This window comes from Priestia sp. YIM B13490, assembly GCF_042787735.1.
Classification (GTDB): Bacteria; Bacillota; Bacilli; order Bacillales; family Bacillaceae_H; genus Priestia; species Priestia megaterium.
Genome location: NZ_JBHZOT010000020.1, coordinates 1 through 49,286 on the forward strand (window position 1 = coordinate 1; position 49,286 = coordinate 49,286).

General features: G+C 37.7%; 51 protein-coding genes and 2 tRNA genes. 3 read left to right on the forward strand and 50 right to left on the reverse strand.

The features are described 5' to 3' along the window. Positions 1-279 precede the first annotated feature (279 nt). The 15 genes from lysS to spoIIE all read right to left on the reverse strand — a co-directional run bounded on the left by lysS (position 280) and on the right by spoIIE (position 17,212). Positions 280-1,764, reverse strand: a complete 1,485-nt coding sequence (lysS, locus tag ACFX4R_RS27160) for a lysine--tRNA ligase (protein WP_013054894.1) — start codon at positions 1,762-1,764, stop codon at positions 280-282. 272 nt (positions 1,765-2,036) lie between these two features. Continuing rightward, the gene (folK, locus tag ACFX4R_RS27165; RefSeq protein ID WP_028410339.1) at positions 2,037-2,582 is read right to left on the reverse strand and encodes a 2-amino-4-hydroxy-6-hydroxymethyldihydropteridine diphosphokinase; all 546 of its coding nucleotides are present in this window, start codon (positions 2,580-2,582) and stop codon (positions 2,037-2,039) included. Further along, positions 2,583-2,942, reverse strand: coding sequence for a dihydroneopterin aldolase (gene folB, locus ACFX4R_RS27170; protein WP_013054892.1), 360 nt, complete (start codon positions 2,940-2,942; stop codon positions 2,583-2,585). A gap of 21 nt (positions 2,943-2,963) precedes the next feature. After that, on the reverse strand, positions 2,964-3,827 hold the full coding sequence (gene pabC, locus ACFX4R_RS27175) for an aminodeoxychorismate lyase (RefSeq protein ID WP_043979051.1): 864 nt from the start codon (positions 3,825-3,827) through the stop codon (positions 2,964-2,966). A gap of 4 nt (positions 3,828-3,831) precedes the next feature. Then, positions 3,832-4,413 (reverse strand): aminodeoxychorismate/anthranilate synthase component II, encoded by a 582-nt coding sequence (pabA, locus tag ACFX4R_RS27180; protein ID WP_013054890.1) that lies wholly within the window; start codon positions 4,411-4,413, stop codon positions 3,832-3,834. Between the two features lie 2 nt (positions 4,414-4,415). Continuing rightward, positions 4,416-5,831 (reverse strand): aminodeoxychorismate synthase component I, encoded by a 1,416-nt coding sequence (gene pabB / locus ACFX4R_RS27185; RefSeq protein ID WP_323619470.1) that lies wholly within the window; start codon positions 5,829-5,831, stop codon positions 4,416-4,418. 97 nt (positions 5,832-5,928) lie between these two features. After that, complete coding sequence (gene cysK, locus ACFX4R_RS27190; protein ID WP_013054888.1) at positions 5,929-6,867, reverse strand: cysteine synthase A; 939 nt, start codon at positions 6,865-6,867, stop codon at positions 5,929-5,931. 201 nt (positions 6,868-7,068) lie between these two features. Then, complete coding sequence (hslO, locus tag ACFX4R_RS27195; protein WP_097825370.1) at positions 7,069-7,947, reverse strand: Hsp33 family molecular chaperone HslO; 879 nt, start codon at positions 7,945-7,947, stop codon at positions 7,069-7,071. Positions 7,948-7,959: 12 nt separating this feature from the next. After that, positions 7,960-8,727 carry a type III pantothenate kinase gene (locus ACFX4R_RS27200; protein ID WP_013054886.1) on the reverse strand — a complete coding sequence of 256 codons (768 nt, stop codon included), beginning with the start codon at positions 8,725-8,727 and terminating at the stop codon, positions 7,960-7,962. Positions 8,728-8,944: 217 nt separating this feature from the next. Further along, entirely contained in the window at positions 8,945-10,855 is a 1,911-nt protein-coding gene (ftsH, locus tag ACFX4R_RS27205; protein WP_013054885.1) for an ATP-dependent zinc metalloprotease FtsH, read from the reverse strand. Between the two features lie 93 nt (positions 10,856-10,948). After that, entirely contained in the window at positions 10,949-11,488 is a 540-nt protein-coding gene (gene hpt / locus ACFX4R_RS27210; RefSeq protein ID WP_013054884.1) for a hypoxanthine phosphoribosyltransferase, read from the reverse strand. 27 nt (positions 11,489-11,515) lie between these two features. Then, positions 11,516-12,892 (reverse strand): tRNA lysidine(34) synthetase TilS, encoded by a 1,377-nt coding sequence (gene tilS / locus ACFX4R_RS27215; RefSeq protein ID WP_043979004.1) that lies wholly within the window; start codon positions 12,890-12,892, stop codon positions 11,516-11,518. Positions 12,893-12,988: 96 nt separating this feature from the next. Further along, complete coding sequence (locus tag ACFX4R_RS27220; RefSeq protein ID WP_034654932.1) at positions 12,989-13,954, reverse strand: protein kinase domain-containing protein; 966 nt, start codon at positions 13,952-13,954, stop codon at positions 12,989-12,991. After that, entirely contained in the window at positions 13,923-14,663 is a 741-nt protein-coding gene (locus ACFX4R_RS27225) for a VWA domain-containing protein (protein ID WP_013054881.1), read from the reverse strand. The genes ACFX4R_RS27220 and ACFX4R_RS27225 overlap by 32 nt, the downstream gene beginning before the upstream one ends. A 71-nt stretch (positions 14,664-14,734) precedes the next feature. Continuing rightward, the gene (gene spoIIE / locus ACFX4R_RS27230) at positions 14,735-17,212 is read right to left on the reverse strand and encodes a stage II sporulation protein E (RefSeq protein ID WP_013054880.1); all 2,478 of its coding nucleotides are present in this window, start codon (positions 17,210-17,212) and stop codon (positions 14,735-14,737) included. Positions 17,213-17,523: 311 nt separating this feature from the next. On the opposite strand from spoIIE, the gene ACFX4R_RS27235 reads away from it, so the two are divergent. Next, positions 17,524-17,597, forward strand: a tRNA-Met gene (locus ACFX4R_RS27235). 10 nt (positions 17,598-17,607) lie between these two features. Continuing rightward, positions 17,608-17,679: transfer RNA gene (locus ACFX4R_RS27240), tRNA-Glu, on the forward strand. Positions 17,680-17,799: 120 nt separating this feature from the next. Here the strand turns inward: ACFX4R_RS27240 and ACFX4R_RS27245 are convergent. The 25 genes from ACFX4R_RS27245 to metG form a co-directional block, all read right to left on the reverse strand. Beyond that, on the reverse strand, positions 17,800-18,267 hold the full coding sequence (locus ACFX4R_RS27245) for a S1 domain-containing RNA-binding protein (protein WP_013054879.1): 468 nt from the start codon (positions 18,265-18,267) through the stop codon (positions 17,800-17,802). An 88-nt stretch (positions 18,268-18,355) separates the two neighbouring features. Beyond that, on the reverse strand, positions 18,356-18,727 hold the full coding sequence (locus ACFX4R_RS27250) for an FtsB family cell division protein (RefSeq protein ID WP_013054878.1): 372 nt from the start codon (positions 18,725-18,727) through the stop codon (positions 18,356-18,358). A 4-nt stretch (positions 18,728-18,731) separates the two neighbouring features. Continuing rightward, positions 18,732-19,355 (reverse strand): spore cortex biosynthesis protein YabQ, encoded by a 624-nt coding sequence (gene yabQ, locus ACFX4R_RS27255; RefSeq protein WP_025753169.1) that lies wholly within the window; start codon positions 19,353-19,355, stop codon positions 18,732-18,734. Beyond that, a complete protein-coding gene (yabP, locus tag ACFX4R_RS27260) occupies positions 19,352-19,657 on the reverse strand; it encodes a sporulation protein YabP (RefSeq protein ID WP_377571266.1) in 306 nt (101 codons plus the stop codon). The genes yabQ and yabP overlap by 4 nt, the downstream gene beginning before the upstream one ends. A 99-nt stretch (positions 19,658-19,756) precedes the next feature. After that, positions 19,757-20,023: an RNA-binding S4 domain-containing protein gene (locus ACFX4R_RS27265; RefSeq protein WP_013054875.1), complete on the reverse strand. Its 267-nt coding sequence runs from the start codon at positions 20,021-20,023 to the stop codon at positions 19,757-19,759. A gap of 20 nt (positions 20,024-20,043) precedes the next feature. Then, entirely contained in the window at positions 20,044-21,504 is a 1,461-nt protein-coding gene (gene yabN / locus ACFX4R_RS27270) for a bifunctional methyltransferase/pyrophosphohydrolase YabN (RefSeq protein WP_162215136.1), read from the reverse strand. 12 nt (positions 21,505-21,516) lie between these two features. Then, complete coding sequence (locus tag ACFX4R_RS27275; protein WP_165575668.1) at positions 21,517-23,121, reverse strand: putative polysaccharide biosynthesis protein; 1,605 nt, start codon at positions 23,119-23,121, stop codon at positions 21,517-21,519. A 228-nt stretch (positions 23,122-23,349) separates the two neighbouring features. Next, entirely contained in the window at positions 23,350-23,886 is a 537-nt protein-coding gene (gene spoVT, locus ACFX4R_RS27280; protein WP_013054872.1) for a stage V sporulation protein T, read from the reverse strand. Between the two features lie 249 nt (positions 23,887-24,135). Beyond that, the gene (mfd, locus tag ACFX4R_RS27285) at positions 24,136-27,666 is read right to left on the reverse strand and encodes a transcription-repair coupling factor (protein WP_043979015.1); all 3,531 of its coding nucleotides are present in this window, start codon (positions 27,664-27,666) and stop codon (positions 24,136-24,138) included. A 69-nt stretch (positions 27,667-27,735) separates the two neighbouring features. Beyond that, complete coding sequence (fin, locus tag ACFX4R_RS27290) at positions 27,736-27,966, reverse strand: anti-sigma-F factor Fin (protein WP_013054869.1); 231 nt, start codon at positions 27,964-27,966, stop codon at positions 27,736-27,738. Between the two features lie 59 nt (positions 27,967-28,025). Next, a complete protein-coding gene (gene pth / locus ACFX4R_RS27295) occupies positions 28,026-28,583 on the reverse strand; it encodes an aminoacyl-tRNA hydrolase (protein ID WP_052500310.1) in 558 nt (185 codons plus the stop codon). A 139-nt stretch (positions 28,584-28,722) separates the two neighbouring features. Beyond that, positions 28,723-29,352: a 50S ribosomal protein L25/general stress protein Ctc gene (locus tag ACFX4R_RS27300; RefSeq protein WP_075422331.1), complete on the reverse strand. Its 630-nt coding sequence runs from the start codon at positions 29,350-29,352 to the stop codon at positions 28,723-28,725. Positions 29,353-29,539: 187 nt separating this feature from the next. After that, positions 29,540-30,493, reverse strand: coding sequence for a ribose-phosphate diphosphokinase (locus tag ACFX4R_RS27305; protein WP_013054866.1), 954 nt, complete (start codon positions 30,491-30,493; stop codon positions 29,540-29,542). An 18-nt stretch (positions 30,494-30,511) separates the two neighbouring features. Continuing rightward, positions 30,512-31,891 (reverse strand): bifunctional UDP-N-acetylglucosamine diphosphorylase/glucosamine-1-phosphate N-acetyltransferase GlmU, encoded by a 1,380-nt coding sequence (gene glmU / locus ACFX4R_RS27310; protein WP_377571271.1) that lies wholly within the window; start codon positions 31,889-31,891, stop codon positions 30,512-30,514. Between the two features lie 194 nt (positions 31,892-32,085). Next, positions 32,086-32,376 carry a septation regulator SpoVG gene (gene spoVG / locus ACFX4R_RS27315; RefSeq protein ID WP_013054864.1) on the reverse strand — a complete coding sequence of 97 codons (291 nt, stop codon included), beginning with the start codon at positions 32,374-32,376 and terminating at the stop codon, positions 32,086-32,088. Positions 32,377-32,531: 155 nt separating this feature from the next. Continuing rightward, positions 32,532-32,909 (reverse strand): RidA family protein, encoded by a 378-nt coding sequence (locus ACFX4R_RS27320; RefSeq protein WP_013054863.1) that lies wholly within the window; start codon positions 32,907-32,909, stop codon positions 32,532-32,534. Between the two features lie 21 nt (positions 32,910-32,930). Beyond that, entirely contained in the window at positions 32,931-33,752 is an 822-nt protein-coding gene (gene purR / locus ACFX4R_RS27325; RefSeq protein WP_013054862.1) for a pur operon repressor, read from the reverse strand. A 56-nt stretch (positions 33,753-33,808) separates the two neighbouring features. Then, the gene (gene ispE / locus ACFX4R_RS27330; protein ID WP_013054861.1) at positions 33,809-34,678 is read right to left on the reverse strand and encodes a 4-(cytidine 5'-diphospho)-2-C-methyl-D-erythritol kinase; all 870 of its coding nucleotides are present in this window, start codon (positions 34,676-34,678) and stop codon (positions 33,809-33,811) included. Between the two features lie 198 nt (positions 34,679-34,876). Continuing rightward, a complete protein-coding gene (locus tag ACFX4R_RS27335) occupies positions 34,877-35,047 on the reverse strand; it encodes a small, acid-soluble spore protein, alpha/beta type (protein ID WP_013054860.1) in 171 nt (56 codons plus the stop codon). A 194-nt stretch (positions 35,048-35,241) separates the two neighbouring features. Then, positions 35,242-35,475, reverse strand: coding sequence for a biofilm formation stimulator Veg (gene veg / locus ACFX4R_RS27340; RefSeq protein ID WP_013054859.1), 234 nt, complete (start codon positions 35,473-35,475; stop codon positions 35,242-35,244). 273 nt (positions 35,476-35,748) lie between these two features. Then, entirely contained in the window at positions 35,749-36,621 is an 873-nt protein-coding gene (gene yabG, locus ACFX4R_RS27345; RefSeq protein ID WP_013081339.1) for a sporulation peptidase YabG, read from the reverse strand. A 77-nt stretch (positions 36,622-36,698) separates the two neighbouring features. Further along, entirely contained in the window at positions 36,699-37,577 is an 879-nt protein-coding gene (gene rsmA, locus ACFX4R_RS27350) for a 16S rRNA (adenine(1518)-N(6)/adenine(1519)-N(6))-dimethyltransferase RsmA (protein ID WP_013054856.1), read from the reverse strand. Then, positions 37,571-38,134, reverse strand: coding sequence for a ribonuclease M5 (gene rnmV / locus ACFX4R_RS27355; RefSeq protein WP_043979029.1), 564 nt, complete (start codon positions 38,132-38,134; stop codon positions 37,571-37,573). Before rnmV ends, rsmA begins: the two co-directional genes overlap by 7 nt. A gap of 223 nt (positions 38,135-38,357) precedes the next feature. Next, a complete protein-coding gene (locus tag ACFX4R_RS27360) occupies positions 38,358-39,128 on the reverse strand; it encodes a TatD family hydrolase (protein ID WP_013081336.1) in 771 nt (256 codons plus the stop codon). Between the two features lie 90 nt (positions 39,129-39,218). Further along, on the reverse strand, positions 39,219-41,201 hold the full coding sequence (gene metG / locus ACFX4R_RS27365; RefSeq protein ID WP_025601514.1) for a methionine--tRNA ligase: 1,983 nt from the start codon (positions 41,199-41,201) through the stop codon (positions 39,219-39,221). 566 nt (positions 41,202-41,767) lie between these two features. On the opposite strand from metG, the gene ACFX4R_RS27370 reads away from it, so the two are divergent. Beyond that, positions 41,768-42,058, forward strand: coding sequence for a transition state genes transcriptional regulator AbrB (locus ACFX4R_RS27370; RefSeq protein ID WP_170836841.1), 291 nt, complete (start codon positions 41,768-41,770; stop codon positions 42,056-42,058). A 32-nt stretch (positions 42,059-42,090) separates the two neighbouring features. Here ACFX4R_RS27370 and rsmI read toward each other — a convergent pair whose 3' ends face one another. The 10 genes from rsmI to ACFX4R_RS27420 form a co-directional block, all read right to left on the reverse strand. Then, positions 42,091-42,963 carry a 16S rRNA (cytidine(1402)-2'-O)-methyltransferase gene (rsmI, locus tag ACFX4R_RS27375; protein ID WP_016762698.1) on the reverse strand — a complete coding sequence of 291 codons (873 nt, stop codon included), beginning with the start codon at positions 42,961-42,963 and terminating at the stop codon, positions 42,091-42,093. After that, a complete protein-coding gene (locus tag ACFX4R_RS27380; protein WP_043979037.1) occupies positions 42,941-43,228 on the reverse strand; it encodes a GIY-YIG nuclease family protein in 288 nt (95 codons plus the stop codon). The genes rsmI and ACFX4R_RS27380 overlap by 23 nt, the downstream gene beginning before the upstream one ends. Further along, positions 43,215-43,961, reverse strand: a complete 747-nt coding sequence (locus tag ACFX4R_RS27385; protein WP_165575673.1) for a tRNA1(Val) (adenine(37)-N6)-methyltransferase — start codon at positions 43,959-43,961, stop codon at positions 43,215-43,217. Before ACFX4R_RS27385 ends, ACFX4R_RS27380 begins: the two co-directional genes overlap by 14 nt. 78 nt (positions 43,962-44,039) lie before the next feature. Continuing rightward, on the reverse strand, positions 44,040-44,405 hold the full coding sequence (gene yabA / locus ACFX4R_RS27390) for a DNA replication initiation control protein YabA (protein ID WP_013054848.1): 366 nt from the start codon (positions 44,403-44,405) through the stop codon (positions 44,040-44,042). Positions 44,406-44,419: 14 nt separating this feature from the next. Beyond that, complete coding sequence (locus ACFX4R_RS27395; protein WP_013054847.1) at positions 44,420-45,247, reverse strand: PSP1 domain-containing protein; 828 nt, start codon at positions 45,245-45,247, stop codon at positions 44,420-44,422. 4 nt (positions 45,248-45,251) lie between these two features. Next, the gene (gene holB / locus ACFX4R_RS27400) at positions 45,252-46,244 is read right to left on the reverse strand and encodes a DNA polymerase III subunit delta' (protein ID WP_025753146.1); all 993 of its coding nucleotides are present in this window, start codon (positions 46,242-46,244) and stop codon (positions 45,252-45,254) included. A gap of 33 nt (positions 46,245-46,277) precedes the next feature. Next, complete coding sequence (locus tag ACFX4R_RS27405; protein ID WP_043979044.1) at positions 46,278-46,607, reverse strand: cyclic-di-AMP receptor; 330 nt, start codon at positions 46,605-46,607, stop codon at positions 46,278-46,280. Positions 46,608-46,669: 62 nt separating this feature from the next. After that, positions 46,670-47,296, reverse strand: a complete 627-nt coding sequence (tmk, locus tag ACFX4R_RS27410) for a dTMP kinase (protein ID WP_043979046.1) — start codon at positions 47,294-47,296, stop codon at positions 46,670-46,672. Between the two features lie 16 nt (positions 47,297-47,312). Continuing rightward, positions 47,313-48,737, reverse strand: coding sequence for an aminotransferase class I/II-fold pyridoxal phosphate-dependent enzyme (locus tag ACFX4R_RS27415; protein WP_043979049.1), 1,425 nt, complete (start codon positions 48,735-48,737; stop codon positions 47,313-47,315). Positions 48,738-48,890: 153 nt separating this feature from the next. Then, a complete protein-coding gene (locus ACFX4R_RS27420) occupies positions 48,891-49,073 on the reverse strand; it encodes a sigma factor G inhibitor Gin (RefSeq protein ID WP_013081329.1) in 183 nt (60 codons plus the stop codon). Positions 49,074-49,286 lie beyond the last annotated feature (213 nt).

Here is a 49,286-nt window from a genome sequence, read left to right on the forward strand (position 1 = left end):
GTTTGACTTGCTCAATTTAAAAATAAAATTTAACGTTGACGTTTGTCGCTTTGTTCAGTTTTCAAAGTTCAACCGTCACTCTTAAGCGACTTTACTATCTTATCAAGTTATCAACGTGATGTCAACAACTTTTTTATTTCTTTTTGTTGTTCTCGCTTGTCTGCGTTAGCAACAGATATAAATATACCAAATCAATTTCATAAAAACAAGAGGTAAATTAAAAGTTTAAATTTTCTAATATTATTAACTAAAAAAAGATGGCCGTAGCCATCTCTTTTTTTAGCGTTGACGCATATGTGGGAATAATAGTACATCACGGATTGACGGTGCATTTGTTAGTAACATAACAAGGCGGTCAATACCGATTCCTAGACCACCTGTAGGTGGCATACCATATTCTAATGCCTCAATGAAGTCATCATCCATCTCATGTGCTTCATCGTTTCCTTGTTCTTTCTCTTTCAACTGAGCTTCAAAGCGCTCACGTTGGTCAATTGGATCATTTAGCTCTGTAAATGCGTTCGCGTGTTCACGCGCAACGATAAACAGCTCAAAACGGTCAGTAAAACGCGGATCTTCCGCATTTTTCTTAGCCAATGGAGAGATTTCTACAGGATGTCCGTAAATGAACGTTGGTTGAATTAACTGCTCTTCTACTTTTTGTTCAAAGAATTCATTTACAATATGTCCATATTGCATATGTTCAGTGATTTCTACCCCGTGTTCTTTCGCTAAAGCACGAGCTTCTTCAACAGATGTTTCTCCCCAGAAGTCTACGCCCGTATATTGTTTAATAGCATCGACCATATGAAGTCTTGTCCACTCTGGAGTTAAATCTACCTCTTGATCGCCATACTGAATCTTTGTTGTGCCAAGTACTTCTTGCGCAATGTGTGCAATTAAGTTCTCTGTTAAAGCCATGATATCTTTGTAGTCCGCATACGCTTCGTACAATTCGATCATTGTAAATTCAGGATTGTGACGTGTAGATACACCTTCATTACGGAATACACGGCCAATTTCGTATACTTTTTCTAATCCACCTACGATTAAACGTTTTAAATGAAGTTCAATCGCAATACGCATATAAAGTTCCATATCAAGCGCATTGTGGTGTGTCACAAACGGACGAGCTGCTGCTCCACCTGCGATTGAATGCATCATCGGTGTTTCAACTTCTAAATATCCATGATTATCTAAGTAACGGCGCATCGATTGAATAATGCGGCTTCTTGAGATAAATGTTTGTTTACTTTCTGGGTTTGTAATTAAATCTAAGTAACGTTGACGGTAGCGCTGTTCAATATCTTTTAAACCATGATATTTATCTGGAAGTGGACGAAGCGCTTTTGTTAGTAACGTAAAATCTTTTACTTTAATAGAAAGTTCGCCAACTTTTGTTTTGAATAAAACACCTTCAACCCCTACCAAGTCACCGATATCTACGCTGCTGAAGATTTCGTACTGTTCTTCGCCAATTGCATCTTTACGTACATAAAGCTGAATTTGTCCTGTTAAATCTTGAACGTGAGCGAAACCTGCTTTTCCTTTTCCACGCTTTGTCATAATACGACCAGCTAGTGACACAGGCACTTCATTTTCTTCTAACTGTTCTTTTGTTAACTCGTCATACTCACTAATTAATTGCTGTGATGTATGTGTACGTTCAAAACGTTGACCAAACGGATCAATACCTTGATCTCGTAGGTTGCTCATTTTTTCGCGACGAACGAGAAATTGATCATTTAATTCTTCATGACTCATCGTTTACTCATCTCCATCGTATAATTAAGTTTTCCGAAACAGAAAAAAGGCCAGCATGTTTACTGGCAACTACTACGTTTCTTTAAAATTATTATAGGTTCAGTCGTTTCTCTATGTCAAATCGCTTTATTCTTGCTTCGCTTCTCTTTTTCTTCGATTTCTCTAACAAGCTACCGAATAAACCCAAAACCTGCGAACCCAAATCTCAAAGTTTTCACTATGAACTCTACTTTACGCCAATATAAAAATGAATCAACTAATAAGATTCATTTTCACTTATGTAAATCATTACGATTATTTTCGAACATATCTAGTATACCCGTTGTTTGCTCTCGAAATAATTTTACATCTTTTAAATCTGATAAACGTGTTGTGATGGTTTCAACTTTTTCTTCTGCTACAGGGAGAATAAGAGATGGAGCTAGTTCGTTTAGAGGAACCATCACAAACGCTCGTTCAAACATTCGGGGATGAGGGACGCTCAGTCTATCCGTGTGAATGATTTCATTACTATAAAGTAAGATATCTAAATCAAGGGTTCTAGGTCCCCATACAATCTCTCTTTTTCGGCCTGCCGTTTGTTCAATGGCTTGCAAACAATCTAAAAGGTGCTCTGACGAATACGTTGTTTGTATTTTTACTACCATGTTTAAAAAGCTTGCTTGATTCGTATACCCGACAGGGGCCGTTTCATAAACAGATGAAACAGCCACTACCTTAATCTCAGAGTGTTTCATCAAGCCAGTAACTCCTGACTTCAAATGTTCCATTCGATTTCCAATATTTGATCCTAATGCAATATATGCTTCTGTTGTCATTCAACGGCTCCTTTTAATTTCAATAGCTACCGATTGATAATAACCGGGAATTGGCGGATCGGGTTTATATACCTTTACTGTACAAGCCTGCACGAGTTCGTAATTAGCAAGCAATTCAGATGCAATCGTTTCAGCCACCGTTTCAACTAACTTGAACGTGCGCTTCTCTACAACTTCCTGGCATGTTTGGTATAAATCTGCATAGCTCACCGAGTATTCTAAATTGTCCGTAGTACCAGCTTGCTTTAAATCCAGTTCCACAGCTAAATCCACGTGAAAACGCTGCCCTAATTTATTTTCTTCTGGAAATACGCCATGATAGCCATAGAAACGCATATCATTTACATAAATTTTATCCATCTTTAGTCTCTCCTTTCGCTTTTATACATGTAGCTCGTGTCGACTCATTAGCGACATTGTGTAAGAGCGATACTCTTTTTGCAACTGAGCTGTCAGCGTATGGTCTCCTACTGAAAACTGCTTATCCTTTATACTTCGAAGAGGTACGATTTCTTGAATGGAATTTGTAACGAAAGCTTCATCACCCTCCAAGAGCTGTTCCACCGTAAATAAGCCTTCTACAACCTCTATGTTTTTCTTTTGTAAAAGCGTAAAGATAAACTGTCTCGTAATTCCATTTAAGATACCTGTTTCAAGAGACGGCGTATATACACAATCATCTTTTACAAAAAATAAATTGGACACAATACCTTCGGCTAAGAACCCTTCTTTTGTTAAAAAGATACCCTCTTTATTTAAGTCCGAACCAACTTCTCGCTTAGCTAGTACATTATTTAAATAATGATGAGATTTTAATCTCATGGTTCCTTCAGGCGTATTTCGTTTCGTCTCAAGAATAAGCCCCTCTTTTACAAGGGGGCTCGATGGATGAGGCATTGATTTCATATATACGATTGTAGATGGCTTGTCGTATTCTTCCACTTGCAAGCCAATTCCGCCATTTCCTGCTGAGACATTTAATCGAACATACGCATTTCTCTCATTGTTTTTCATTAACAAACTATTAATGATTTCCAACACGTCCTGTGTAGAGTAGTCCCATACAATATTTAATTCACGTAAGCTGCTATGCAGGCGATCCAGATGGTCTTCCACTAAAAATGGATGACCTTCATACACTCGTAACGTTTCAAACAGCCCTAGGCCATACATATATCCGTGATCAAACGGAGAAATAGTGGCTTCAGACGCAGACTTTACTTCGCCATTTACGTATATATACATATCATTACACTCGCTTTTTTTCGTAAGTTTCAATAAAATTCTTCAGCATTTCTTTACCGTAAGAAGTCATGATAGATTCAGGATGGAACTGTACTCCTTCAATAGGTAATGATTTATGGCGAATCGCCATAATTTCATCTTCTGCTGTCCACGCTGAAATCTCAAAGCAATCCGGCAGTGAACTTTTTTCTACAATCAAAGAATGATACCGCGTTGCCGTGAACGGATTATCAAGACCTTTAAAGATAGTACGGCCATCATGATGCATTTCAGATGTTTTCCCGTGCATTAATTTATCCGCACGAATCACATTCCCTCCAAAAGCTTGCCCAATCGACTGATGCCCTAAGCATACGCCGAATATTGGAATCTTACCTGCAAAATACTCGATGGCTTCTAGACTGATTCCCGCTTCGTTAGGACTGCATGGTCCCGGGGAGATCATCAAGAAATCTGGATTTAGCACTTCAATTTCAGAAAGTGTAATTTCATCATTTCTTTTTACAAGAAGCTCATGCCCTAGCTCACCTAAATACTGTACTAAATTAAACGTAAAAGAATCATAATTATCAATCATTAATATCATCTTTACTCACCCTCACTCAGCTCATTTTCGCTCTGCTCTTTTGCTTTCCATAGTGCAATTGCTTTTTTCAGTGATTCTTTGTATTCGTGTTTCGGATTTGAATCAATCACAACACCCGCACCAGCCTGCACATAAGCTTGGCCGTCTTGAATAATCATAGTGCGAATCGCAATATTTAATTCCATATCTCCATTAAACCCAATCCAACCAATCGATCCTGTATAAATTCCTCTTCGAACTGGTTCAAGTTCTTCAATGATTTCCATTGTACGAACTTTAGGTGCTCCAGTAATCGTTCCTCCAGGAAAAACCGCATCTACGATATCTACAAAATCTTTGTTGCGCGCGAGCTTGCCTTTTACATTAGACACAATATGCATGACATGTGAATATTTTTCAATAACCATAAACTCGTCAACATGCACAGTACCATATTCGCTTACTCTACCAAGATCATTACGCTCTAAGTCAACAAGCATCACATGCTCTGCACGCTCTTTTTCGTTATGAATAAGCTCATCTGCTAACTGTTGATCTTCTTGATCATCCTTACCGCGGGAGCGTGTTCCCGCAATCGGTCTCGTACTGATTTCATCACCGGCTTTTTTCACTAATAATTCTGGTGAACAGCTCACAATGTGAAATTCTTCTGTCTGCATATAAGACATGTAAGGAGACGGGTTGATTTTTCGTACCTGTTCGTAGATATGCATAGGATGAGTTTGAAGCTGTTGAGACTGTCGAACAGATAAGTTCACTTGAAACACATCGCCTTGCCCGATGTACTCATGTACGCGTGTTGTAGCATCTGAAAAAGCAGCTTCAGACATCGAAACCTCACTCTTTTCGGCAACACGATGAATCTGCTCATATGAGAGTCCTTCATCACTTGCCCCCATCCAGTCCTTTTTGTATTGATCAATACGCTTATGTGCCTGCTCTTTACAATCTGCTTCGTCATTAACGATAATCCAGAGCTTTTCCTTTTCTTGATCGTATACAAATACGTCATCGAAAATAAGGAAATAAACGTCCGGCGTTTTCAATGAATCTTCAGCAAGGTCAGGTATGGTTTCTACATAGCGGATATAATCATAGCTAATAAAGCCAATTGCTCCACCTTGAAAAGGAGGAAGATCTGGATTCACCTCTGCTTCAAACTTCTTCATCCAGTCTCGCATAAGATGAAGCGGATTACCTTTTTGAACAGTAGTTTGGTCATCCGTTTTGATATGAAGCTCGTTTTGTTCGCCTCGCAAAATGGCTACAGGTTTTAATCCCATCATTTGAAACTTTCCGCCTCGACCGCTTTCAAGCAGGATATGATTCGGTTCCTCTTTTGACAACTCTTGATATTTTTTGAACCATTGGCTTTTAGAGATAGAAATAGATTCGCCCCAAGTCATTCTTTGCTGCATTTGTTCACTCTCCTAAAAATAAATCACCTGCTTTCATTTTACATGATTCTTAGATGAAAAAAAACAGCTTCATATAGAAGCTGTTTTTTTATCGTTTTTATGCTTGTGTTTGTTCCTCGAATTGGAACAATGGAGTACTTAGGTAACGCTCACCGTTACTTGGAATAATCGCTAACACTTTTTTACCTTTTCCAAGCTGTTTTGCAGCTTTTAACGCAGCATAAATCGCAGCCCCAGAAGAGATACCTACTAGTACACCTTCTGTTTTTGCTACTTTACGGGCATATTCAAAAGCTTGATCGTTTTGAACAGCGACAACTTCGTCATATACTTCCGTGTTAAGCGTATCCGGAACAAAGTTTGCACCAATTCCTTGAATTTTATGAGGTCCTGGTTGACCACCGCTTAAAATCGGAGAATCAGCTGGCTCTACCGCATAAATTTTGATATTTGGGTACTTTTCTTTTAACACTTCACCAGCACCTGTAATAGTACCGCCAGTACCGATACCTGCCACAAATCCATCTAGCTGATCGCCGAACTGCTCGATGATTTCTTTAGCCGTTGTTTGACGGTGCACTTCTGGGTTCGCCTCGTTTTGGAACTGCTGAGGAATAAAGTAGCCGTGCTCTTTTGCAAGCTCAGTTGCTTTATTAACCGCCCCTTTCATTCCTTCTGGACCTGGTGTTAATACTAACTCTGCACCGTATGCACGAAGCAGATTACGACGCTCAATACTCATCGTTTCAGGCATTGTTAAAATAGCACGGTATCCTTTTGCTGCAGCTACCATTGCTAAGCCAATTCCTGTGTTACCACTTGTTGGTTCAATGATTGTGTCGCCAGGTTTTAACACACCTTTTGCTTCCGCATCTTCAATCATCGCTAATGCGATACGATCTTTTACGCTGCTTCCCGGGTTCATAAATTCTAATTTTAAATATACATCCGCCATATCTTCTTCAACTAGACGGTTTAGTTTTACGATTGGTGTTTGACCAATTAACTCTGTAATTGAATTTGCAATACGTGCCATATGACCACTCCTAATACCAACTAATTTTATTGATTTTGTATACAATTTATCAGATGTTTTCTAAATTGTCAATCATTTTGTCTTTCCATTTACCTAATTTTGTTATATTTTTAGATCAATATATACAGAAATAGAACTTAATATCTATAAAAAAAGGCGCTCATTTATAAAATGACGCCTTTTAAGAATCTTTTATTTCATTTAAATTGCTTGTTTTTTCATTTCTTCAAGCTGCTTTTTATCAAAACGATAGGTCTCATTACAGAAATGACACTGGGCTTCAGCTTGGCCGTCTTCCTCAATCATCGATTGAATCTCTTCTTGTCCTAAGCTGATAATAGCATTGGCAATTCTTTCTTCTGAGCACTGACATTTGAACTCTACAGGCATTGTCTCCAGAAACTTCACATTTTCTTTTCCAAGAACTTCTTCTAAGATTTCCTCAGGAGAAAGACCTTTTTGAATCAGTTTTGAAATTGGTTCAATCGTCTGTAATCGTTGTTCAATAGCTGTAATCGTTTTATCATCTGTTCCCGGCAGAAGCTGAATGATAAATCCGCCCGCAGCTAAGATCGTGTTATCAGGGTTAACAAGTACACCTACACCTACTGAAGATGGGACTTGTTCAGATGTCACAAAATAATACGTGAAATCCTCTCCTAATTCTCCCGATACAATAGGTACTTGTCCGTTAAATTGATCACGCATTCCGATATCTTTTACGACACTTAGCGTGCCCTCTGTACCTACAGCACGTGCTACATCTAATTTCCCATGCTGATTTAAATCGAAGTGCGTTTGTGGATTCGTTACATATCCACGCACTTCCCCTTTAGCATTGCTGTCTACTAAAATAACGCCAATTGGGCCGCGGCCTTCAATTTTAATTGTTAGCTTTTGCTCACCCTTTAGCATAGCCCCCATCATGACTCCCGCAGTCATTGAACGTCCCAATGCTGCAGAGGCTGTAGGCCATGTATAGTGACGGCGCTGCGCTTCTCCAACTGTATCCGTTGTTTTTACTGCATAAGCGCGAACTTGACTATTGTAAGCTAATGCTTTTACTAAATAGTCACCCATAATATACACCTCTTACTCCATATTTTTTGTATAAATTATTTGCAATCCTTTTAAAGTCAAAAATGGATCCACAATATCAATAATATCCGACTCTTTAGCAATCAATGTTGCGAGTCCTCCAGTAGCAATAACTTTAGGATTTACTGTTGCTTGCTCTTTCATTCTTGCTACAATTCCTTCTACTTGTCCAACGTATCCATATAAAATACCTGCTTGCATCGCAGATACTGTATTTTTTCCCACAATGCTATTTGGTCGCGCAATTTCAATTCGCGGAAGCTTAGATGCTCGTGAATAAAGAGCTTCTGTCGAAATATTAATACCAGGGGCAATCGCACCACCCATATATTGCTTATTTTCATCAATATAGCAATATGTGGTTGCGGTACCAAAATCAACGATAATTAAAGGGCTTCCGTATAGCTGAATTCCAGCAACAGCATTTACAATACGGTCTGCTCCCACTTCACGCGGATTTTCATATTTAATATTTAAACCCGTCTTAATTCCAGGACCAACAACAAGCGGCTTTAAATGAAAATACTTTTGACACATTCTCTCCAATGCAAACATAATAGGAGGAACAACAGAGGAAATAATAATACCATGAATATCTTTAAAAGATAAACTAACGTGCTCAAGCAAGGCTTTGATTGTCATGCCATACTCGTCTTCTGTTTTATTACGGCTTGTTTCTACACGCCAGTGATACTTCAATTCATCTCCATCGTATACACCTAATACCGTATTCGTATTTCCAACATCTAATACAAAAATCATTTCAATCACCACTTTATATAAATTCAGTATTCACACTGAAACCATCATACCATAACTGGTAAATAGACGTGTATATTCTAGATAAAATAGGAATATAATGACACGATTCTCTAGTGGATATCCTACTTATCCACCATATATACGAAAATCTTTTACCAAACCTAACTTTTGCCCATTAAAAAATCAGTGGAGAATATCTCCACTGATCTTTATTGTCTTATGCTTTTGGCTCTTCATCGTCTGTCTTTGTTTGGATGTTTACTTTAACATCTTCATCTGTTACGTGACTAGAACGGTCTGGAAGAGTTCCATGATCTACTAAGTGGTTGATTTGCTCAGCGTCTAACGTTTCTACTTCTAACAATGTTTGAGCTACAAGCTCTAACTTGTCACGATTTTCCGTTAAGATCTGCTTCGCACGCTCATAGCTTTCTTTAATGAAACGTTGGATTTCATTATCAATTTCATGAGCAATCGCATCACTGTAGTTTTGTTCACTGTGTAAATCACGACCTAAGAATACTTGGCCTTGTTGTGATTGACCGAACTGCATTGGTCCTAACTTTTCACTCATACCGTATTCTGTTACCATTTTACGAGCGATGCTTGTTGCACGCTGGAAGTCATTGTGAGCACCTGTACTCACTTCGCCGAAAATAATTTCCTCAGCTACGCGACCACCAAGCAATCCAACAATTTTATCCAGCAGCTCTGGCTTCGTCATAAAGTAGCGATCTTCTTTTGGTAACATAACAGCATATCCACCAGCTTGCCCACGTGGAACAATGGTTACTTTATGTACCATATCAGCTTCGTCTAATACGACACCGATAATTGTATGTCCTGCTTCATGATAAGCAACAATATTGCGTTCTTTTTTAGAAATAACTCGACTTTTCTTAGCTGGACCTGCAATTACGCGGTCTGTTGCTTCGTCAATGTCAACCATTTCAATTTTCTTTTTGTCCTGTCTAGCAGCTACTAAGGCAGCTTCGTTTAACAAGTTTTCGAGATCTGCACCTGAGAAACCTGGCGTACGCATAGCAATTGCTTTTAAGTTTACTGATTCATCTAAAGGCTTATTGCGAGCATGTACTTTAAGCACTGCTTCACGGCCATTTACATCTGGACGATCTACCGTAATTTGACGGTCGAAACGGCCTGGACGTAATAACGCTGGATCTAAGATATCCGGGCGGTTTGTTGCTGCAATGATAATGATACCTTCGTTAGCACCAAAACCATCCATCTCAACAAGCAACTGGTTCAATGTTTGTTCACGCTCATCGTGTCCGCCACCAAGACCTGCGCCACGTTGACGACCTACAGCATCGATTTCATCAATAAAGATAATACATGGAGCATTCTTCTTCGCATTTTCGAATAAATCACGAACACGAGAAGCACCGACCCCAACAAACATTTCAACAAAGTCTGAACCACTGATAGAGAAGAAAGGAACGCCTGCTTCGCCAGCAACGGCTCTTGCTAATAATGTTTTACCAGTACCAGGAGGTCCCACAAGTAAGACACCCTTCGGAATTCTTGCACCTAGCTCTGCGAACTTACGAGGATCTTTTAAGAACTCAACAACTTCCACAAGTTCTTGCTTTTCTTCGTCTGCACCAGCTACGTCTTTAAATTTAACCTTTTTCTTTTCTTCACTGTAAAGCTTAGCCTTACTTTTACCGAAGTTCATAACGCGGCTTCCGCCACCTTGAGCTTGGTTCAGTAAGAAGAAGAATAGGATGAAAATAATAACAAACGGAATGATTGACGTAAAGAACGTTACCCAGCCGCTTGTTTCATCAGCAGGTTTAAAATCAACTTCTACTTGATTATTTTCGGAAGCAGCGTCAATACGATCAAGTGCTTTGTCACCATCTACGATGTAAGTTTGGAACGTTTGATCCTTTTTATAAGAATCTAACTTCCCTTGCACAACATACACGCCTCTTTCAGGCTTCATAGAGAGTGATTTCACATCACCTTTGTCTAAGTGTTGAACAAATGTATCGTATCTCATTGGTTCTGCTTTTTGATTAGAGCCACTAAAGAAGCTTACCACGCCAATAATGACTAAAAATATAAGTAAATAAAAGATGGTATTACGGAAGATCCGATTCATTTCTTACCTCCTCCCACGATAAACAAATACTGTATTCAATACTAACATAGAACATTTATCCTATCCAATAAATTGCACTTGGATATGTGCTTATTAATTGCTGTATACTTGCGGTTTAAGAACCCCAATATACGGCAGGTTACGATATTTCTCTTGATAATCTAATCCATACCCTACTACGAATGCATCAGGTACTTCAAATCCAACGTAATCTGCTTTAATAGATGCTTTACGACCTGTTGGTTTGTCTAAGAGTGTGACAATCTTAATTGACTTAGCTTTACGGTACTTGAATAACTCTACAAGGTAGCTAAGCGTTAAGCCGCTGTCGATAATATCCTCTAAGATAAGAATGTCTCGACCTTCAACTGATGTATCTAAATCTTTTAGGATTTTTACTTCACCAGAAGAAACCATCGCATTGCCATAACTTGATACATCCATAAAATCCATTTCTAAATATGTATCAACACGCTTAATTAGATCAGACATAAAAGGCATAGCGCCTTTTAATACACCGATTACCAAAGGAAAACGGTCAGCGTATTCCTCAGATAATAGCTTACCCAATTCTTTTACTTTCTGTTGTATTTCTTCTTCTGAAATCAAAATTTCTTGAATATCCTGCTTCATTCCTTACTTGCCTCCTAGAAGTTTTCGCTACTTATAGTATAAAATAACATATCTGGACTTATGTGTATGCAGTTCATAAGCAGATTTTTTCAAACCAGGTAGCCACAAAATAGTTCCTTGGCTATCTTCCACTACCGGCCAATGATCTCTGAAGTGTAAAGGGATTTTTTCATCGATAAAAATATCCTTTACTTTTTTATGTCCCTTCATGCCCTTTACTCGCATTTTATCGCCATTTTTTCGTGTCCTTACCTTTAATGATTGTAAATCGTGAGCTTCATCTAAAAGAAAAACATCGTTTCCTTTTATATCTTCGACTTTATTATGTATTTCACAAATAAGCTGGTGACCATTTGGAAGCTCGACGACCCCTGGAATCGGAACAATAAATTCATATGGCTCGATGTTCCCCTCATTAAAGGTGAAAAGACAGTCGTTGTAAGATCGGATAATACGTAAACCATTTGGAAAGTCAAGCGTCCCAGACGGTTTTTCACTTTCGCAAAATCCTACTAACATGTCAACATGCGCTGAGGAAAGGGTTGGAGGAATTTCTTTATAGAGATAGTTTAATATTAGTTGAATACCACGCCTTTGTAAAGGCTTGCGTATCCTTAGAAAACAATCTCTATCGATGAGAATTTCATTTTGCAATTTCTTTCTCATTACTTTATTCATCACATCGGTCGTTAATTCCTCTAAGTATGCTTGATCTTCATGCAAGTTCTCGCTAAATTGTTGAAATTTTTCATGTACAGCTGCGTTTTCTTGCTTTAAAAATGGCAAAACGTAATGACGAAATCGATTTCTCGTGTACGAGTCTTTCTCATTACTCGGATCAATCCGAGGGGTAAGCCCATGTAGCTTACAGTAGCGATTGATTTCTTCTTTCGTTACGGCTAGGAACGGCCTAATAATAAATCCATCCGCATATGGCCGCTTGGGCTGCATCCCTGCGTATCCATTCATCGTACTGCCTCGGACCATTCGCATTAACATCGTTTCAATCTGATCATCTCCGTGATGTCCTAATGCAAGAAAATTTGCTTTGTGCTTCTTCATAACATGAGTAAAAAATGTATAGCGGCATTCTCTGGCTGCTACTTGAGAAGATAACTTTCTTTCCTTCTGATAGGCAGTAACATCAATTTGCTTCGCCTCACATTTAATATTCAATTGTTTGCAGTAGTTCTGCACATATTCCATATCTTGCTGTGACTCTTCTCCCCGGAACATATGATCAACATGAGCAGCAATAATAGTAAGAGATTTTTGCTCTTTCAGACTCCATAAGAAATGCACCAGTGCTAAAGAATCAGGACCACCAGAAATACCTACAACCACTGTAGAGCCTGCGGATAATAACTGATGTTTTGTCATAAAATTGTTCACTTGCTTTTCCATAGGAATGACTCATCCTTATAATGTACACGCAATAATGTATCATTAATTTACTTTATACGAATGACTATAAGGAAAGTTTCACAATTTCTCCAAACTTTATAGCACTTGAATAAATAGATACAAAATATAAATCAACATTACAGATGTACAAAGTAGTAGCGTCTCTAACACGTGAGAACGCTTCTTCTTTACTTTAACACGAGGGGCAGACGGTTGACGAACGTTTTGAGGCTTTGTTCCTTTACTTTTTGCCCCTCTTCTTTTTTCGACCGATAACACCTCTGTTTTCATTTCTTTAGCTGACTTATACTTTCCCGTAACCGCTTGATACAAAACGTCCCCGAAAGGTTCCAACTGCTTTGTTGTTAATATAAATTGTTTTAATTGTTCAGCCGGTTTGTCCGTTTTATTAATTCGCTTGCCATAAGCTGCGTGAATCAAAACCATAGATACAGCAAACAAATCATAGGTCGGTTCTGCTTTTCGGGAGCCAAGCCCCCAGTGCGCCCGATCATAAAAGTCGGTAAATTCTTTTATTGACCGCCCTTGCAGAGTTGTTCCTCCGACGTCAATCCATCGAACTTTTACGGGGTTAGATGTTACGACCAGGTTTTCTGGTTTTAAATCGCCAAATACCCACCCTTCTTCATGAAGGTTTTCCAAGTCTGTTAAGAGCTGACTTGCAAATACTTGCAGCCATTCTGTCCCTCTTGTTGAGATAAAGGAAAGGAGAGGCTGCCCTTTCACATACTCCATTACATAGAAAGAAAGAGCATGAGAACCATAGCTCCAATCATCTACATCAAGTAAGCGCGGTCCTAGCACTTTGTCTTTGACTTGAGAGAGCTTTTTTAATACATTCACTTCTGCTGTAACAGACATGTTGGAAAAGCTTATTTTTAACGCTGCTAGCGTTCCGTTTACTAATTGAACTAAATAGACAACTCCAGTTGCCCCCACGCCTAATTTCTCAAGAATTTTATAATGGACGTGATGCCATTTCCCTTGAATTTCTGTTCCCGGAGATAGGTTACATACCTGATTCTTCAATGTATTGTTCATTATTTTTTAACAACCCTCTCAATGAGCGCTTTTTGGTGAAATAATGAGTAGCCTCTTTGATAGCCGGTCCAGTAGGCGTAATACCTCCTGCTGTTAGTTTTGGAAAAATCGTTGAAAGCGACTCTAATCTTGGATTCCAGTCCATTAGCTTCTCTACATCTTTCTTTTTCCCAGGAAATAAAAAGATTGAAAATTGATTATGCCCCATGCGAGCATTCAAGCTTAACGATAAATCTAACAGTGACTCCTTTACAGTAGGAAGCTTATTTTTCATACTTCCGCTCATGTCAACTAAAATAAGAATCTCTAAGTCAACCGTTTCCCCAAGTTCATCAACAACTTCCATGATTTCTCCTCGCTTCTCAGGAGATAACTCTTCTAATCTTGAATTAGAGGAACCTAGAATTTGCTGAAGCTCTTTATTTACAACGCCTTGAAGTGTTTGCGTCATTGCTTGCCTTGTAACCATTTGAACAGTTTGAGAAAGCTGTTTTACGTAAACAATTTGACTCACGCCACCGCCTGACATGGCAATGCCTTCTATTTCATTCGTGCTTTGCTCATCAATTGTGTCCTCTTCCATCACACCAATAACGTTTACACTAATCCCTTGTTCTTTAGCTAGTGCTGCCATTGCTACCGGATCTTCACCTGTATTCGAACCACCGTCCGTAATGACCAACATCTGTTTCAATGTACCTTTTTTCATAAAAAAATCCCCTCCTCATTATCAGTATTAACATGATAGACGAGGAGGAGATAAAATATACTTCTATCTAACTATTGTGCTTTTTTACGATAAGCGTAAGAAGGAATCGATGACCATTTCGGGGTATTGTGCTGAAGTTTTGCCACAACTACCGTCATATCATCTTCAATCAAGCCTGATTTTGTTCGAATAACTTCTTCCATAATTAAGTCTGCAATTTCTTGTGGATCGTTTGTTTGAAGCTCGCCAATTTTTCGCTTCATCCACATTTCGTAGTTCTCAACGTGTTTTGGTCCTTCAAATACGCCATCACTCATCATAATTAATAAGTCTTCGGCCTTCATTTGTTCATTCACAACATCCACTTCAAATTCTTCAATAATGCCCATTGGCAAATTGCTTGCCTGTATTTTAATCACCTTGTCTCCACGTTTGATGAAGCTTGGCGTAGAACCGATTTTCAAGAAGTTTACATTGGCATCTTGTAAGTCGATCATCGCTAAATCTAACGTAGAAAAGATCTCATCGTTTGTACGCAGCGATAAAATAGAGTTAATCGATTTAATTGCAATTGTCTCTTCTATTCCTGTTTGTAAAATTTGTTTTAACAGCTGAAGCGTTTCGCTGCTTTCATAGTGGGCACGCTCTCCATTCCCCATACCATCGCTAATAGCTAGTGCATACTTACCAGCGTTTAGCTCAATCATGGAGTAGCTGTCACCGGATACAAACCCTCCGCCTTTAGCAGCATGTGCTACGCCTGTATCAACAACGTACGCTTTTGTACAGCCAAACGAAACGTGGCAATAGCCTTGAGGATATTTAGCACATTCTTCGTTCTTTACTACAATACTTTCACCTAAGATATCTGTAAGCATTGGCGCAATAATCTTCTCGCATTCTCCTCTTCCGTGACAATATGGCACCCACATTTCAATATCTACATTTCCAGGTTCTAAGCTATAAATTTCAATTTGATTGATTTCCATCCCAAAGTTGCGAAGAGCTTCTAAAATCTGTTCTTCTTGTACATTTAAATTTTCGCGCTCTCGCTTAATTTCTTTTGCAAAATTTCCCATAACTTCAGAAACACCGTGAAGCTGTTCTGCTACAATCCTTCTACTTTCTTGAATTTGGGCTTTTAAGTGCTGATTGGCTTTAAAATACGTAAGTTCATGCTCAATCACATCGATGACTTTTTTCGATTTCACACAATGTTTGTCCATTTCTCGAATTAGTCTTGGATTTTGTTCAAGAGTGCCATTATCAACTTCAAGCATAATTTCCTTCATATATTCATAGGTTGTATCAAACTGCTGTGCCCAACATTGTTCTTTTTTAAAACAAAATTGGCACGTCCTTTCGGTAACGCTGCTTAAGAAATAATCGACTTCTTTATCGGCGCTTGGCTTTTCATCATAAAATCCATTTTGCGTAAAACTTTTGGAAAGTGCTTGAAAAACATTTGAGAACTGTTCTACGCGATTCGCTGTTACATCTCGGATCTTGCGCACGTACTGCTGTTGTTCAAGCATGTTTTCAGATGTCCCTGGTACTAATTTACTCAAGTTTTTCAAAACAAAAGATGGGGTTAATAAAAATAGGACAACAGCCGTCAGTGATTCATACAAATTAGTCGTCAACCCTTGATCTGCCTGAGCATATAGGCCAATTAGCAATGAACCAACAACCAGCCCAAGAGCTGCTCCTAGCTTTTTACCATCTTTTAAAAGTCCTCCAAGCAAGCCGGAAAAAGCGAGTAAACTCATTTCATACAAACTAGAAACATTCGCGAAGCTTAAAATTAAACCGGTTACGACCCCTACCGTAGCTCCTATCGTAGGGCCGGATACAAATGCAAAAACTAATACTAAGTAACGAGATAATATATGTTCAGCCGAAAGCCCGTAAATCATCCACCCTATTGTCCCCGTCATAACAGATGCCAACAAAATGATTAGAGAAATCACTTCTTCTGTTTTTAATGATTGTTTTCGCTTTCGGTATGAAATTAAAGGCACGCTTTGTAAGAAAATCATGGTTAAGATAAAGCTCAACCCTGCTTCTACTGCCACAAATGTAAAATCATACATGGTGAATTCCTTGGTAAACACATAAAAAATAGTTAGTTTTGTAAGTAACATCGCGCTAAATACAGTGAACGGCAGCTTCTTTAACGGATCCATTGTCAGTATGCCGCTAAATCGATGAATTAGTAAGAAAACAAATAGTGTAGCAAATACGGTACCTCCATTTTGAATGGAAACACTAAATGCCCCTGCCAATACGGCTAAACTTGCTAACGGTGCTTTTTCTTTCTTTATAGCCATTACAGCTGCAAAGAATGGCAAAGCAAATGGCATGATTTTCATTAAAATTAACGCTCGTCCTAATAAAAAACCTACGACTAGCAGCAACAATCCCCATTGAAATAACACCTTTTCCGTTTTCATACCCGCCTTTGTAAACACACGGGACATTTCTAATCTAGTTCGGTTAAATACCGCCTCTGTTGTTGGACTTGCAAAATCTCTTTCCGTCTTTTGCATTCTCCCACCACCCGCTAATTATACTTATTCATTATTATATCGCGGCGAAAGGTGAAATTTTGTCAAACGGACTAGTCAAATACCTATAATCGTTCGACTATTTTCTAGTATTATATTGAAAACTATACAAAAAGATGTACAATCTTACATGGCAATTTAAAAAATATCAGAGATACTGTTTGCCTCAGAGAAAGCCTATGCTCATCATTTTTTTCAAAAGCAAATAATAGTCTATAAAAATAACAAAAAAGTTATTGACAATAACCCTTCTTTTTTATATTATTATAAATGTCTTTTAGAGAACGTATAATGGCGGTGTAGCTCAGCTGGCTAGAGCGTACGGTTCATACCCGTGAGGTCGGGGGTTCGATCCCCTCCGCCGCTACTCGAATAACGGCCCGTTGGTCAAGCGGTTAAGACACCGCCCTTTCACGGCGGTAACACGGGTTCGAATCCCGTACGGGTCATCAAAAAGCATGTACAACAGTACATGCTTTTTTTCTACTCTTTTTTACATATAAAAAAAGCACCTTTTAGATAAAAGGCACTTTCCAAAAACTCGCTATCTATTTGATATAAGCAGCAAGTTAACCGCGTTTTGCACCGCGTCCACCGCGTTTTGATTCGGTATGGCGTTTTAGGGAAGATAAACGTTCTTCACTGTCTTTTAAGAAACGATTCATTTTTTGTTCGAATGTTTCTTTTGTACGGAAATCATTACCGCCACCACGATTGTTATTACGTTGTGGGCGTGAATCACGTGGACGGTCTGAGCGTGGCGCTCTTGCAGGACGCTCTGGTCTTTCTGGACGTTCTGGTTTGTCTACCGCTTTCTTAATTGAAAGACCAATTTTACCATCTTTCTCAACGTTAATTACTTTGACTTCAACTTCGTCGCCCACTTTTAAATGGTCGTTAATGTCCTTTACGTAATTATCAGCTACTTCACTGATATGAACCAAGCCTGTTGAACCTCCTGGTAACTCAACAAAAGCTCCAAAGTTCGTAATACCTGTTACCTTTCCCTGTAACTTGCTGCCTACTTCGATTGACATAAAAAAAATGCTCCTCCTTAAATGATAAAAGAAATCAATTTATTATATTATACAAAAAGCAAAAATACACTGTCAACGAACCATACGTTTAGTCTTTTTTTACATTAAAGATAATTTCCCCGTCTTCTGATAAAAAATAATCTCTGCGGGCAATCTTTTTAATATAATCATCGTCATTTAACTTGACGATTTCACCTTTTAACTGTTTTTGCTTGCTTTGTAATTTTGTCAGCTGCTGTTCTAATTTCACCTTCTCAGCTTTTTTGTTCTCAATAGCTGAGGTTTGCGTAATTAAAGCTGATACCATCAATCCACCAATGATTAAGGCCAACACTCCGAAAACAGTCAAACGCCTAATTAAACCGATACGCTTTCGATCTGTATTTTGTTTAATTTGCTCTTGTTTATGGCTATAATCAGTATTTAACTTCGCGACCTTTTTTTTTCGTACCGCACTCATTGAATTAGTCGTCCCCCTTGTTTTTTAAAGTGTTCACCCATGCAACGATTCTCATTATCATATTCTTTGCACGATTGTAAATTCCTTCTATATACCGAAAACCCATATGTAAAAATCGTTTTACAGGTTTAGGCATCATTCTCCAAAATACGAAAAGAAGCCACCTGGTCGGTACGTAAATAAGCTTTAGACAGAATACGAGCAGCTTATGAACAGCTCGGTAGATCCCTAAAGCGACTACAACTAAAATATGAATAAAGAAGCGGATAGGCTTGACCAAAAAAATATTACTAAGCGTTAAAACACCTCGATATAAACTTAATACGCTCGAGACAGTAAATGTTAATACTTTTAAATACAGTGATTGAAATAAGCTTTGATACGCGGCAAAGCCGCAAAACAAAGCAAGAAACGCATACAAACGCAGTTCTCCTTCATTCACTAAAAACAACACGTAAAAAATGAGAAGAGCTTGCACCATCCAAAACAATACGTCATTCACAAATACAAACCATGGGCGTGATTTAGAGCGATTAACAAAGTAACGATAAGTATCGAGAGAAGCACCTAAACCGCTTCCCATCGATACCATCGCAAGCATTGTATAGAGCTGAATGTTTAAACTCATCGAAACAACTTACTAAAGAATCCTTTAGCCTTCTCCGATTGGTTCTCATCTAAGTAAACTATATCAAAGATTTTTCCTTTTATCGATACAATTCCTTGATCAACGTCTAAATTTTTCATTTGCAGATTTTGCCCTCTAACTGACAAGAAACCCATCACTGTTTCAAGTAAAAATTCCTCATTGTCAAAGCTCTCTACCTGCTTCACACCCGTGATATCTAAGAGACGCCGACCCTTCATCACTAAATCATGATTTGGAGTATGGTCTTTGTTTGAATTGCTTGTTTCGTGAAATTGGCTCATATCTTCATCCCCACCTCATTCATTAAGAGCATTCGCTCTTGTTATCTGTTGTTTAAAACATATGAATGAGAAAGGTGATTTAGAACAAGCCTTCATCAGTTATACTTCAGATGAAATACGCTCTTCTTTGACAATTGAGTACAAATTAGCTGCTTCTTCTTTTTTAGCTGCTTCTTGAAGAGCCTCTATTTTAACGGTAATTTTCTTCGTGCCAAATGTGATCGCTAACTCATCTCCTACTTTCACATTTGTGCTTGCTTTTGCAACGATACCATTAATGGTAATACGGCCCTTGTCTGATACTTCTTTTGCTAATGTACGGCGCTTAATTAAACGTGATACTTTTAAAAATTTATCTAACCTCATAATTCCCTCACCTTTCTGTTTTACAAACCTGTTTTTTTGGCGTCTTCCCAAAATTCATCTAACTCTTCTAACGAAAAAGATTCAAATGGTTTTTCAGAAGCTCTCACTTTTTCTTCAATATATTGAAATCGATTTAAAAATTTTGTATTCGTTTTAGCTAATGCAGCTTCAGAGTCAATTTTATAAAACCTTGCAATATTCACTAAAGCAAATAAAATATCTCCAAATTCATCGCTCATTTTTTCTTTATCAGCATGCTGTACTTCCTCTTGGAATTCAGCAAGTTCTTCCTGTACTTTCCCCCACATTGGTTCAACTTCTGACCAATCGAAACCAACTTTTGCAGCTTGTTTTTGGTATCCATGCGCTTTCATTAAAGAAGGCATAGCCCCAGGTACAGAAGCTAACAGAGAAGAAGGTTCCTCTCCTTTTTCTTCTTTTTTGATTTCATCCCAATTTTTCAAGACCTCATCTGCATTATTCACGCTCACTTCCCCAAATACATGCGGATGGCGTCTTACCATTTTCTCTGAAACACTGCGAATGACATCATCAATTGAAAACATTCCTTCATCTTCACCGATTTGGGCATGAAGCAATACTTGCAGCAATACATCACCGAGCTCTTCAATCATATTATCGTCATCTTGACGGTCAATTGCATCTAATAACTCATATGACTCTTCTAGCAAATAGCGCTTGAGCGATTCATGCGTTTGTTTTTGATCCCAAGGACATCCGTTTGGCCCTCTGAGCGTGGCAATAATCCTTCTGAACGAGTCAAATTGATGATATAAAATTGTTTCGTCTGCTACTGGAGGCACATAAATAGTCGTTAAGTTATTGAGCGACATTTCTCTATCCAATTCATACAGCTTGACCGGCTGGATTTTTTCTTCACTGCTTCCCGCTGCTGTTACAATATAAACGAGGTAATCATCAGGAACGTGTTCCATCAGTGTTAGCTTTACCTCTGAAGCAACGAACTGATCGTACACTTGAGCAATTAGAACATGACCGGTTAACTCTATTTCGCTTCGCTTTAAATCTGTTCCATCTAGCAGCTGAAATCCTTCGATAGGATCGATCTTTAGCGCACCAAAAATTGGGTCTAAGAAGCTTTGTCCTCCTTTAATTTCAACAGGAATGCCTCGTTCTTTTCCTTTTTGTAAAAGTAATTGAACCGTACGTTCTGCCACTAAAGGGTGCCCAGGAACGGCATACACCACTTCTTCTATTGAAGCTTTATCGATTAAATCATTTGATATATGTTCATATACCTCTTCAAATGCATCATAAGATTCGTATACGTCATCATAGGATACATACGTCAAGCCTTCACTTTCTAATTCTTTGATTACAGGATGTTCTTTTGTGCGCATATAAATATGCTTTTCCTGCTGTAGCAAGCGATAAATACCTACAGGTAGCTGTTCTAAATCGCCTGCTCCTAAACCAATAACTGTTACTTTACCTGTCATTGCTTCACCTTCTTATTTATTTTTTAATACGTATTTAGCTAAAACACTTCCCATTGGAAGTAAACGTAATTCCTCTTCGGTAAAAATGTGTTGTTTCATAATGATAAACAAATAAAACAAACCGCCTATTAAAACACCAGCTCCTGTTTCAACCACTTGTTTGCTTGTATCTAAACCATTAGACCATACAAAGTGATGTAAACAAAATAAATAGCTTTGCAAAAGAACGACCATTGCTATGCCCGTTATAAAAATACCTCCACTCGCCTTTTTCGGAACAAGAGGTACAGCTAACTTTTTATACAGACAAAATAGATTGATTGCTGCAACGATAGCGAATCCAGCTGAGGAAGCAATGGCTGCTCCTATGGTTTGAAAATCTGGTATTAGCCAAAGATTCAATATTAGTTTGACTGCCATGCCAGCGATGACGGCTATTACAGGCGCAAAAACAGCTCCCATCCCCTGCAGCACAGCTCCAGCAGTTGCTGCTACTGTTGTAAATATAACTAACAAGCTCAAAATTTGTAAACCGTCCGTTCCGTGGGAGTCACCGTATAAAAGCATATTAATGGGTTTCATCAGCGCAATCAAGCCAAAAGCTGCTCCAACTCCGACTACAAGCGATAGACGGAGAGACAGCTGAACTTTTTCAACCACAAATGACAAGTTCTTTTTCGCAATGGCTGAAGAAATAACAGGTACAAGCGAAAGCGAAAAAGCTGTACCTACTACTGTACCTAATTGAATCAACGGAAGACCGCGGTCGTAAATACCTTTTAAAATTTGTGCTGCTTCTTCAGCCATGCCGTGCGCCGTTAGACTAGAATATAAAGTAAAGGAGTCAATAAGCTGGATAAACAGCAGACCCATACCGCTAATACAAATTAATAAGCCTTGAATAATAAGGATTTTAAATATTCTCTTGATGTCTGCTTTTTTTATGCGTTGAAATACTCCCTTAGAATTTGTCTTTGTTCTAAAAACAAATAAAAATAAAATAATAAGGGATGTGATACCGCCTGTTATGGAACCAAAAATAGCTCCCGCCCCTGCAGTATATAGATCATAACCATGTTGGATCAAGAAAATAGACAGATACAAAATAGTCCCTACCCGTACAACTTGTTCTGCAATTTGAGACAGCGCTGTAGGAAACATATTATGTAATCCTTGATAATAACCACGAATAACAGCAATAAACGGAATAAGTAAAAAGGAAAATGAAATAATTTGAATGAGAACCGTTAATTTACGATCTCCCATCCACTCGGCAATCGTTTCTGCGAAAATATATTCAAACGCAAATATCGTGCAGCCTACTACAAACAAAAAAGCAAACGAAACTTGAAGTATTCCTCGGATTTCCTTTCTCCGATTTGTTACCGCATACTCAGCTACTAACTTTGAAATAATTACAGGGAAACCATATGTACCTAGCTGTAGCGCAATTCCATATAGCGGATAAACTTGCTGATAGATATAAAACCCTATATCTCCCGCGATATGGTGATATGGAATACGATAAGTGGCACTTAAGATTTTCGTAAATAAACCTGCGAGCGTTAAAATAATGGCGCCGTTAAAAATAGAATAGAGCTTTGATTGTTTCTGCATTCCTACACCTTTCACCTGCAGCTTGTAATGATGTGAACAACTCTTTTTATTAGCCGCTAACCGCAATAGAATAGAGCTTTGTTCTTATAAAACATCCTGCACTTTCCAATAAATAAAATACCGTACCATTATATCATGTTCTCTTTATTTCTAAGGTAAGACAGCATGAAAAAGGCAGCAGAAACTGCTACCTTTTCAGTAAATAATGTAAAATAAAGATAATTACGCTTACTGCTCCATTTGACGAGATAAGAAGCTAGCTGCTGTTTCGGCCGCTTTATGCTCTACTTCACCAAGGGACTTATCTTTTGAGAAAATGACAACAGCTCCAATCGGATCTCCATTTGCAATAATCGGACCGATTGTGTAAGAAGAAATATTTTCTTCGTATCCATCGACAAATTCAAGGTTTTTCCCATCAGTTACTAAAGAAGAACTGCGGCTTTCCATAACAGATTCCACTAACGAACTAATGTTTTTATTTAAGTATTCTTTTTTAGAACTTCCTGCTACCGCAATAAATACATCGCGGTCACAAATAAGTACAGGATGACCCAAGCTATCGTATAGCGCTTCGCCATACTCTTTTGCAAAGTCTCCTAATTCACTAATTGGCGAATATTTCTTTAAAATAACTTCTCCATCGCGATCGACGAAAATCTCTAGGGGATCTCCCTCTCGGATGCGAAGCGTTCTTCTAATTTCTTTTGGAATCACAACGCGACCCAAATCATCAATACGACGAACAATACCTGTTGCTTTCATTCATTGAAGCCTCTCTTTCATATGATGATTAAAATAGTTGGTGAATATCACTGATGGCTATATGATAAAAGGTTCACCTTTGTTGAGGTTAGTATTCTTCACTCTACAACTTCTATTCACCAACCATCTCTTTTTTTGTTAAAAAGTGTGCTTTTATTAAAAAAATGTCCAAAAAACCGCCAAAACATGGGGATTTGGGTATTTTTATTTCGGCTATATAAAAAGAAGGCTCAAAAATGAGCCTTCTTTTTAATTCGTAACTTGTTCTTTTTTAACAGTGGCTACTCCTTTTACTAACTGGTACACAATATTGAGCCATTCTTTTTGAGCAAGTCCTTTTACATTAACCACTAATTTTACTTTCTTGCCTTCCATACCTAAGCTGACCATTCTGCCAAATTGATCACCTAGCATGAATAATTTTTGGCCGTCTACCGTTGAGCTCGCTTCTTCAGACAGCAGAATAGAAATTTCTTGTTTTGACTGAAGAATAGATTCTACTAAGTTCTGCGTTGCATATACTTTTGTTTCCGCTACTTTAAACAAATACTCAACCTCAGCCGGATACTCACCAAAACGATCAATCATTTCATCCTGCAATTCTTGAATATCCTCTAGTGCTTCAATTCCTCTAAAGCGCTTATACATCTCAATTTTCAAGCGGCCGTCTGTAATGTACTGATCAGGAATATACGCGTCTAAGTCCAGATTCATTTCTACATTAAATTTCACATTTTCTCCGTCAGACCCGCGTCTTTCCTCTATCGCTTCTTTAAGCATTTGCGAGTAGAGATCGAAACCGACAGAATCGATAAATCCATGCTGCTGAGCACCCAGTAAGTTTCCGGCACCACGTATTGAAAGATCACGCATAGCAATTTTAAAACCAGAACCTAATTCGGTGAATTCTTTAATAGCTTGCAGACGCTTTTCAGCTACTTCTGTCAGTACTTTGTCTTTGTGATACGTAAAGTACGCATATGCCACGCGGTTTGAACGACCTACACGCCCTCTTAATTGGTACAGTTGTGATAATCCCATCTTATCAGCGTTGTTGACAATAAGCGTATTTACATTTGGAATATCTACTCCCGTTTCGATAATGGTTGTACTCACAATCACGTCATATTCGCCTTCTAAAAAGCTTAAAATAACCGCTTCGAGTTCGGTTTCATTCATTTTTCCGTGGGCATACGTTACCCTAGCATCAGGCACGAGCATCGAAATTTCTTCTGCTTTTCGTTCAATATCTTCTACGCGATTATATAAAAAGTAAACTTGGCCATCACGCGCTAACTCACGCTCAATCGCTTCACGAACTAGAACCGGATTATACTCCACTACATATGTTTGAACCGGAAAACGATTTTCAGGCGGCGTTTCAATAACAGACAAATCCCTTACGCCCAACATAGACATATGTAATGTTCGTGGAATAGGCGTTGCTGTAAGTGTAAGGACATCAACGTTTGCTTTCATTTGCTTGATTTTTTCCTTGTGCGTTACACCAAAACGCTGCTCTTCATCGATAACTAACAATCCTAAATCTTTATAAATCACGTCTTTAGATAGTAAACGATGTGTACCAATCACTACATCTACGGTCCCGTTTTTTAACCCTTTAATTGTTTCTTGCTGCTGTTTACGGCTGCGAAAGCGGCTCAACAGCCCAATGTTGATTGGATAGTCTTGAAAACGCTCACGGATGGTTTCATAATGCTGCTGAGCTAAAATAGTGGTTGGCACTAAAATAGCCACTTGTTTTCCATCTGTCACAGCTTTAAACGCAGCACGAATGGCTACTTCCGTTTTTCCATATCCAACGTCTCCGCAAAGCAGACGATCCATTGGTCTTTCATGTTCCATATCCTTTTTAATTTCTTGTACAGAACGAAGCTGATCTTCGGTTTCTTGATAAGGGAAAGCTGTTTCAAATTCTCTCTGTAAATCGCCATCCGGAGAAAATGCATAACCTTTACTTGCTTCACGCTCTGCATACAGTTTAATTAAGTCATCAGCGATGTCTTGAACAGAAGACTCAACTTTTCGTTTCACTTTCTTCCAGTCATTTCCGCCAAGTTTATATACTTTTGGCTCTTTCCCTTCAGAGCCTACATATTTTTGTACTTGATCAATCTGTTCAACAGGAACGTACAGCTTGTCAGAGCCTTCATATTTGATATGGATATAATCTTTATGATTACCGTTAATCTCTAACGTTTCCATTCCTAAGTAACGGCCAATACCGTGGTTCACGTGTACGACATAGTCACCTACGTTTAACTCTGAATAGCTTTTAATACGCTCTGCATTGGAAAGCTTTTGACGACGCTTTGATTTCTTTACCCGTTTTTTAAACAATTCTTCCTCGGTTAAAACAGCTAATTTTTGCATCGGCAGTTCAAAGCCCATTTGTAAATCGCCTTCAATGATTTGAACAAGACCTGGCACAAGCTGACCATTTCCATCTAAAATAGATGAATCAATATCATAATCTGCCAGCACACCTTCAAGTTTTTTCACGCGCTCTTTATCTGCTCCTAAGAGGACTACCGTATAATTAGCATTTTTCCAACGTTCAATTTCACTTTTTAATAAGTTCATTTGGCCGTAAAACTGCTGCATCTGCTTACATGAAATATTAATAATATTTTGCGGACTAGTATACGATACGTGCTTCAAAAATAACGATAAGTATAAAAACTGATGTTTTGCTCGCTGAATAAGAGATGGGAGCTTATGAGATAATTGAACGTCTCGAACAATTTGCCCCTGTCCTAATAATTCGGTTATCCATTCAGCTTCCTCTGTTTCAAGCTGATCAGACGTTTCTTGAATTCGAGTGGTCTCATCAAAGATGACAAGGCCGCCTTCTGGTAAATAATCTAGTAAACTAGCAGGCGATTCGTAGAAGAATGATAAATACTTGAACATATTTTCAAGAAGCTGGCCTTGACGCAGCTGTTCGATTTCACCTTTAATATTTTCTGTTAAGGTAGCTTTTAGCGCTGCGTTTTTTACTTGTTGCAGCGTCGAAGCCAGCTGTGCTTCTAGTTCTTCAATTCCTTGGGCTACTTCATTTTGATTCACAATGATTTCCGTAGCAGGGCCGATTGAAATTTCTTTTAACTGCTCTTGAGAGCGTTGATCCTCGATTGTAAAAGTACGAATGGAATCAATCTCCGTATCAAATAATTCAATTCGGACAGGTAGCTCTTCTGTTAACGGATAAATGTCAATGATTCCTCCGCGCACACTAAACTCACCCGGAGCTGAAACCATCGATGCCCGCTCATAGCCCAACTCAACTAACCTTTTTAAATAATGATCAACGTCGATGTCAATTCCCATTTGAAACGGCAGCTGTGTTTGCTCCCATCTTGCTTTAGGAGGCAGCAGCTTTCGAATTCCTGCAAGCGGTGTTACAACTACTCCACCTGTATGTTGACTCCAATAATTGAGTACTTCAATTCGCTGAGCCTTTAATTCTGGACTTGCAATCCCCACTTCTGTAGCAACTAAATCGTTAACAGGGTATAAGAAAACGTCTTTTTCCGGTAAAAGATGCAAAAGGTCTTCATACACTTTTTGAGCTTGATATAAATTATGAGTCACTACTAATAAGGGGTATTTTTTATCCTCATTTAAGAGTGCCATTAATACAGATCGAGCTGAACCGGAAATTCCCGTTACTAACTGTTCTTTCAAACCTTCTTCTAAACTGCTGACAACAGCTCCAATTTCTTTATTTTCTTCAAATTGCTGTCTAATCCCTCGCAAAGGAATTCCCTCCTCCCATGATATGTCTAAACTAAACAGAAAAACGCTTTGGTTTGAGACCAAAGCTTTTTATTGTATAAATGTTTCGTACTGATGATAGTCTGGATTTCGTTCTAGCGCTTCTTGACAGTCTTCACAAATAATTTTAACCACGATATCTCCACTATTATGGTAGTGAATAAAGTCTTTTCGTTCATCTGCGGTTAGGTGATTAAAACCGAGTGCTTCTGTATTGTGAGCTGTCTTTTCTATCATACCGACTTTTGCGCCACAATGTCTACAGAAATAATGAATAGACATACAAATCCTCCCAAATCTTTTAGTGTTAGTATGGACGATTGAGAGAAATTTTATTCTACTTAATTATAGCGATTCATTACTTCTAAGAACGGTTTACCTAAAAAATCCTCACTCGCGTGTACAGACGTTTTCATCGCTTCTTCCATATGAACCATTTCATCTTCTGTAAAGCGCCCTAGTACGTAATCAACTACTTTCATACCATTTTTCGGACGATCGATTCCAATACGAATCCGGTTAAACTCTTGGGTTTTTAAATGCTGAATAATTGATTTTATTCCGTTATGGCCGCCCGGACTTCCTTTTGTACGCAATCTTACTTTTCCGCACGGTAAATCTAAGTCATCGTAAATAACAAGCAAGTCTTCGACGTCTATATCAAAATAGTCCATTAACGGGCGAATACTTTCTCCTGATAAATTCATATATGTTAGAGGCTTTAATAATATGACTTTTTCTCCTTTTATTATACCTGTTCCATATATTCCGTTAAACTTTGTTTTATCTAATGAAATCATAAACTGTTCAGCAATTTTATCAATTGCCATAAATCCTATGTTATGACGGGTACGGTCATATTCTTTTCCAGGATTCCCTAAACCAACGATTAATTTCAAAATAGATACTCCTTTCCACTCTATGTAAGTTGTACATAATAGGTAAATGTCTTTAATGTTTTACATTACTATATAGTATCACTTTTATTATAATCAATTCACACAAAAAGACGTAACCTTTTGGTTACGTCTTTTTATATTATTCTTCGTTATCTTTTTCTTTTGTTGCTTCAACATCGCCTTTAGCATCCTGAACTTCGCCGCTGTCTGGCTCTTCTTCCTGTTGAGGAGGTAGCACAGAAGCAACTGTATCTTCTGCATCATGCGTAATTTCTAGCTTTTTATCTACCTTAATATCCGCTACTGTGATTGTATCATTAATTCCTAACTCTGATACATCTACGTCAATAGACGATGGGATATCCTGCGGCAAGCCTTTTAATGAAATTTCATATAGAGACTGCTGTAATACGCCGCCTTCTTTTGTTCCTTTTGCTTCTCCTACTAGAGATAAAGAAACTTCAGTATCAATTTCTTTCTTCATGTCGACCACTTGGAAATCGGCGTGGACAATTTCGTTTTTTAATGGATCAGTTTGAATATCATGTAACATTACGGAATATTTTTGCTTATCCACTTGTAATGTTAACACTCCATTGCGTCCTGCTTCACGAATAGTCTTAATAAAATCAGCACTGTTTAAGTAAATAGGTGTGGATTCTGTTTTATTTCCGTAAACAACCGCTGGGAAGTTTCCTTCGTCGCGAATCTTTCTATTTGTAGAATTTTTGAAATCCGTTCTTTTATTTGCTTGAATTGAAATACTCATTTTATTCACCTTCCAGTATGTTTTCTACTTAAAATGTACCCTTTTTAGAAGGTTGCTAAACATGAAACCCAGTTTGAACAGTAATATATCTTTGTTCTTTCCGTCCAAAGCGCTTTAAAATCAAGGGTTAGCACATTTAAATTTTTTTCAAAAAAACCTCTTTCCAAATGGAAAGAGGTTCTGTTTATCAATCAAATAATGTACTAACTGATTGCTCTTCGTGAACACGAATAATCGCTTCACCGATTAACGGAGCTACTGAAAGTTCTGTTACTTTATCAATTTTCTTATCTTCTGTTAAAGCAATAGAGTTTGTTACAGCTAGCTCTTTGATTGTAGAGTTTTGAATACGCTCAATCGCAGGGCCTGAAAGTACTGGGTGTGTACAACAAGCATATACTTCTTTTGCACCTGCTTCAATTAATGCACTTGCACCAATTGTAATTGTACCAGCTGTATCAATCATATCATCAATCAAGATTGCTGTTTTTCCTTCCACTTGTCCAACAATGTTCATAACTTCTGCTACGTTTGGACGTGGGCGACGTTTGTCAATGATAGCAATCGGCGCTTTTAGACGTTCCGCTAAACGGCGAGCACGCGTTACGCCACCGTGGTCCGGAGATACAACAACAACGTCATCAAGGTTTTTACTTTTGAAGTATTCACCTAAAATTGGAACACCTACTAAATGGTCAATTGGAATATCGAAGAAACCTTGAATTTGAGGAGCATGTAAATCTAATGTGATAATACGAGTAGCTCCCGCTTTTTCAATGATATTTGCTGCTAATTTGGCAGTGATTGGTTCACGTGCACGAGCTTTACGATCCTGACGAGCATAGCCATAGTAAGGCATAACGATGTTAATTGTTTTAGCTGATGCACGTTTTAATGCATCAATCATAATTAATAATTCCATTAAGTGTTCGTTAACTGGAGCACTTGTTGATTGAATGATAAATACATCACAACCACGGATACTTTCTTCAATGTTAATTTGAATTTCACCGTCACTGAAACGATCAACCGAACATTTACCTAATTCCACACCAATTACTTTTGCGATCTCTTCAGCTAAAGCCTTGTTTGAATTTAGCGTAAATAACTTTAAATTTTCATCAGCATATACATTTGACATTTTATTGTGAAACCTCCGTCAGGATTTTTTATTAATATCAAGCTTTTCAGCATAGTTTTCTTTATTTACTTGTTTCGCACGAGCAATTGATAATGCTTTTCCTGGCACATCATCCGTTATGGTTGAACCAGCTGCAACATAGGCGCCTTCACCAATTGTTACAGGTGCAATTAAGTTTGAGTTACATCCTACGAATGCCCCATCTTCAATCTTTGTTAAAAATTTATTTTTCCCATCGTAGTTAACTGTAATAGATCCGCACCCTAAGTTTACACCTTTTCCGACCTCTGCGTCTCCAATATAACTTAAATGAGAAGCTTTGCTACCTTTGCCAAAAGATGCTTTTTTAATTTCTACAAAGTTTCCTACGCGCACTTCATCTCCAATTAATGATTGAGGACGAATATGTGCAAATGGGCCAATTGTGACTTCGTGACCAATTTCACTATCGTGAGCAACAGAATGGCGAATAGAAGTATTATTACCTATTTTGCAGTCTTTAATTTCACTGTTAGGTCCTACTTCACAATTCTCTCCAATTACAACTGTTCCTTGAATAACCGTACCAGGATAAATAACCGTATCTCTGCCAATGACAGCATCTGCTGAAATGTACGTGTTAGAAGGATCCACAATCGTCACTCCATTTAACATATGCTGCTTGTTGATGCGCTTTTTCATTGTTTCTTCTGCTTGAGACAGAGCAAATCGATCATTAACGCCCAATGTTTCAGCAAAATCGGATGTTTGATATGCAGAAATAATTTGACCTTCATTTTTTAGAATTTCGATAACATCAGGTAAATAATACTCTCCCTGTACATTATCATTTGAAACTTTTGAAAGTGTCTCAAATAATTTCTCATTATCAAAACAATACGTACCAGTATTAATTTCCTGTACAAGACGCTCTTGTTCTGTGGCATCTTTATGCTCCACAATCTTTTCAACAGACCCTTGTTCATTTCGAATGATGCGTCCATATCCTGTTGGATCTTCTGCATGAGCTGTTAAAATAGTTGCCATTGCATTTGTTGCTTCATGATGCTTTAATAAAGATTCAATTGTTTCAGCTGTAATAAGCGGAGTATCTCCACATACAACAATTGTCGTACCTTTTTCATGTGCAAGTAAAGATTCTGCTTGCATTACTGCATGAGCTGTTCCTAACTGCTCTTCTTGTAAAGCAAATAAGCTTTTATCTCCAACATGTGATTTCACTTTTTCGGCACCGTGACCTACAACTGTAATTAAATTTGTTAAATCCAAACGTGATAACTGATCAATTACGTGTTGCACCATCGGTTTGCCACACACAGGGTGTAACACTTTATATAAAGATGACTTCATACGTGTACCCTGACCAGCTGCCAATATGACTGCATATCTTTTTGACATAACAGGCCTCCAATTTTACCTTTTTATCCATTAAGAATATTATATCAAAAATGACAGCATTTCAAGGAATCATTTATAAGTCATGAATTTTATTTTTTGGTAATGCTAAAGTTTTACAAAGGTGTGAAATTATATAAGTGGTAATCAAAAAGAAAAGAGCCTACTTTTCAGTAGACTCTTAATGTATCATATGTTTACGAAGCACCCGCTTCTTCGAATTCAACTTCTACCTCACCTAAACGATGATATTCTGCTAAAACAGCATCTTGAATCTTTCCGCGAGTATTTGAATTGATTGGATGTGCAATATCACGGAACTCACCATCCGGTGTACGTTTACTTGGCATGGCTACAAATAAGCCATTATTACCATCAATCACACGAATATCATGAACAACAAATTCACCATCTAATGTGATTGAAGCAATCGCTCTCATACGTCCTTCAGTGTTCACGCGGCGTAATCTTACGTCAGTTACTTCCATCTTGTTCACCACCTTTTTCTATGCGAAGCTTTACATACTTAATTCCACAGAATTTTGTGTTTTCCTGCTATTCAGAAAAAATTTTTAGAAAATTTTCGCAAAAAAAGTGAACAATTGGAAGTTACTTGCTTTTTGTTAGAAATTTGTTAATTTAATTACCCTTTAACAAGCGCAATAACTTCAATTTCAACAAGTACATCTTTAGGTAGTCTCGCAACTTCTACACATGAACGTGCCGGCTTATGGTCCCCGAAGTAGTCGCCATAGACTTCATTTAACGCTGCGAAGTCGTTCATATCTTTAATGAACACGGTTGCCTTTACAACTGTATTTAGAGAAGCTCCAGCTTCTTCAAGAACTGCTTTTAGATTTTCAAATACTTGAGTAGCTTGTACTTGAACATCTCCTTCGACCAACGTACCATCTGGACGAAGTGGAATTTGACCTGAACTGTAAAACAAGTTATTCACAACAATTCCCTGTGAATATGGACCAATAGCTTGCGGTGCATTTTTTGTTTGAACCTGTAACATATGTTCCTCTCCCTTACTTGATCAAATATATTTTAAGTAATTGCCTTCTTGTACACGAATTTGTTTATCTTTGATATTTACATCTGTTAATTGTACAAGGGACACATACTCATCCACTAAACGTTCTTCAATATCTTCTGATTCTACTAAAACTCCAATACCAGCAACAGTTGCATCGAACTCTTCAAGCAAGCTAACCATTCCATTTACAGTACCGCCAGCTTTCATGAAATCATCAATGATGAGTACATTTGACCCGACCGCTAAACTTCTTTTAGCTAACAGCATTGTTTGAATGCGCTTAGATGAACCCGACACGTAGTTAATACTAACGGTCGATCCTTCAGTTACTTTACTGTCTCTGCGCACAATAACAACGGGCACGTCTAAATACTGAGCAACCGCATACGCAATAGGAATACCTTTTGTTGCTACAGTCATCACCACATCGATTTTGCGGTTAGCAAAAAGCGATGCATACAAGCGACCGATTTTATTCACAACGCGAGGGTTCCCTAAAATATCAGTTAAATATAAATATCCACCTGGCAGTAAACGCTCAGGTTTTTCAATCAACCCACATAATTCTTGAACAAGCTGACCGGCTTCTTCATTCGTCATCTTTGGAATGAATTTAACTCCGCCGGCAGCCCCTGGTAGCGTAACCAAAGTTCCGATACCCTGCTGTTCAAAAGTTTGTTTAATAATCGCCATATCTTCGCTAATAGATGATTTTGCGGAATCATATTTATCTGCAAAATACGTAAGAGGGATAAGGCGCTGAGGGTTTTGAATGAAATAGTTGGTCATATCAATTAATCGTCCACTACGTCGAAACTTCATAACATCCTCCTGAAAATCCGAATATTGTAATGTAAATATAACATTAACATACGGATTTATTCAAGCGTTATTCGTTCACCTAGTAGCCTAACTGCATAAACTTTATCACAAAAGCCACGTAATCCATTATAAATGCGATGCATACGTGAATCATGCTGTACAAGTCCAAATACAGTTGGCCCACTGCCGCTCATGAGCACAGCATCGGCGCCAAAACGCTTTATTTGTTCTTTAATGAGAGCTACTTCTGGATGCATTTTCAGCGTTACTGCTTCCAATACATTTCCTACAAGGCTACACATTTGATCATAATTTCCTGATTGTATGGCGTGAACCATCTCATCTACTTTAGGATGATCCATCTCTTCAATTTTTAAGTTTCGATATACATCTGCTGTAGAAACACCTATTTCAGGCTTAGCCAAAATCACCCAGCAGCTTGGAGGTGCCTCAATATGCTCTACAATCTCTCCGCGCCCTGTAGCAAGAGCTGTCCCTCCGTACACGCAAAAAGATACGTCAGAGCCAATCTCAGCCCCTATTTCTGCAAGTGTGTCTAATGATAACCCTAATTCCCATAACGTATTTAAACCGCGTAATGTAGCAGCCGCGTCACTGCTGCCTCCAGCTAATCCAGCAGCTACTGGAATATGTTTATCAATTAATATATTTACACCTTTTGAAATGTTATAACGTCGCTTCAAAATCTGCGCTGCCTGATAAGCGAGATTTCGCTGGTCATCTGGAACAAAGCGATTATGAGAATAGATAACAATTCGTCCATCTTCACGGTCAGAAAGTTCAATTCTGTCCGCTAAATCAATTGTTGTCATAATCATCTTAACTTCATGGTAACCATCTGGACGTTTATGTAACACATCAAGTGACAAATTTATTTTAGCCGGTGCTTTCACCATTAATTTCAACTTACTTCACCTACTTCATCTTATCGAGTTTAACGCTATTTTATCATAAAATGAACAAGATATAGCTGTTCATTTAAACATCTTTGTTTAATCCTCTGTTTTATCTTTCATTTTGGGACAAAAAAACCGAAGCGGTTATACACTTCGGTTTTCCTCATTTCACTTTAAATAGTCGTGTAAGCATTGATTTTCACTATGCTATTGCTTCAGCTGCTGCTGTGCAAGCTCTACAGCTCGCTTCACCATATTGCCTGCGTCTTTTGCCCGGATAGCGCCCCAGCCTTCTGCTTGTACAGTATCGTAAAAACCAAGTTCTTTAGCCAGTTCTTCTTTCAGCTTCGATGACATAATCCCTCTACGCCTTGACATTGCACATGGCTCCTTTACGTATAAAATGAAATTTCAACCTGAATCTCCTCGCTCTTTTACATAAGAAACGCGAGGACGATATGTATAGTATGTATAAAAAATAATGCATATATAATTTGAAAAAAAGACCAATAAAAAAGCAGTAAACCAATGTCCACTGCTCATCACCACTTGCTATATTGCCTATGTCATTCTTAGAAAAATTTCAGTTGCACTGTTTCCGTTAACACATCTGCGTAACTATACGAAACGCGCTCCAAAGAGTTTTCCTCTTGATCTAATTCAACGATAAAAACAGATGGGTACGTTTCTGTTAATACACCTGAACGTTCTACTGTTTTTCTACGACCACCGTTTGCTTTTAAAGTTAATCGTTGGCCTAGGTGCAAATCCAGCGCTTGCTTAATATCAGACAAAGTTTTCGCCATATTGGTCCACCTCACTATGTATAGTGTAACACATGTTAGAAAAATAGTCAAAAACATAAAATTATAACAATCTATCTCTAATTGTGTCAATAAATAATTTTCAACATGAATCTACATTTCGCTGTTAGTATGCTCGTTTTTCAACGAAATATGTATATCTTTAGCAAATATTGAAAATGGTTTTGTGTAATTAAGCGTATACTTTGGCTTCATACGAAAAAACAACTGGTTGCACATCATGCGTGTACATGCTGTAACCAGTTGTTTTTATTTCTACTCATCGCTTTCATAAGGCATGCCCGTGCGAAGCAGCCCTTTTGTTTCTACTCCTCCTAAACCTTTAGCACCCGTTAATGTATTACGTAAGACGTCCCATACATTAATACGATCTGTGAAAGGAGTAAAACTTAGTTTTGCTACTACATACACAGGGTCAAGAGCATGAATATTTACACGTGAAGGTGAACTAGCAAAGTTTGCTCCAGCTTGAATCAATAATTCAAAATGCGATTGACAGGCACCTGCAAAAATCACCAGCTGATCTAAATTACCAACTCTTTTTCTTGCTTCTTGGACTGTTTGAATATAGTGCTTGGAATGTCTATAAGCAAGGAGGTCATCTTTATTTCCTTTTCCTTTGGAATAGGCATCATGACCTGTCAGCACTAGAATATCGGGTCTTACATCCTCAATTAGCTTTCCAACCTTCTCAGGCATTTCTGACTCAACGCAATGAACACCATAAACAGGAACACCAATTTTTTCGTAAACCAACAAACATTTACGTAAATAATTAGGGTCTCCGTCTACGTGCAGGACCTTTCCTGGAATTTGAAATAAGCGATGTGAATGGCTGTATCCATTTGTCATGCTATATTCAGTTTTCTCTCGAACGAGCCGATAATCCTGTTGAATAAGCTCCAAGGATCTTTCTAAAAGTTCTTCTTCTTGCTTCTTTCTTTGATCCTGTTCTTTAGCATCCACAACCTCTAGATCTGTACAAGGAGCGTCCGCAATCAACCGAACGTCTTCTCCTATTAAAGTCGCATATTTCCCCGTTTCGCTGTCATTAATAGCTATAACACGAAAAAGCAAATCTCTTTGATAAGAAGGTCGTGTAACTATATCACCAATTTTGATGTTCATATGCTTCACTCCGTCTTTGCTACTTCAAAAATAAATTCTCTTCATAGCCTATGACTTCATGATAAAAATGTGATAATTTAGCGAAATGATTTTAAAAGTTGATCACTTAGCTTTCCAAATTCTTGAATAGATAACGTTTCGCCTCTTCGTTTCGGATCAATTTCAGCAGTTGAAAGTGCTTGTTCAATGTCCGCTTTTTTCTGCTTTCCATTTGGCAAGTTGTTCACTAGATTGTTTAAAATTGTTTTTCGGCGCTGTCCGAAGCTTGCTCGTACAACTTGGAAGAAGAATGCTTCATCTTGGACTTCTACCGCTGGCTTCGGTCTTCTTAACAATCGAATAACAGCTGAGTCTACATTAGGCTGCGGATTAAACACTGTTTTAGGCACAATCATAACCGTCTCAGCCTCTGTATAGTATTGAATAGCAATAGAAAGTGAACCGTACTCTTTTGTTCCCGGTTTAGCTGCTATACGGTCAGCAACTTCTTTTTGAAGCATAACGACGATTCCACGTACCGGAATTTGCTCTTCTAATAACTTCATCAAAATGGGTGTCGTCACGTAATACGGTAAATTCGCAACGACCATTAAATCTTCTATGTTTTCGAATTCTTGTTCGAGCGTCCCTTTTAAATCCGCTTTTAACACATCTTGATGAATAACTTTTGCATTTGAGTAAGGAGAAAGAGTATCAGCTAAAATCGGAAGCAAACGCTGATCGATTTCAAATGCCAGCACTTTTTTTGCGCGCTTTGCTAGCTGTTCAGTTAAGGCCCCGATACCAGGTCCAATCTCAATAGCTCCCGTTTCTTCTGTTATTTCCGCATGATCAACAATACGATGTAAAATGTTCGTATCAATTAAAAAATTTTGTCCCAAACTCTTTTTAAATGTAAAACCGTATTTCTTTAAAATTTCCTTGGTTCGATTAGGCGTTGCAATATCTTTTAACACGATCCCTTTTCCTCCTTATTTATCTGCTCAACAGCTCTGATAAAGTCCTCTTTTGAAATTTGGAACATGTGTAATCGTTTATGGAGCTGCTTTCCGTTGGCATAACCAATTTTTAATAACTTCCCTATTCTTTCACGTCGAGACTTGGCTTTACTATCTCCTATCAAACGAGCTATGATTAAATCCTCTTGAGAAATCTCCATAGCTGCCCCCATCCACTCTTGCTTCACATCTTTTAGTGCTTTTTGAATAGATGCAATAGAAGCATGTTCAACTCCAATACCTTTGCCATTTTTAGGACGAGCCTCTTCTTTATCTAAGAATGCATGTTTACATCCGGGAACACGTTCTGAAACAATATTTCGAATTCGCTGTCCTGGATAATCTGGATCTGTAAAAATAATCACGCCTCGTGTTTTTTGAGCTAATTTTACTTTCTCAATGGTTTCTTCATTTACAGCTGATCCATTTGTCTCGATGGTATCCGCATCCACTGCACGTTTAATTGCTACAGTGTCATCTCGGCCTTCTACTACAATAATTTCTTTAATCTTCATTGCTTCCTCCAAAACATTCAGTTTTGTTCATTTGCTTTTCAGTAAAAATGAAATGCTCATTGCGCACATCATTTTTCTTCTATGAAATCAACGTTTTATCTTATTATCAACTAAATTAAAAAACATCTACCTGTTATTTTAACTGAAAAAGGCAGAGGATAACATTCTCCTCTGCGCCTATCTTTACTTTAACACGAAAATGATTGTTATATGAGAAAAAGTTTTAATCATTAATTCCAAATAGCTTTTTAGCGTTAGCTGTTGTAATATCAGCTAATTCTTCATACGTTATCCCTTTTAACTCTGCAATTTGCTCTGCTACGTATGAAACATAACCAGGTTCATTGCGCTTGCCGCGGAATGGATGAGGAGTCAGATAAGGACAGTCTGTTTCAATTAATAGTTTATCTAAAGGAAGCTCTGTAGCAACTTCTTTTGGTTTTTTCGCATTTTTAAAAGTAACAGGTCCACCGAAAGAAATATACATATTCATATCCATACACTGCTTCGCTACTTCAATACTGCCCGTGAAGCAATGCATAATCCCGCCAACTTCTTCTACGTGCTCTTCTTTTAAAATGGTTACCACGTCTTCGGTTGCATCACGATTATGGATAATGATAGGTAAATTCACTTTGCGAGCTAAGCGAATTTGACGGCGAAATACGTCCTTTTGAACCTCTTTAGGTGATTTATCCCAATGGTAGTCTAATCCCATTTCTCCTAAAGCAACAACTTTCGGATGCTGAGCTAACTTTTCAATCCAAGCTAAGTGCTCATCCGTCATATCAACTGCATCTACTGGATGCCATCCTACACTCGCATAGATAAAGTCATACGTTTCAGCTATTTGAATAGCCTTTTTAATGGTAGGTTCATCAAATCCAACAACTACCATGTTTTGAACACCTTTTTCTAACGCACGATTAATTACTTCTTGCAAATCATCTTCATACTGTTCTGCGTTTAAATGAACATGTGTATCAAATAACATCTAATCGATCCTTTCCATGAATAAAAGGGGGTCCTCGCATGTTACACGTGAAACACCCCTTTTACCTATACTTATTTTATCTTCGTGTACTTATTTTATCTTCGTGCCGTTTGCTAAGTTTTGATCTACGCTTGCTAGTGAAAGACCGTTCTCATCTTCCCCCGCTAAAATCATTCCTTGTGATAGTTCACCGCGCAGTTTCACAGGTTTTAAGTTGGTTACACAAATTACTTTTCGACCTACTAATTCTTCAGGCTTATAAAACTTGGCAATACCTGAGACAACCTGGCGTTTTTCATAGCCAAGATCAAGCTGCAGCTTTAATAGTTTATCTGCTTTTTTAACTGGTTCTACTTGCGTAACTTGCGCTACACGAAGCTCTACTTTCATGAAATCATCAATCATAATCTCTTCAGAAGGCTCTTCCTTCACAACAGGTTTTTCTTCCTTTGGAGCACTCCCTTGCATCTGCTCTTTAATAAACGCTACCTCTTCTTCTCGATCTAGACGAGGGAACATTGGCTCACCTTTTTCTACTTTTGTGCCTTCTTTCAGCATATTAAAACGCGTTGTGCTTTCCCACGTTTTTAACACATCTTCTTTTACACCAATCTGAGCAAAAATCTTCTCAGGTGTACGCGTTAAGAATGGCTGCAGCAATACCGCAATGTGACGAATTGATTCAGCTAGATGTGTCATAACAGAAGCAAGTTCTGCACGCTTATTCTCATCTTTTGCTAACGCCCAAGGCTGCGTTTCATCAATGTATTTATTCGTGCGGCTTACATATTGCCAGATAGAAGCAAGAGCCACTGAAAACTCCATATCTTCCATCGCTTCTTCATATTTGTTCACTGTATCTTTTTGAGCTTGGACGATAAGTGCATCAAACTCTGTTACATTACCTTCATAAGTTGGAATAACACCATCAAAATACTTATTAATCATCGCCACTGTACGATTAACTAGGTTGCCAAGATCATTTGCTAAGTCAAAGTTAATACGTTCAACAAACGCTTCTGGTGTAAATACGCCGTCTGAACCGAATGGAACTTCACGAAGTAAGTAGTAACGAAGGGCATCCAGTCCATAGCGGTCAATCAATGTCACTGGGTCTACTACATTCCCTTTTGACTTCGACATCTTTCCATCTTTCATTAATAACCAGCCGTGAGCAAATACTTTCTTAGGAAGTGGCAAATCAAGGGCCATCAACATGATTGGCCAATAAATAGTATGGAAACGTACGATTTCTTTTCCTACTAAATGTACGTTAGCCGGCCAATATTTTCGATAGTTTTCATCGTTCTCTGTATCATACCCAAGAGAGGTGATATAGTTAGAGAGCGCATCAATCCATACGTAAATAACGTGTTTTGGGTTACCTGGAACTTTTACCCCCCAATCAAACGTCGTACGCGAAACAGCTAAGTCTTCAAGGCCAGGCTTAATAAAATTATTGATCATTTCGTTTTTACGGGACTCTGGTTGAATAAATGAAGGGTTTTCTTCATAAAAAGCTAGTAAACGATCTACGTATTTCCCCATTTTAAAGAAATAGGACTCTTCTCGAACGAGCTCTACAGGGTGTCCGCTATCCGGGCTTTTTCCGCCTACAACTTTTCCATTTTCAACGATTGGATCTACTAGTTGATGCTCTGTATAGTACGTCTCATCGGGAACTGAATACCAACCTTCATACTCATCAAGATAAATATCACCTTGTTCTAAAAGACGCGCGAAAATCTTTTCCACGATTTCTTTATGTCTTGGTTCTGTTGTACGGATAAAATCATCATACGAAATATCCATCTTATCCCACAGCTCTTTGATTCCAGATACAATATCATCTACGTATTGCTGAGGTGTCACGTTTTTCTCTTCTGCTTTTCGCTGAATTTTTTGACCATGTTCATCTGTACCTGTTAAATAACGTACGTCAAACCCTCTCAAACGTTTATAACGAGCCATTGCATCTCCCGCTACCGTCGTGTATGCATGCCCTATATGTAATTTACCACTCGGATAATAAATCGGCGTAGTAATATAAAATGTATTATTTCCATCTGCCATGTTCATAACCTCCAACATTCCATTTCAACATTTTGATTTATATGTATGTAATCATATAAACCCTGTCTTCTTATTCTACTATCTATCATACTATTTTACATGATAATTTCAAAACATTCTCTTCCTATATACGCGGGAATATGACGGATTCACTTCATTTTTAAATAATCGTTATTTTCCCAAAAAATAATCCTGTTAATTGTATCAGCTTCGCCCTATTTTTATATAAAATATACCCTCATTCAAAAAGTCACTTTGATGAAAACGACAAATAGGTCTAATTTTGTCGTTTTATGTCGAATTATATTTACCCTATCTTCAAAATAGTTAATATCAAGCTATTTAGACGATTAATCTTTTTTCCAATGAAACCCCTTGTCATTCCTTGACTGACGGTCACAATTAGCTTGTAAACAAGTCGAGAAAAAAATTTTTTACCAGCTACATTTTTTTACATATAAAATGATTGACTAGTTTTGGAAACGCTGGTATTATGAAAGTACGTTGAAATTGTCGAATAATGACGAAAGTAATAACATAGAAAAATGATTACTGAGAGGAGAACGATTAATATGAAATCTACAGGTATTGTTCGTAAAGTTGATGAATTAGGACGCGTAGTAATTCCAATTGAATTACGACGTACATTAGGAATTGCAGAGAAAGATGCTCTAGAAATCTATGTAGATGAAGAGCGCATCATCTTAAAAAAATACAAACCAAACATGACTTGCCAAGTAACAGGTGAAGTATCTGATGATAACATTCAACTTGCTAGCGGCAAATTAATTCTAAGCCGTGAAGGTGCAGAACAAATCATGAAAGAACTTCAAGATTCTTTACAAGCTTCTAAATAAAACGAAAAGCTGTCTATGATAGACAGCTTTTTTTAATGTACGTGATATTCACTATAAATGTCTCGCTTTGACACATCTCGGTCTTTTGCCACTTGCTTAATAGCTTCTTTGTTTGAAAGTCCTTCTTCTACATAGTGATCAACATGCTCAATAATGGTGAGCTGTTCCCACCATAGATTACTTTCATCTGGCGCTTCTTCATTTGTCCCTTCAAGAATTAAGCAAAATTCGCCTCTAATATCTGTAGCATTTGTCCATTCAATTGCTTCTAATACACTTCCTCTTAAAAATTCTTCATAACGTTTTGTTAACTCTCTACATAACACAATAGATCGGTTCCCTAAAATTTCTTCTATACTCTTTAGCGTTTCTTTTAATCGATGAGGAGCTTCATAAAATATCATGCTTTCCTTAATATACTGAAGCTCTTGAAGCTGTTCTTTACGCTGTTTTTTATTTCTGTTTAAAAATCCATAAAAGTAAAACTGCCCCGTAGGTAGTCCCGAAGCAATTAAAGCTGTTAATGCTGCGTTAGGCCCCGGCAGCGGAACAACCGTATATCCTTCTTTAACGGCAGCTACCACTAACTCATAACCAGGATCTGAAATACAAGGCATGCCCGCGTCGCTTACTAAAGCAATATTTTTTTCACTGTCTAAGTCGCTTAACAGCTGTTCACTTTTTGTATGTTTATTATGTTCATGATAACTTGTAATAGGTGTATCGATCTCAAAGTGGTTACATAGTTTTTTCGTTTGTCTCGTATCTTCTGCGGCAATATAATCAACTTCTTTTAAAATTCGAATCGCACGAAATGTCATATCCTCTAAGTTTCCAATAGGAGTGGGAACTAAATATAAAACGCCTCGTTCATTCGATACATCATAACTTTTTTGTGATTTCATTCTGCTTTTCTTGCTCCCTTCGAATGTAAGCCTGTTTTTTCACTCTGCTTAACTGTTTGAACCAATATTCTTTTTGCATAGCTTCTGTTTTAGAAGTAAACACCTCATGCCAAATTAATGAAACAGGCCTTCTTGCTCTCGTATATTTTGCCCCTTTTCCTTCATTATGGACAGAAATACGTTTTTGCAAATTATTCGTGTAACCAGCGTAATACGTACAGTCCTTGCATTCAACTACGTAAAAATAATGATTATTTTGTTCCATATAAAATCCTTTTTAATTCGTCCGTGTATTCATCATTATCTTGGTAGACCACCAGCGGAGGAAGAATCTTTAAATCTGGACTTCCATCCTTCGTACCTTCAATTAAAAGTGTATTTGCTTCTTTCCCATCTTTAGGATAGACAAACTGAAGTCTCTTTGGCTCTAAACGGTACTGCCTCATTAACGTAACGATATCTAACAGTCTTCCTGGACGGTGAACTAATGCCACTTTTCCGCCTTGCTTCACTAGTTGACTGCTGGCTCTAATCACATCTTCCAACGAACAATGAATTTCGTGGCGAGCGATTGCAAAGTGTTCGTTTTCATTTATCTCTTCTTTATTGGATGTGGTGAAATAAGGAGGATTACATGTTACAACATCATATTTTCCATAACCCAGTTCTTGAGGCGCATTTTTTAAATCACCATGTATCATTTTAATCTGCCCATCGAGCTGATTATACACAATACTTCTTTGCGCCATACTATGTAGCCGCTCTTGAATTTCTACACCAATAATTTTTCCATTTGTTCGTTTAGATAAAAACAGGGGGATTACACCGTTTCCTGAACATAAATCAACCAAGTTACCTTTACGAATTGGGACATAAGCAAAGTGAGATAAAAGCACAGCATCCAATGAAAAGGAAAAGACAGACGGACTTTGAATAATGCGCATCTCCTCATCGGCTAATAGATAATCTAAACGTTCATCTCCATATAACTCAACCATAGTCGTTCTTCTCCTTGTACATCTATTATTTACATCTTTTACTCATAAAAAGAACCTCTCCAAAAGGGAGAGGTGGTGTTACTTTTTATTTAAAAATGACAAGCAAAACAAACAGTCTCCATCTTTACGCACACTTCCATAATGAATGTTACAAATATGAAAACCCTCTTGGTAAAGGCGAGCCAAATTGTCATATCCTTCTCCGATATCAATTTGTTTTTGCTCTTTTGTTTGAGCGCTTGCTTTTGAATGTCTATTTTTCAGCTTCGTTTCGAAGTTTGTCTGGTCAAGGCGACGGCGCAAATGATCATTTTCTATTTGCAGGTGATGATTTTCTTCAATTAGCTCAGCAAGATGCTCTTTCAACTCACCTAACTGCTTATATAAATGACCAATTTGTTCCTCCATGTTTGTCACCGAATCAAAAATCTCTTTTTTATCCACCTTTGCCCACCTCGTTAATCTGTGGCTTGAAACGAAACAGCACCTTCATTATTGATCTCATCCAGAGTATACTCTAAAATTTGTTCGTGATCTGACAGTTCCACTTGAATAATTCTTTCCAAAATATTCAAACCCACTACACGTCCTGAACCATCTGAAGTTTTAATTGTTGAGCCTATATCAGGAAGCTGTTCTTTTGCCGTTTCATACTCATCATTTTCATATTTTAAACAACACATCAAACGTCCGCATAAACCAGAAATTTTCGTTGGATTAAGCGATAGGTTTTGGTCTTTGGCCATCTTAATAGAAACCGGCTCAAAATCACCTAAAAACGTTGAGCAACATAGCATACGGCCACAAGGACCTATCCCGCCCAACAGTTTTGCCTCATCTCGTACACCGATTTGACGAAGCTCAATTCGCGTACGGAAAATAGCAGCTAAATCTTTAACTAACTCTCTAAAATCAATACGGCCGTCTGCTGTAAAATAAAAAATGACTTTATTACGATCAAACGTATATTCTACATCTACTAACTTCATATCTAAATCGTGTGATTGAATTTTTTGCACGCATACGTCATACGCTTCTCTAGCAGCTTGTTTATTTTCATCCACAATCAGCCTGTCTTTTTGTTCGGCAATGCGGATTACTTTTTTCAAAGGAAGTACGACATCGTGTTCACTTACTTGCTTTTTATTAATAACCACTCTGCCAAATTCAACACCACGAACTGTTTCTACAATAACAAACTCACCATCTGGAATTGTAAGTTCTCCAGGGTCAAAATAATATATTTTTCCCGCTTTTTTAAAGCGAACGCCTACTACATCATACAAGCTTTTATCCCTCCTGCAAATCCAACACCAGCTGTTCCATTAATAACTGTAGATTCATATTTGAATTTAATTTATTTTTGGCCTTCAAGATAACCTCTAAGCGATAAATCGCTTTTTCCTGCGTTGTCTGAAGAGCTTGCTGTTTTAATTCTTCTATTTTATGACGATAGACGATTTTAGACTCTTGTCCAACTTGCAGCGTCAACAAATCACGATAAAGAAGCATCAATAAAGTTAAACCAATATGTGCTTGTTCTTTTTCTTTAAAATGTGTTACCCACTTTTCATGAATAAAAAGAAGAGCTTGTTGAGGTCTCGTTGTTAACACTTCATATAATTGTATCACTAACTTTATTGCAAGTCCAAACCATTCATCTTTACTTAATTCAATTGCTTCATCAATGCTGTTTGTTAAATTAGACAAGATGGACGCATCTACTGCGGAAAGGCCATTTTCTACTAGTTTTTCAGCTAACTGTTCTGGTGTAAGAGATCGAAATGATATTACTTGGCAACGTGAGATAATCGTATCTAATAAGCGCTGTATATTTTCTGTTAATAAAACTGCATAAGTTCCGTTGCCAGGCTCTTCTAAAAATTTCAGTAAACTATTTGCTGCGCTTACTGTCATTTTATCAACATGATTCACAATATATAACTTTTTATTAGATTCAACACCGGTTTTTGTGAATTCTGATTGCAAAAATTGAATTTGCTCTTTTTTAATCGATAAACCAGCTGGCTCAATCAAGTGAATATCTGGATGATTACCTGAATCAATTCGCCGGCAGTTACTGCACTCATGGCATGGCCTATGATTAACTGGATTTTGGCAAAACAGCGCTTTAGCAAACAAAAAACTAATTTGTTTTTTACCTGTTCCTTTGCTTCCTTCAAATAAATAAGCATGAGCAACTCGCTCTTTAAGTAAGCTGTTTTGCAAAATCTTTAATACGTTCGGCTGAAGAGCTTCAAGCTGTTCCCATGTATTTCCCATTCAATCATCACTTTCTATTTAAAATCTTCTCTCTTAAAATTGATGAAATTGATCTACTGGTAGTACGAATACTGTAGCTCCGCCCACTTCAACTTCAACAGGATACGGAATGTATGAATCTGCATTACCGCCCATCGGTGCCACAGGAGAAATCATCTGTCTGCGGTTTTCACATTGGCCCTTAATAATATCAAGTACTTCATCTACTTTATGATCATCCGTACCAATCATAATTGTTGTATTCCCTGATTTTAAAAATCCGCCCGTACTTGATAATTTGGTTGAACGAAACCCTCTTTCTACAAGTGCATTTAAAAGCTTTGAGCTATCTGAATCTTGAATAACGGTCATTACTAATTTCATGAATAACACCTCATTTTACTTTTTGTTAAGAATAGTATAGCAAGAATAACAATCATCTGTATTTATTTTAAAATCAATTTTATTTGTTTATAAGCTTCTTCACAGACTTTTTCAACGGATTGATTTGCATCAATTCGTCGAATACGCTCTGGAAATTCACTCAAAAGAGATAAATATCCATCTCGTACTTTATAATGAAAGTCTAAGGATTCTAAATCTAATCGATTAATCTCATCTTTTCGACCTTTATTAATTCTTTCTAATCCTACCTCAGGCTCAATATCAAAATATAAAGTGGCCTGTGGCATCGTTTGCTCAATAGCAAATTGATTGATAGCAAAAATATCTTCTACGCCTATGCCCCGCGCATTTCCTTGATAAGCAAGTGAGCTATCAATAAAACGGTCACATAATACTATATTCCCTTTATTTAGCTCAGGAATCACTTTTTCTACAAGATGTTGTCTTCTAGCCGCAGCATAAAGAAGTGCTTCGGTTCTGGCATCCATTTCCGTATTAGATGGATTTAAGATGATTTCACGAATTTGTTCAGCAATTCGTATGCCTCCAGGTTCTCTTGTTAATACAATGGTATAACCCTCTTGTATTAATTTTTGTTGAACCATATGGATGATCGTCGTCTTACCAGCACCTTCTGGCCCTTCGAATGTAATAAACGTTCCTGACATGTATAAATTCCTTTCTCTATTTAAATACTTCTATCTTTCCTTCTTCCATACAAGATCCGCCCTGAATATGACCATTTAACCTTTGAATATGCAAAATATAGTCAATATGATTGCTTGTAATCGTTTCTCCCTCCATTAAAATGGGAATTCCAGGAGGATATGGAATAACAGATTGTGCGCTTACACACCCAATCGCCTCTTCAAACGAACACATATGCTTTGATCTTAGTTTTCTTTCTTCCATAGGCAGGAGAACCGTTGCTCTTGAAAAACGAAATGGTTTGATTATTGGTTTTTCATATGACTTACGCTGTATATTCTCTACTGCTTGTCTAACCCGCTTAATTGTATCATTAAAATCCCAACTGCTGCTCAAAGGTAGAACAAACAATACATAGTTAACGTCAGCTAGTTCTGTATAAATATCTTGCTTTTCCAGTTCCTTTTGCAAATGATATCCTGTTGCAGCCGAACAAGTCAACGTCATTTTCAAAAGGTCGGTAGCAGTTTGATCTGTTTCCACATCAATAGTTGAAAGTGTATCAATCTCATTAATCTTTTCAACAAACGAATGAATATTATCAGTCATTCTATCAATATCATGCTGAGTAAACTGCTGCAGATAATACCGTGCTAAATCAAGAGAAGCCATAATAGGGTATGAGGGACTGCTTGACTGCAGTACTTGTAGGTAATGCCGAACGCTTTGCTTATTTATCAACGTCCCCTGAATATGTAAATAAGAACCCATAGTCATAGCAGGCAGCGTTTTATGTGCTGACTGAACAACAAGATCCGCTCCATACGTAACAGCTGACGACGGAAAAGGATTACCTAAAATAAAGTGGGCTCCATGAGCTTCATCAATAATTATAGGAATATTGTAGCCATGAATAAAGTCAATGATCTCCTTTAGATCTCGCGCCACCCCATAGTAAGTAGGATTTGTTAATACAAATGCTTTTATATCCTCAGAACCCTCTACAGCTGCTTTAATTGTTTTAATGGATACACCTGTACTAAGATGTGTTTTTGAATCTATTTCAGGAGCTAAAAAAATAGGTGATGCCTTTGATAAAGCAATAGCATTAAAAATAGATTTATGAGAATCTCTTTGAACAGCAATTTTATCTCCTTCTTGACAAAGGGATAAAATCGCGGCGAGATTGCCTACAGTAGAACCATTAACTAAAAAAAAGCTTTCATCTACTCCATACAACTTTGCCGTTAAATCTTGTGCTTCTTTAATAACAGATTCTGCTTCATGTAAATCATCTAATCCGCTAATTTCTGTTAGATCGTATTGCAAAAAGTCTGCGTAAGAAGACTGAATATATGAAGGTAGAATTTGACCATTTTTATGGCCGGGCACGTGATAAGAGAGTGACCTCTTTTCGCTGTGCCTTACTAAACGGTTATATAAAGGTAAATATGTATCCATACATCCATTCCTTACTTTTTGTAAATATAACATTGCTAACTTGATAAAAGAATATGTAAGTATTTTTTCTATCAAAATTGATTTTTCTTTCATTATAACAAACTTAGTTGATTTTTTTGAGCCATATAAAGAAGCCCTTATAAAAAAGGGCTCTTAGTAAGAAAACGCTCCTGATATTCTCTTTAATTGATTTACTAACAATTGATAACGAAAATGAGATGAATCCACCTCTACAATCTCTACCTCGCAGTGTTGGCATATAAAGCTGGAAAACACCTCAATACCCTTTGTATGCTGTTCATGACAAACGGAACATGTTTTAATTTGTTTTTCCATTACTCTCCACCTCCACTAAATAAGTATCGACAAGATGTAACTTCTTTATGCACTTCATTTACCCCATTTTATGTAGATAGCTTATACTCTGTGAATAATAAAAAAAGGACTAGCTAAAATAGCTAGTCCTTTTTCGGGTGCCTGGCAACGTCCTACTCTCACAGGGACAAAGTCCCAACTACCATTGGCGCTAAAGAGCTTAACTTCCGTGTT

Bases quoted from the DNA above. Each gene is read 5' to 3' on its own strand.
- lysS (WP_013054894.1), bottom strand. From the start codon at position 1,764: ATGAGTCATGAAGAATTAAATGATCAATTTCTCGTTCGTCGCGAAAAA.
- folK (WP_028410339.1), bottom strand. From the start codon at position 2,582: ATGACAACAGAAGCATATATTGCATTAGGATCAAATATTGGAAATCGA.
- folB (WP_013054892.1), bottom strand. From the start codon at position 2,942: ATGGATAAAATTTATGTAAATGATATGCGTTTCTATGGCTATCATGGC.
- pabC (WP_043979051.1), bottom strand. From the start codon at position 3,827: ATGTATATATACGTAAATGGCGAAGTAAAGTCTGCGTCTGAAGCCACT.
- pabA (WP_013054890.1), bottom strand. From the start codon at position 4,413: ATGATATTAATGATTGATAATTATGATTCTTTTACGTTTAATTTAGTA.
- pabB (WP_323619470.1), bottom strand. From the start codon at position 5,831: ATGCAGCAAAGAATGACTTGGGGCGAATCTATTTCTATCTCTAAAAGC.
- cysK (WP_013054888.1), bottom strand. From the start codon at position 6,867: ATGGCACGTATTGCAAATTCAATTACAGAGTTAATTGGTCAAACACCA.
- hslO (WP_097825370.1), bottom strand. From the start codon at position 7,947: ATGGGTGACTATTTAGTAAAAGCATTAGCTTACAATAGTCAAGTTCGC.
- ACFX4R_RS27200 (WP_013054886.1), bottom strand. From the start codon at position 8,727: ATGATTTTTGTATTAGATGTTGGAAATACGAATACGGTATTAGGTGTA.
- ftsH (WP_013054885.1), bottom strand. From the start codon at position 10,855: ATGAATCGGATCTTCCGTAATACCATCTTTTATTTACTTATATTTTTA.
- hpt (WP_013054884.1), bottom strand. From the start codon at position 11,488: ATGAAGCAGGATATTCAAGAAATTTTGATTTCAGAAGAAGAAATACAA.
- tilS (WP_043979004.1), bottom strand. From the start codon at position 12,892: ATGGAAAAGCAAGTGAACAATTTTATGACAAAACATCAGTTATTATCC.
- ACFX4R_RS27220 (WP_034654932.1), bottom strand. From the start codon at position 13,954: ATGAACAATACATTGAAGAATCAGGTATGTAACCTATCTCCGGGAACA.
- ACFX4R_RS27225 (WP_013054881.1), bottom strand. From the start codon at position 14,663: ATGAAAAAAGGTACATTGAAACAGATGTTGGTCATTACGGACGGTGGT.
- spoIIE (WP_013054880.1), bottom strand. From the start codon at position 17,212: ATGCAAAAGACGGAAAGAGATTTTGCAAGTCCAACAACAGAGGCGGTA.
- ACFX4R_RS27245 (WP_013054879.1), bottom strand. From the start codon at position 18,267: ATGTCAATCGAAGTAGGCAGCAAGTTACAGGGAAAGGTAACAGGTATT.
- ACFX4R_RS27250 (WP_013054878.1), bottom strand. From the start codon at position 18,727: ATGAGTGCGGTACGAAAAAAAAAGGTCGCGAAGTTAAATACTGATTAT.
- yabQ (WP_025753169.1), bottom strand. From the start codon at position 19,355: ATGAGTTTAAACATTCAGCTCTATACAATGCTTGCGATGGTATCGATG.
- yabP (WP_377571266.1), bottom strand. From the start codon at position 19,657: ATGAGCCAATTTCACGAAACAAGCAATTCAAACAAAGACCATACTCCA.
- ACFX4R_RS27265 (WP_013054875.1), bottom strand. From the start codon at position 20,023: ATGAGGTTAGATAAATTTTTAAAAGTATCACGTTTAATTAAGCGCCGT.
- yabN (WP_162215136.1), bottom strand. From the start codon at position 21,504: ATGACAGGTAAAGTAACAGTTATTGGTTTAGGAGCAGGCGATTTAGAA.
- ACFX4R_RS27275 (WP_165575668.1), bottom strand. From the start codon at position 23,121: ATGCAGAAACAATCAAAGCTCTATTCTATTTTTAACGGCGCCATTATT.
- spoVT (WP_013054872.1), bottom strand. From the start codon at position 23,886: ATGAAAGCAACAGGTATTGTTCGTCGTATTGATGATTTGGGTCGCGTT.
- fin (WP_013054869.1), bottom strand. From the start codon at position 27,966: ATGTCTATTCATTATTTCTGTAGACATTGTGGCGCAAAAGTCGGTATG.
- ACFX4R_RS27300 (WP_075422331.1), bottom strand. From the start codon at position 29,352: ATGAGTATTTCAATTCAAGCAAATAAAAGAACGGATTTCAAAAATTCT.
- ACFX4R_RS27305 (WP_013054866.1), bottom strand. From the start codon at position 30,493: ATGTCAAATGTATATGCTGATGAAAATTTAAAGTTATTTACGCTAAAT.
- glmU (WP_377571271.1), bottom strand. From the start codon at position 31,891: ATGTCAAAAAGATATGCAGTCATATTGGCAGCTGGTCAGGGTACACGT.
- spoVG (WP_013054864.1), bottom strand. From the start codon at position 32,376: ATGGAAGTAACTGACGTAAGATTACGCCGCGTGAACACTGAAGGACGT.
- ACFX4R_RS27320 (WP_013054863.1), bottom strand. From the start codon at position 32,909: ATGTTACAGGTTCAAACAAAAAATGCACCGCAAGCTATTGGTCCATAT.
- purR (WP_013054862.1), bottom strand. From the start codon at position 33,752: ATGAAGTTTCGACGTAGTGGACGATTAATTGATATGACCAACTATTTC.
- ACFX4R_RS27335 (WP_013054860.1), bottom strand. From the start codon at position 35,047: ATGTCAAGGCGTAGAGGGATTATGTCATCGAAGCTGAAAGAAGAACTG.
- veg (WP_013054859.1), bottom strand. From the start codon at position 35,475: ATGGCGAAAACTTTGTCTGATATTAAGCAAGCGCTGGATTTGCACCTA.
- yabG (WP_013081339.1), bottom strand. From the start codon at position 36,621: ATGAACATCAAAATTGGTGATATAGTTACACGACCTTCTTATCAAAGA.
- rnmV (WP_043979029.1), bottom strand. From the start codon at position 38,134: ATGAAGATTAAAGAAATTATTGTAGTAGAAGGCCGAGATGACACTGTA.
- ACFX4R_RS27360 (WP_013081336.1), bottom strand. From the start codon at position 39,128: ATGTTATTTGATACACATGTTCATTTAAACGCAGAACAGTATGAAGAT.
- metG (WP_025601514.1), bottom strand. From the start codon at position 41,201: ATGGCAGATGGAAATAATACATTTTATATTACTACGCCGATTTATTAT.
- rsmI (WP_016762698.1), bottom strand. From the start codon at position 42,963: ATGAAATCACAAAAAAGTTATGATGTATCGAATGAACGAGGCGTTTTA.
- ACFX4R_RS27380 (WP_043979037.1), bottom strand. From the start codon at position 43,228: ATGGAACAAAATAATCATTATTTTTACGTAGTTGAATGCAAGGACTGT.
- ACFX4R_RS27385 (WP_165575673.1), bottom strand. From the start codon at position 43,961: ATGGTTGAGTTATATGGAGATGAACGTTTAGATTATCTATTAGCCGAT.
- holB (WP_025753146.1), bottom strand. From the start codon at position 46,244: ATGGGAAATACATGGGAACAGCTTGAAGCTCTTCAGCCGAACGTATTA.
- ACFX4R_RS27405 (WP_043979044.1), bottom strand. From the start codon at position 46,607: ATGAAATTAGTAATGACCGTTATTCAAGATTCAGATAGCTCAAAGCTT.
- tmk (WP_043979046.1), bottom strand. From the start codon at position 47,296: ATGTCAGGAACGTTTATTACATTCGAAGGGCCAGAAGGTGCTGGTAAG.
- ACFX4R_RS27415 (WP_043979049.1), bottom strand. From the start codon at position 48,737: ATGGATACATATTTACCTTTATATAACCGTTTAGTAAGGCACAGCGAA.
- ACFX4R_RS27420 (WP_013081329.1), bottom strand. From the start codon at position 49,073: ATGGAAAAACAAATTAAAACATGTTCCGTTTGTCATGAACAGCATACA.